Here is a 56,924-nt window from a genome sequence, read left to right as displayed (position 1 = left end):
CCGTGGTGTGGCATGCGCGTGCCGACGGTCCGCTGGCCGGGCACAAGCTGCTCGCCGCGCTCGGCATCGAGCCGTTCTCGGCCGGCTTCGATGCGCGGCTGTTCCATCGGCTGGCGCAGGGCCGGCGTACCGCCATCAAGCAGGTGCTGCTGGCCGGCGACATCGTGGTGGGCGTGGGCAACATCTATGCATCCGAGGCGCTGTTCCTGGCCGGCATCCGGCCCACCACGGCGGCCGGCAAGCTGTCGCTGGCGCGCTGCGAGAAGCTGGTCGCGGCGATCCGCGACGTGCTCGGGCGCGCGATCGCGGCCGGCGGCAGCACGCTGCGCGACTTCGCCCGCAGCGACGGCTCGCCCGGCTATTTCCAGCTCGAAACCGCCGTCTACGGCCGCGCCGGCGAGCCCTGCCGCGTCTGCAGCGAGCCGGTGCGCGCAATCCGTCAAGGACAGCGCGCGACCTTCTGGTGCTCGCACTGTCAGCACTGAAACCGCGTGCTACGGTCGCCGGTCGCCCCCAATGCGCTAACCGACGGAGTTGAAGCGATGAGCCAGTTTGCCCGCCAGGTCGAGGATTACAGCAGCTGGCGCGGCAGCCTCGCGCAAGCCATCGGGCGCCACCGCGACTGGGTCGCCGAGCACGGACTCGACAGCCCGGCGGTCGGCGCCAGCGTCGCGCGCATGCTCGAGCGGCTGCGCGGCGAGAAGCTCACCGTGGCCTTCGTCGCCGAGTTCTCGCGCGGCAAGAGCGAGCTCATCAACGCGGTGTTCTTCGCCGGCTACGGTCGCCGCATGCTGCCGAGCGCCGCCGGCCGCACCACCATGTGCCCGACCGAGCTGGTCTACGACCCGACGCTGCCGGCCGGCATCCGGCTGCTGCCGATCGAGACGCGCGGCGAGCGCGGCACCACATCCGACTACCGCAACCGGCTCGACGCCTGGACCGCCGTCAACTTCCGCATCGACGATGCCGACGCCGTGGCGACGGCGCTGGCGCGCGTGGCCGAGACGCGCAAGGTGCCGGTCGCCGTCGCGCGCGCGCTCGGTCTGGCCGAGGACGACGACGGCGCCACCGAGATCGAGATCCCGGTCTGGCGCCACGCCATCATCAACTTCCCGCATCCGCTGCTGGAGCAGGGGCTGGTGGTCATCGACACGCCGGGGCTGAACGCGCTCGGCAGCGAGCCCGAACTCACGCTCAACCTCATCCCGGGCGCCGATGCGGTGGTGTTCATCCTGGCCGCCGACACCGGCGTGACCCAGTCCGAGCATGCGGTCTGGACCGAGCATCTCGACGGCATCGCGGCCACCCACCGCGTGGTGGTGCTCAACAAGATCGACGCGATGTGGGATGCGCTGCGCACGCCGGCCGAAGTGGCCGGCGAGATCGAGCGCCAGACCCGCGAGAGCGCCGCCACGCTCGGACTGGCGCGCGATCAGGTGTTTCCGCTCACCGCGCAGAAGGGGCTGGTGGCCAAGATCGCCGGCGACGCCGACCTGCTGACGCGCAGCGGCCTGCCCGATTTCGAGCAGGCGCTGGCGCAGCGGCTGGTGGAACAGCGCCAGCGCATCGTGCGCGGCCAGCTCGCCATCGACCTCGACAGCATCGACCGCGAGGCCCACGCCATCCTGGTCGGCCGCTCGCGCATCGTGTCCGAGCAGCTGGGCGAGCTGGAATCGCTGCGCGGCAAGAACCGCGCGGCGGTCGACCGCATGCTCGAACGGCTGCAGAACGAGCGCAGCGACTTCGACAATCTGGTCAAGCAGCTGGTGGCGCTGCGCGCGGTGTTTGCGCGGCTGTCCAACCAGGTGTGGTCGGTGCTGGGCGAGGACGCGGTGCGCGAAGCCGCCGCCGAGGCGCGCGAACGCATGATCCAGCACACCTTCTCGGCCCAGCTGCGCGGCTCGATGCACGACTACTTCGACACGCTGGCCGAGCGCATGCGCATCGCCCAGTCCACGCTCGACGAGATCCAGTCGCTGGTCAACGCCATGGGCAAGCGCTTTGCCGCCGAGCGCAGCATGACCATTCCGCCGGCGCCCAAGCTCAAGCTCGGCCGCTATGCCGAGGCCATCGACCGGCTGCGCCGCAAGGCCGATGCCCACTTCAGCACGGTGCAGATCGTGACCCGGGTGCGCGCCAATCTGGTCGACCGCTTCTTCGCCGCCATGTCGCAGGGCGTGCGCGACATCTTCGACCGCGCCGGCCGCGATGCCGAAGCCTGGCTCGACTGCGCGCTGACGCCGATCGAATCGCAGGTGCGCGAGCAGCAGCGCGATCTGCGGCGCCGGCTCGAATCGATCCGCCGCGTGCATGAAGCCAGCAGCGAACTCGAAGAACGCGTGGAAGAACTGCGCAGCCAGCTGGTCGTGGCCGAAGCCGAATGCAGCGACCACGACGACCGCAGCGCCGAGCTGCGCGCGCTGATCGGCACCGAAGTGATCTCGCTCACCGCCACCGACGTGCCGCGCCTGCGCATGGCCGCGTCGGCCGCCCAGCGCGGCGCCACCGCCTGATCGCGCGGCGCCGGCCGGCGCCAGCGCCTCGGGCATCATCGGCCGATGCCCGAATCCCGCCCCAGCTTCTCCGCCCGCATCGTCGACTGGCAGCGCCAGCACGGCCGCCATCACCTGCCCTGGCAGCAAAGCACCGACGCCTACCGCGTCTGGCTGTCGGAAATCATGTTGCAGCAGACCCAGGTCGCGACGGTCATCCCCTACTACGAGCGCTTCCTGGCGCGCTTTCCGACGGTGGCGGCACTCGCCGCCGCGCCCGACGGCGAGGTGATGGCGCTGTGGGCCGGCCTCGGCTACTACACCCGGGCGCGCAATCTGCACGCCTGCGCGATTGCCGTCATGCGCGACCACGGCGGCGTCTTTCCGACCGACGCCGCCACGCTCCAAACCCTGCCCGGCATCGGCCGCTCGACCGCCGCCGCGATCGCCGCGTTCAGCTCGGGCGAGCGCGGCGCCATCCTCGACGGCAATGTGCGGCGGGTGCTGGCGCGCTGGGCCGGCATCGAGGGCTGGACCGGCGCGCCGGCGGTCGAAGCGCGGCTCTGGACCCTGGCCAACAGCCTGCTGCCGCCGCCCGCGCCGGGCGCCATCGAGAGCTACACGCAAGGCTTGATGGACCTCGGCGCCACCGTCTGCACGCGCGGCAAGCCGGGCTGCGACGCCTGCCCGCTGGCCGCCGATTGCGTCGCGCTGCGCGACGGCCGCACCGCCAGCCTGCCGTCACCGCGCCCCAAAAAGGCCGTGCCGACGCGCGCCGCCGCGATGCTGATCGCGCTGCACGGCGACGAGGTGCTGCTGGAGCGCCGCCCGCCGAGCGGCATCTGGGGCGGGCTGTGGACGCTGCCCGAATTCGCCGATGCGCCAGCGCTCGCAACCGCGCTGGCGCGGCTCGATGCCGACGCGGTCGCCCGGCCGCTGGCGCCGCGCGAGCATCAGTTCACGCATTTCAAGCTCAGCTTCGTGCCGATGCTGGCGCGACTGGTGCGCAAGCCGACGGTCGCCGCCGAGCCGGGCCAGCTCTGGCTGGCGCTGGCCGATGCCGCCGACGCCGCCCTGCCCACGCCGGTCAAGCGCGTGCTGCTCGACCTGCATGCCAGCGAGCGCGGCGGGCTGTTCGGCAGCGAGTGACGCGCGGCGCGGCGCCGCCTGCCGTCACAGCACCTTCTGCTGGCGCAGATAGGTATCCACGATGGCCAGCCGCTCATGGCCGCTTTCCAGCTCCATCAGCTTCTGCTTGGCCTTGAGCGGCACCGGCAGCACTTCGCACAGCCGGTTGGCGACCCAGCCGGCCTCGTGCAGCGCATAGGGCTCGTGGAAGGGAAAGCTGTCGAGCGCGCCGGGCTCGGGCGGCGCTTCGGCGGTGTCGCGCTTTTCCTCCAGCTCGGCGATCAGGCGCGCCAGCAGCGCCACGCATTCGCGGTGCTCCAGCGCCACCGGCGCCGGCGCATCGACCGCAATCGGCTCGACATTGGCGCGCACCAGCCCGTTCGACTGCACATGCGATTCGAGGATGCGAAAGCGCTCGCGGCCGACGGTGCGGATGTGCAGCACGCCGAGATCGCGCATGTCCCAGGCCAGGATTTCGGCGAAGCAGCCGACCGCTTCGGGCACGGCGGCCTCGCCCGGCTTGCGCGACACCTCGTTGCCCTGGGCGATCAGGCACACGCCAAAGCGGCTGCCGTCGCGCAGGCAGTCGCGCACCATGTCCATGTAGCGCGCCTCGAACACCCGCAGCGGCAGCACGCCGGACGGGAACAGCACGGTGTTGAGCGGGAAGATCGGCAGGTCGTTCATCGCGGAGGCGGCCGGAGCGCTGCCGGCGTCAAAAGGGAGGAAGCGCGACGGTACGCCCGAAATGCCGGCGCCACCGACCCCGCGTCGCATCTGCGGCAGCGCAAGCCTGTGGCAAAGAACACCACGCTGGCGTCCCGGACAGCTTCGTCCCGTCAGGCCCCTGCGACTAGGCTCTGGCCCGCAGCAATGCATCCGCAACACGCGGCACGGCAACCACCGCAGACCGCCCCTCAAGAAGAGAAATCCATGTCGATCAGCCTCAAGTCCCTCCTCGCCGCCGCCGCCCTGGCCATGCTCGCCGCCTGCGCGACCGAAAGCTCGCGCAGCGTCGCCGTCGAGCGCGTGCAGTCGGCCGCCGCGCCCTACACCGGCGCCGTCACGCCGGTCTCGGTCGGCAAGTTCGACAACCGGTCGAGCTATATGCGCGGCGTGTTCTCCGACGGCGTCGACCGCCTCGGCAGCCAGGCCAAGACCACGCTCATCGCCCATCTGCAACAGTCGCAGCGCTTCTCGGTGCTGGACCGCGACAACCTGACCGAAACCGGCCAGGAGGCGCGCCTGCAAGGCACGGCGCAGACGCTGCGCGGCGCGTCCTACGTCATCACCGGCGACGTGTCCGAATTCGGCCGCAAGGAAGTCGGCGACCACCAGCTGTTCGGCCTGCTCGGCCGCGGCAAGACCCAGGTGGCCTATGCCAAGGTCACGATCAACGTCGTCAACAGCCTCACGGCCGAAGTCGTGTTCTCGGCCCGCGGCGCCGGCGAGTACGAACTGTCGAACCGCGAAGTGCTCGGCTTCGGCGGCACCGCCGGCTACGACGCCACGCTCAACGGCAAGGTGCTCGACTTGGCCATGCGCGAAGCGGTCAACAACCTGGTCGCGGGCAAGGACGCCGGCCAGTGGGGCAGCAAGTGATGCGGCGATTGCAAACGTCGGCGCGGCTGCTGGCGGCAGCGGCGGTGCTGCTGACCGCCGGCTGCGCCGCGCCGCCGCCCAAGCCGCTCTACATGTGGGAAGGCTTTCCGCGCGGCCAGTACGAGACGCTGCTGCATGACGGCAGCAGCAGCCCGCAGGACCAGATCCAGAAGCTGGAAGCCGTGGCCGAGAAGGCACGCGGCGCCAATGCCGCGCTGCCGCCCGGCTTTCGCGCCCATCTGGGCCTGCTGCATCTGACCGCCGGCGACAGCGCCCAGGCCCGCGCGCTGTGGCAGGCCGAGCGCGCCACTTTCCCCGAGTCGGCGCCCTACATCGATCAGCTGCTCAAGCGGCTCGATCCGCCCGCGTCGGCCGACGCAAGGAAGGCTTCATGAACGCCCTGCGCCTTGCGCTCGCCGCCGGCTGCGCCGCCCTGACCCTGCTGGCCGGCTGCGCCGCGCCGGCCGCATACGACTACTCGGCCTTCCAGGCCGCCAAGCCGGCCTCGCTGCTGGTGCTGCCGCCAACCAACGATTCGCCCGAGCTCAAGGCGTCGCCGGCGGTCTGGGCCAGCGCCACCCTGCCGCTGAGCGAGGCCGGCTACTACGTGCTGCCGGTCACCCTGGTCGAGCAGACCTTCCAGGAAAACGGCGTCACCGGCGCCGAGGATGCCCAGGCGCTGCCGCTGGCCAAGCTGCGCCAGGTGTTCGGCGCCGATGCGGCCGTGTATCTGCGCGTCAAGCAGTACGGCACCAGCTATGCGGTGCTGTCGAGCGAGACCCGGGTGACGGTGGAAGGCCGCATCGTCGATCTGCGCAGCGGCCAGGAGCTGTGGAAGGGCTCGGCCACGTCCTCGTCGGCCGAGCAGCAGAACCAGTCGGGCGGCGGGATCATCGGCGCGCTGGTGCTGGCGGTGGTCAAGCAGATCGCCGGCACGGTCAGCGATGCGTCGTACAACTACGCGGTCATCACCGACCAGCGCCTGCTCGGCGCGCCGCGCGTCAACGGCATCCTCGCCGGGCCGCGCTCGCCGCTGTACGGCCAGCCGCCGCTGACGCCGCGCTAGCCGGCTTCAGCCCAGCTCGCGGTGCCGCACGATCACATGCGGCACCTCGGCCGCCAGCGCCTTGGCCAGCCGCTCGCAGCACCACACCGAGCGGTGCTGGCCGCCGGTGCAGCCGATGGCCACCGTCAGATAGCTGCGCTGGTCGCGCACGAAGGCCGGCAGCCAGTTGCGCACGAAGCGCTCGATGTCGTCGGCCAGCCGCAGCGCGTCGGGCACCGATTCGAGGAAGTCGATCACCGGCCGGTCGCGCCCGGTCAGCGTGCGCAGCGACGGGTCGTAGAAGGGATTGGGCAGCGGGCGCAGGTCGAACACCATGTCGGCATCGAGCGGCAGGCCGCGCTTGAAGCCGAAGCTCTGGAACATCAGCGTCAGCCCGGTCCATTCGCGGCCGACGAAATCGCTGACCCAGTGGCGCAGCTTGGGCGCCGACAGCGCAGTGGTGTCGACGATGAGCCCGTACTGCGCCAGCTTGCCGACCACGTCGCGCTCGCGCTCGATGGCCTCGATGAGCGAGGGCGTGGAATCGGCATCGACGCCGATGGCCGTCGGCGACAGCGGATGGCGCCGGCGCGTCTCGGAATAGCGCCGCACCAGCTCGGGCGTGCTGGCGGTGAGGAACATCATCCGCACGTCGGCGCCGTAGGTGCGCAGGCCCGCGATGATGTGCGGCAGCTCGGCCACCGAAGCGCCGGAGCGCGCATCGATGGCGACCGCCACCTGCTCCTCGCCCTGCTCGCGCAGATGCGCGACCAGCTCCGACAGAAAGGCGGCCGGCAGGTTGTCCACGCAATAAAAGCCCGAATCCTCGAGCACCTTGAGCGCCACCGATTTGCCGGCGCCCGAAACGCCGGTGATGAGCACGATCTTCTGCATGGCTTGCCTTGTGGATCAGTCGTCGTCGTCGGCGAAGGCCGGAAGGCTGCCCGCCGCGCGCGGCATGAAGGTGACAGGCGCGTCACCGGCCGGCGTGGCGCAGGGCTCGGCATCGGCCTCGTCGAAGGCGATATCGCCATCGGCATCGGGCACGCCGGTCGCGGCAATCGTCTCGAACGGGTAGCGGCTGCGGTCCATCAGATGCGACGGCACCACCGCCGACAGCGCCGAGAAGCAGTTCTCCACGCGGCCCGGAAAGCGCTTGCCCCAGTCGCGCAGCATCGCCTTGATTTCCTGGCGCTGGAGGTTGGGCTGCGAGCCGCACAGGTCGCACGGAATGATCGGAAACCGCCGCGCCTCGGCCCAGCGCTCCAGATCCGTTTCTTTCACATAGGCGAGCGGGCGGATCACCACATGCCTGCCGTCGTCGCTGACCAGCTTGGCCGGCATGCCCTTGAGCTTGCCGCCGAAGAACATGTTGAGGAACAGCGTTTGCAGGATGTCGTCGCGGTGATGGCCGAGCGCGATCTTGGTCGCGCCCAGCTCGTCGGCCACGCGGTACAGGATGCCGCGCCGCAGCCGCGAGCACAGGCCGCAGGTGGTCTTGCCCTCCGGAATCACGCGCTTGACGATGGAATAGGTGTCCTGCGTCTCGATGTGGAACTCGATGCCGCGCTCGCGCAGATAGGCCGGCAGCACCTCGCGCGGAAAGCCCGGCTGGCCCTGGTCGAGGTTGACCGCCACGATCGAAAAATCGATCGGCGCGCGCTCCTTGAGCATGAGCAGCACATCGAGCATCGCGAAGCTGTCCTTGCCGCCCGACATGCACACCATCACCCGGTCGCCGGCCTCGATCATGTTGAAGTCGCCGATGGCCTGACCCACCAGCCGGCACAGCCGCTTGCTGAGCTTGTTGTTCTCGTAGGCGCGGCGTTCGTCCGCCTTCGCGAGCAATGCGCTCATCTCAAACCTCCTTGATGTGGAAGACCTCGACGCCGACCGACGCGCAATCGGGATAGGCGTCGGGCTTCTCGCTCGTCACGCGCACGGCGCGCACCAGCGGATGCGCAAGCAGCGTGCGGGCGATGTCGTCGACCAGCGTTTCCTGCAAATGGATGTGGCCCTGGCGCACCCGCGCCAGCACCGCCTCGCGCATCAGGTCGTAGTCGACCACTTCTTCGAGCGAATCGCGCGCCGGCGTGGTGCCGGCCAGCGGCACCCACAGCTCCACGTTGAGGATGACGCGCTGCTCATGCTTTTTCTCGAACGCATGCCAGCCGATGGACAGGTCGAGCTCGTAGTCGCGCAGGAAGAGGCGACGGCAGTCGCGCAGGGCGTCAGGGGAAAAGATCATGAAATCAGGCCGGTGGAGCTGGGCGGGCAACGATAACCGATGACTGTCCGGCTAGATCGACGCTGCCAGGCGATCGAATTTCGTTTCGCGCTCAGCGATCGGTCCAGTAGCGCCACAGGTCGAAGGACAGTTGCCGGTGATGGCGTATCGACAGCAGGTAAACCGTCCGCAGCTCGTCGGCCGGCAGATAGAGCAGCAGGTAATCGCCGTGAAGGTATTCGCGCATGGCGTCGGGCACGCCGGGCGGCATCGCCGCGAGCAGATCCAGCGCCTCGGCAGACTGTGGCGCCCGATCCAGATAGCGCCGCCCCAGGCGCGGGAAGCGCGCGAGGTTGGGCAGGACCGTGGCGCGCAGTTCATCGAGCAGCCGGTCGAAGGCCGTCGCCGCGCCGGCCTCGGCAAGAAAGAGTTCGATGGCGTCGAGTCTGGCGAGGAAGCTCTCGGTCAGCTCGACACGCCAGGGCGTCTCAGCCATGACGGTCGTCGGATTCAGGCCGCGGATCGGATGCGACGGGCGCCGCCATCGCACGCCGCCGCTGCAAGGCTGCGAGTGCGCCATCGGCCTCCACCGTGCGGCCGGCGGCGATGTCGGCCAGACCGCGACGGGCATCGTCGAGCAGCAGCAGGTGGATGCGCTCGCGTTCGAGCCGGTGGTAGTAGTCGAGCCGATCGGCGTCGATCAGCGCGACATAGCTTTCGCCGTTGCGGGTGATGACTTTCTCGGCGCCGGCCTTGGCTTGTTCGGCCAGTTCGGAAAGGTTGGCGCGTGCCTGGGTGAAGGGCACGACGTCGCTGGTTGAAATGCCCATGAGCAGCTCCGATCCATGAAAGTACAGAATTCTGTGCAGTTTACTGTCCAGCGAACAGATTCCGGCTTTCTGGCGCTTCACCGCGCGGGATGCCGTCAGCGCGCCAACCCCTGCCCGCCGTCCACCTTCAAATCCACGCCATTCACATATGCGCCGCCGAGCGCCAGAAACACCACCGCCTCGGCCAGATCGCGCCCCTCGCCGATGCGCGCGAGCGGAATGGCTTCTTCCAGCTTGCGCCGCTCGCTCTCGGTGAACTGCCCATCCGGCCAGTCGAAGCTGCCCGGCGACACCGCATTCACGCGCACCTCGGGCGCGGCCTCCAGCGCCAGCGAGCGCGTCACTGACGCCAGCGCCGCCTTCGACGCCGTGTAGAACAGATAGCCCGCGAGCGGCCGCTCGATGCTGATGTCCTGCACGTTCACGATGGCGCCGCGCGCGCGCCGCAGCGCCGGCAGCAGTTCGATGGCCAGCCACGCCGGCACGAAGCAGTTGCTGGCAAACAGCTGCTGCGCGCGCGCTTCCTCCTCGGCCAGCGCTTCGGCGATGGCGCTGGCGGCGCGGTGGTCGCCGGCCAGCCCTTGCGTCGATTGCAGCGGCGTGCGGAAGAACTCCGACGCGTTGTTCACCAGTACGTCGAGCCGGCCGCGCCAGGCCAGCGCCTTGCGCGCCAGCTCGCCGCAGCTCGCGCGCCCGTCGAGCGCCTGCTGCACCACGGTGGCCGAGCCGGGCCGGCGCGCGTCGAGCATGGCGCACAATTCGGCCGCCTCGCCGGGCGAGTTGCGGTGGTGCACGACGATGTCGGCGCCGGCCGCATGCAGGGCCAGCGCAATGCTGCGGCCGAGCCGCTTGGCGCTGCCGGTGACGAGCGCCACGCGGCGGTCGGCGCCCGAATCGGCGCCCGTTGAATGCGCTTGCTGCGCGAGGTGAGGCAGGTTCATTCGCCATGCGGCCGCAGCCGTGTTGATTTCCGATGCCGGTCGCGTCGCCCGAGGCGCGCGCCGTCGTGTTTTGTCCGACCGAGTGTAGACGCGAGGAGTTCGCCGTTTTGCGTGCCCAGCCATCCCGCCGCCCCGCCCTGCCCGCGCCCGAACCCGAGGCGCTGGCGCAATCGCAAGCCCTGGCCGACCAGCTCGTGGCCGCCCTGCGCGCCGCCGGCGGCTGGCTCGGCTTCGACGATTTCATGCAGCGCGCGCTGTACACGCCGGGCCTCGGCTATTACGCGGGCGGCAGCCACAAGTTCGGCCGCCTCGCCGCCGACGGCAGCGATTTCGTCACCGCGCCCGAGCTGTCGGCGCTGTTCGGCCGCACGTTGGCAAACAGCGTGCGCGCGGTGCTGGCGGCGGCCGGCAGCGGCGTGGTCATGGAATTCGGCGCCGGCTCGGGCGCGCTCGCGGCCGACCTGCTCGGCGCGCTCGGCGATGCCTGCACCGAGTACCGCATCGTCGAGCTGTCGGGCGAGCTGCGCGAACGCCAGCGCGCCACGGTCGCGGCGCGCATGCCGGCGCAGGCGCACAAGCTGGTCTGGCTCGACGAACTGCCCGCGAGCTTCGACGGCTGCATCGTCGGCAACGAGGTGCTCGACGCGATGCCGGTGCAGCTGGTGCTCTGGACCGGCGCGGAATGGCGCGAACGCGGCGTGGCGCTCGGCGACGCCGGCTTTGTGTGGGAAGACCGCGCGCCGACCGCCGACACGCTCGCGCTCATCGACGCGAGCGTCGGCGCGGCGCTGGCCGAGCAGGCCGGCGTCGACCGGCCCGACGCCGCGCTCTACGCCAGTGCCCTGCCCGCGCCCTACCTCACCGAACTCGCGCCCGCCGCCGACGGCTTTGCCGCCACGGTCGCGCGGCTGCTGCATCGCGGCGCGGCGATCTTCATCGACTACGGTTTTCCGGCCGCCGAGTACTTCCATCCGCAGCGCGCCGAGGGCACCTTGATGTGCCACTACCGCCATCACGCGCACGGCGACCCGTTCTTTCTGCCGGGCCTGCAGGACATCACCGCGCATGTCAATTTCACCGGCATCGCGCTGGCCGCGACCGGCGCCGGCGCCGAGCACGCCGGCTATGCGGCGCAGAACCGCTTCCTGCTCGACGCCGGCATCGCCGACCTGATCGAAGCCGCCGGCGAGCCGACTTCCGCCGCCTATCTGCGTGCCGCCGCCGAGGCCCACAAGCTGCTGTCCGAGCATGAGATGGGCGAGCTGTTCAAGGTCATCGCCTTCGCGCGCGGCATCGACATCGCCGTGCCCGGCTTCGCCAGCGGCGACCGGTCGCACACGCTGTAGGGGGCGGCCGTGCTGCGCTGGTTTCTCGCGATCTTCGTGGCGCTGGTGCTGATCGGCGCGGTCAACCCCTGGCTGCACCGGCTCGGCTTTGGCCGGCTGCCGGGCGACATCCGCTTCCGGCTGTTTGGCCGCGAGGTGTTTTTGCCGATCACGACCACGCTGCTGCTGTCGGCGCTGGCGAGCGTGGTCGCCAAGCTGCTCTGAGCCGCAGCGCAAATGAAAACGGCCGGAAGCCCGGCCGTCGCGGTTCAGCCTGGCGGCTGCGTCACACGGTCTCGACCGAGCCGTCGAGCGCCATCAGCAGACCTTCGACTTGCAGGTTCGGGTACTTCTCCTTCACCTGCGCCTTGAAGGTGGCGATGGTCGCGGCATGCGCATCGCGCTCGCTGGCGGCCGAGGCCAGATGCGCCTCGCCGAGCACCAGCTTGTAGGCGCCGCAATCGCGGTGGTCCATGACCATCACCTTGGGCACGGCGTGCAGCTTGATCGCCACATCCAGATGGCTCCAGAACGTGGCGTTCCAGGCCGGAAAGCGGTCCGACACCGCGCCGAGCGAGGCGCCGGCCAGCACGACGTGGTCGTAATGCTTTTCCAGGCCGCGGCCGTTCATGTAGCTGGCCACGTTGTCCATCAGGCGGTAGTCCATGCAGCTCAGCAGCAGCGCATCGGCATGGCCGCCGGCCAGCGCGAGCGGGCTGCGCGCGAACAGCGCGGCACCGGCGCCGAGCGCGGCCACCTTGGCAAAGCCGCGCCGGCTCAGGCCGGCCTCGCGCAACACATTGGGAAATTGCTTCATCGCGGGTCTCCAGGTTCTGTCTTGTGAATGGCCCCGCGAGGCTAGTGAGCCGGTCGGCATTGCAATCTGACGAACCGCACACTTATTCCCATTCATTTCAAAAAATGAAATCTGAATGACAGCAAGCGTCGGCTCACAGAACGGCGCCAGACCGGCCACGGCGGCTCGATGTGCACTGCATCACCCGCAGCGCCGGCAACGGAAGCCGCCTTAAGGATTCCTAAACGTATTGCGACCAGCTTTTCTCGGTCGTTCACCTAGACGTGAGCGGCGCTCCTTCCAGCCATCAGTGAGAAAAGCCAGTGAAGAAACCTCTCGCCATCGCCGTCGCGCTTGCCGCGCTGTCGGCCGCCTCCGGCCTGGTGCTTGCGCGCCAGACCGCCGCCAGCACCGAACCGATCCAGCCGATCGAGGCCGCGCGCATCACCCAGCCGGCGGTCGTCGAGCTGGGCAAGAAGCTGTATTTCGATCCGCGCCTGTCGCGCTCGGGCGCCATCTCCTGCAACTCCTGCCACAACCTGGCGGCGGGCGGCAGCGACAACCTGCCGACCTCCATCGGCGACCGCTGGCAGCAGGGCCCGATCAACTCGCCGACGGTGCTCAACTCGCGCTACAACCTGGCCCAGTTCTGGGACGGCCGCGCCGCCACGCTCAAGGCCCAGGCCGGCGGCCCGATCGCCAACCCGGGCGAGATGGCGTCCACGCATGAACTCGCGGTCGAGACGCTGCGCAGCATTCCCGGCTATCGCGATGAATTCCGGCGCGCCTTCGGCAGCGAGGCCATCGACCTGGACCGCGTCACCACCGCCATCGCCACGTTCGAAGAAACCCTGGTCACGCCCGATTCGCGCTTCGACCGCTGGCTCAAGGGCGACAGGAAGGCGCTCAACGCCACCGAGCTGGCCGGCTATGCGCTGTTCAAGTCGAACGGCTGCATCGGCTGCCACAACGGCCCGGCGGTGGGCGGCGCGTCGTTCCAGAAGCTCGGGCTGGTCGAGCCCTACGCCACCGCCAATCCGGCCATCGGCCGCGCCGGCGTCACCGGCAAGGAGGCCGACCGCAATGTGTTCAAGGTGCCGACGCTGCGCAATGTGGAACTGACCTATCCCTATTTCCACGACGGCAGCGTGAGCGACCTGAAGGATGCGGTGCAGATCATGGGTCGGGTGCAGCTGGGCCGGCAGATCGGCGATGACGATGCCGGCCGCATCGTCGCCTTCCTGCGCACGCTGACCGGCAACCAGCCGGCCATCGTGCTGCCCCAGCTGCCGCCGTCGGTGGCCGGCACGCCGGCGCCACGGCCGTTCTGAGCGGCCGCCCCGCAGCCGGTCGGCCCGCCTTGCGCGCACGGCGCCGACCGGCTGCGGTTACAACCCGCAGTGCGACCTGTCGCGCGCCGGGTTCAGGCTCGCGCTTGCGGCAGCCGCCGCCCCCAATCACTCATCGCGAGGACCAGATGAACATCGGACTCAAGCGCGCGCGCGTCGCGCTGCCTCTTGCCTGCGCCCTGGCCGGCGCCGTTTCGCTCGCCAATGCCGCCGAGGCGCCGATCCGGCTCGTCAATGCCGACGGCCAGGGCACGGCCATCGGCAGCGTCACGCTGGCCGACACGCCCAATGGCCTGCAACTCACGCCGGCCCTCACCGGCCTGCCGCCCGGGCCGCACGGCTTTCATGTGCATGCCAACGGCAGCTGCGACCCGGCCAGCCCTGACGGCAAGCCGGTGCCGGCCGGTGCCGCCGGCGGCCATTTCGACCCCGAAGGCCACAAGCACCATGCCGGTCCGGCCGGCATCGGCCACCTGGGCGACCTGCCGGTGCTGGAAGTGGATGCCGACGGCCGCGCCAGCAAGCCGGTGATCGCGCCGCGCCTCAAGCTGGCCGACGTGACCGGCAAGGCGCTGATGATCCATGCCGGCGGCGACAACTATGCCGACGACCCGGCGCCGCTCGGCGGTGGCGGCGCCCGCATCGCCTGCGGCGTGGTGCGCTAGGCCAGCGTGGCGCCGGCCGGCAGATGGGCCAGCAGCCACAGCAGCGGCGGCAGCACCAGCGCCGCCAGCAGCCGGGTGGCCGCCGTCAGCCCCCAGCCGGCCTGACGCGCCAGCCCCAGCCCGACCAGCCCGGCCGCGTAGAGCGCGGCCAGCGCCAGCGCCAGCGCCGGCTCGCCGCGGCATTCCAGCCGCAGGCCATGCCAGTCGGCCAGCACGAAGCCGCCCGCGACCAGCGTGGTCCAGCCAAACAGCGTCAGCGCCAGCAGCAGGCCGGCGGCGCAGATCAGGCAGCGGTCGTGCGGCGGCCGGTCGCGCGCCACACCGAATTCCTGCGTGATGAATCGGGCATCCAATCTGTACCTCATTCCGCCGGCATTTCCGCAATGCGAATTGCAGCCATTCGGCCGATTGCATTGGGCGAAATGCCCGCTATTCCAATTGCACCAGCCGCGATTGCGCGGCAATCAAACGCCGGTTCCCCGGCGGAGCTAGGTCATTCTTTTAGCGAGAATAAGGGTTTACGCAAAGCCGCAAATGCCGGCCAGCCTGCCGCAATTGCACAAATTTGCCGGCGGGCGTGATTCCATTCTCATAAATGCGGTGGCGTTCCACATCAAGCAACGCCCAAGCCGGCAGCCTCCGGGCACATTGGCCGCATGCATCGCTCAATCCTTGCCGCACCCGTCATGGCCCGCAAAAGTGGGTCCGCGCTTCGAACCTGCCAATTCGAAGGATGGCATTTCGCTGGGCAAAACTGCGCCGGCGCATTCATTCGCATGCCGAAATGCCAAAACGCATTGCTGCACAAACCGCCAGGCGTCCTTGACCGATTGCGGAATGGCGCATTAACAAGCGATTTGCCGCACAGCCTTGTGCCATTCACCGAAAGCCAATTGCAATGAGAAATCCCTGGGTCGACTACGCCAAGGGCATCGGGATCGCGCTGGTGGTCTGGGGTCACGTAGGGCGTGGCGTGGCGGCGGCCGGTCTGGTCGGCGACGCGGCGCTGCATGCGCGCATCGACAGCCTGCTCTACAGCTTTCACATGCCGCTGTTCTTTTTCCTGTCGGGGCTGTTCTTCAAGGAATCGATGGCGCGCCGCAGTGCATTGCAACTGGTGGCAAACAAATTCGATTCGGTGGCCTATCCGTTTTTTGTGTGGTCGCTGCTGCAAGGCTTGCTGGCGATTGCCGGCGCGCAATGGACCAACACCGGCAGCAGTCTCGGCGGATTCTTTGAATTTCTCTGGCGACCGGGCGGCCAATTCTGGTTCCTGTATGCGCTGTTTCTCATCATGATGGCGTCGCTGGCAATCTATCGGCGCCGCAGCCTGCCCTGGCTGATTGGCGTGCTGATCGCCACCGTGATATTGCATTTCATCGCTTCGCCGCTGCCGCGCTTTCTGCCGCTGGGCCGGGTGTTCTTCAACTTCTGCTTCTTCTCGGCCGGCATGGTTTTCAATGAATTCCAGCCGGCGGTGCTGCGCCACAAATGGCGCGCGTTGCCGGCGGTGGCGCTGGCGTTTGCCGCAAGCGAATGGCTGTTGCAAATGCGCTGGCCGGCCAATGAAATGCTGGCCTTTGTCACGGCATCGGCCGGCATCGGGCTGGTGGCGGTCGGCTGCATGTGTCTGGAGGCGGCGGCCGACCGGCTCGGCTGGCTGGCGGCGCTTGGCGCGTCGTCGATGGCGATCTATCTGGCGCACATCCTGGCCACCGCCGGCACCCGGGTGCTGCTGCTGCATGCGCTGCATGTGCGCGACTACTGGACCCACATGCTGGTGGGCAGCGTCTGCGGGCTGCTGCTGCCGCTGCTGGCCGCGCGACTGGCGCCGGCGCTGCGGCTCGACTGGCTGTTCGGCGTGCCGGCGGCGCTGTCGCTGGAGCGTCGGCTGGGTCGGGGTGGGCGGGTGGCGGCGGTGCCGGCGCGCTAACCGGGGCAGACGGGGCCGGCTCAGCCACCGCCCCCCCGCGCGGCCGAGCCCGGCCAGCCGCCGGCCCGCCCGGCATTTCCGTGACCGATTTCCGTCTTTTGCCGCCGCGCCGGGCGCAATCGCCAAACAGCCCGGCGCCTGTACCGCTGCTCCATCGAACTCCGTCCGACGCGCGTCCCTAGCATCGGTCTCGCCGGTCTGCCCGCCCGCTTGCGGCAGGCGCCGGCCCAAGACAACGCAGATCACGCGACCACAGGACACTCGATGGACAGGACCGAATTCGCCGGCGCAGCGGCCGACGGCTTGCTGGCAAACGCACTCGCCGCCTTGCGCGCCGGCAATCTCAATGTGACCGAGCTGATCGACCGGGCCCAGCAGCTGGTGGGCCTGCGCCGGCTCGATGCCGCCGCCACGCTCTACCGCGCCTGGCTCGACAGCGGCGACTCGCCCTATCGCAACGTGGCGCTCTACAACCTGGGCACGGTGCTCGGCTCGCTCGACCGCTGCGACGAGGCGGCCAAGGTCTATCGCGAGGCGCTGGCCAGCAAGCCCGACTTCATCCAGGCCCATCTCAACCTCGGCCACCAGCTCGAACGCCTGGGCCAGCGCGAAGCCGCCCTGGCCGAATGGCGCTCGGTGCTCGACCTGCTCGACATCCAGCCCGAACTCGATGCCGATACCGAGCTGCGCCTGCATGCGCTCAACAACCTCGCGCGCGCGCTGGAGGAGATGAAGCGCTACGACGAGGCCGAGACCTACATGGAAGTGAGCCTGGCGATCCGGCCCGACCAGCCCAAGGTGATCCAGCATTTCGTGCACATCCGGCAGAAGCAGTGCGCCTGGCCGGCCGCGCGCGAGCTGCCCGGCGTGTCGGCCAACAAGCTGCTGATGGCGACCTCGCCGCTGGCCACGCTGGCCAGTACCGACGATCCGGCCGTGCAACTGCTGGCCGCCAGCCGCTTTGTGGCCGAGCGGGTGCGCCAGCCGGCGCCGCTGCCGGCGCACCGCGATGGCCGCGAGGGCAAGTTGCGCATCGGCTATCTGTCGGGCGACTTCTGCCTGCATGCGGTGGGGCTGCTCACGCCCGAGCTGTTCGAGTTGCACGACCGCGAGCGCTTCGAGATCTACGGCTTCTGCTGGTCGCGCGAGGACGGCACCAGCCTGCGCAAGCGGCTGGTCGAGGCCTTCGACCATCACGTCCCGATCGGTCATCTCGACGACGAGACCGCCGCGCGCGTGATCCATGCCAACGAGATCGACGTGCTGATCGACCTGCAAGGCCTCACCGCCGGCGCGCGGCCCGACATCCTGGCGCTGCGGCCGGCGCCGGTGCAGATCGCCTATCTGGGCCTGCCCGGCACCAGCGCCCTGCCCGGCGTGGACCATGTGATCGCCGACCGCTACGTCATGCCCGACAGCCTGCTGCCCTACATGACCGAGCAGCCGGTCTATCTGCCGCACTGCTATCAGGTCAGCGACCGCAAGCGCGAGGTGGGCGTGACGCCGACCCGCGCGCAAGCCGGCCTGCCCGACGACGCCTTCGTGTTCTGCTCGTTCAACAACAACTACAAGTTCACCGAGCCGATGTTTGCCAGCTGGATGCGGATATTGGCCGGCGTGCCGAACAGCGTGCTCTGGCTGCTGGCCGACAACCTGTGGGCCGAGGACAACCTGCACCGCGCGGCCGCCGCCGCCGGCGTGAACCCGGCGCGGCTGATCTTTGCGCCGCGCGTCGGCCCGGCCGATTACCTGGCCCGGCTGCCGCTGGCCGACCTGTTCCTCGACACCTTTCCGTTCAACGCCGGCACCACCGCCAACGACGCGCTGTTCATGGGTCTGCCGCTGGTCACGCGCTCGGGCCGCAGCTACATCTCGCGCATGGCCGGCAGCCTGCTCACGGCCGTCGGCCTGCCCGACCTGATCGCCGACGATGCCGCCGGCTACGAGAAGCTCGCCATCGCGCTCGGCAACACGCCGGCGCGCGTGGCCAGCTACCGGCGCTATCTGGCCGAGCAGCGCATGAACACGCCGCTGTTCGACATCCCCGGCATCGTGCGCGAGCTGGAAGCCGCCTACGAGCGGCTGGCGGGATGAACGCGCGCGCGCCGGAAGCCGTGGCGCTGGGCGAGGCCGCCGAGGCCGCGCCGCCGCCCGGCCCGACCGCCGCCGCCGCGCCCGGCGCCACCACCGCCGCCGACCCCTTGCTCGCCGCGCTGCACTGGCTCTGCCGCCATCACGGCCTGGAACGCAGCAGCGCCGCGCTGCTCGACGGCATCGCTGTGGACGACCGGCTCGCGCCGGCGCAGGCGCTGGCCGCGCTGCGCAATGCCGGCTTCAACGCCGGGCTGGTGCAGCGCGCGCCGGGCGACATCCTCACGCTGCTGCTGCCGGCGGCGCTGTTCATGCGCAATGGCGAGGTGCTGATCGCCAGCGCCCGCCACGGCGCCGATTTCGAGATCGTGCTGCCCGCGAGCGGCCTTGCCCGCATCGCCACCGAAGCCGAACTGCTGCGCGACTACGCCGGCAGCGCCCTGCTCGCCACGCCGCGCGCCACCGGCCAGCGCGCCACCGGCCAGCGCGCCCACGGCAGCGGCGACGCGGCCCTGCTCGCGCCGGGCCAGCACTGGCTCTGGGGCACGCTTGGGCGCTACTGGCCCTATTACCGCTCGGCGATGCTGGCGGCGCTGATCGTCAATGTGCTCACGCTGGTCAGCGGCTTCTTCACCTCGGTGGTCTACGACCGGGTGATTCCGCATCAGGCCTTCATCACGCTGTATGCGCTGGCCGGCGGCGCGCTGCTGGCCACCGGCTTCGATCTGGCGGCGCGCCAGCTGCGCAGCCATCTGATCGACCATGCCGGCAAGAAGGCCGACCTGGCGCTCGGCAGCCTGATCTTCCGGCAGACGCTGGGCATCCGGCTTGAGCACCGGCCCGAGTCGGCCGGCGCCTTTGCGCATCAGGTGGCGCAGATCGAGACCGTGCGCGACTTTTCCGCCTCGGCCACGCTGGCGGCGCTGAGCGATCTGCCCTTCGTGGCGCTGTTCATCGCCGTGACCTGGCTGATCGCCGGGCCGCTGGCCTGGGTGCTGGTGGTGAGCGTGCCGCTGGTGGGCGGGCTGTGCTGGATCAGCCAGCACCTGCTCAAGCGCCACATGCGCGCCAACCAGATCGAGCAGGCGGCGCTGCACGGCGTGCTGATCGAGGCGGTCGAGGGGCTGGAGGAAGTGCGCGCGGCCGGCGCGCAAGGCCATTTCCTCAAGCGCTACGAGGCGGCCAATGCGGCGGCGGCGCAATCGGCGCTGGGCACGCGGGCGCTGTCGAGTTGGGCCAACAACATCGCCGGCATGTCGCAGCAGCTGGTGACGCTGGCGATGCTGGTCTGGGGCGTGCATCTGATCCATGACGGCACGATCACCGGCGGCGCGCTGATCGGCGCGGTGATGTTTGGCGGCCGGGCGATCGCGCCGCTCGGCGGCGTGGTGGCGCTGGCCACGCGCTATCAGGGCGCGAAGGCGGCGCTGCTGATGCTCGATCAGCTGATGGGGCTGCCGACCGAGCGCCACGCCGACCGCACTTATCTGGCGCGGCCTGAGATACGCGGCGACCTCGCGCTGAAGGAGGCGAGCTTTCGCTATCCGGCGCGGCGCGGCGGCGGCCATGCGGGCGCGGCGGCCGGCGGCATGGCCGGGCTCGGCGTGCCGGGCGGCGCGGCGCCGGCGGCCGCCAGCACGCCGGCGCCGCTGGTGCTCAAGGGCGTGACGCTCAACATTTCTGCCGGCGAGCGGGTCGCCATCCTGGGCAAGATCGGCAGCGGCAAGTCGACGCTGCTGCGGCTGCTGGCGGGGCTGTACCAGCCCAGCGACGGCACGGTGCTGGTCGACGGGCTCGATCTGCGCCAGATCGACCCGGCCGATTTCCGCGCCCAGACCGGCTTTGTCGCGCAGGAGCCGCGGCTGTTTCACGGCACGCTGCGCGAGAACGTGTTCATGGGCCGGCCGCAGATCGATGCCGAGCACTTTCAGCGCGTGGCGGCGCAGATCGGCCTCGACCGCATCGCCGCCGCTCATCCGCTGGGCTGGGACTTGCCGGTGGGCGAGATGGGCACGCTGCTGTCGGGCGGCCAGCGCCAGCTGGTGGCGCTGGCGCGCTGTCTGGTCACCGAGCCGCGCCTGCTGCTGATGGACGAGCCGACCAGCTCGATGGATGCGCAGGCCGAGGCCGACTTCATCCGCCAGCTGGGCGCGACGGTGGCCGGCCGCACGCTGGTGGTGGTCACGCACCGGCCGGCGCTGCTCGCCATCGTCGACCGCATCGTGGTGATGGAGGCCGGCAAGGTGATCCTCGACGGCAGCAAGGCGCAGGTGCTGGCGGCGTTGCAGGGGCAGGCGGCGCCGGCTGCGGCCGCACCGGCCAGCCCGGCCTCGATGCCCGACGCCGCGCCAGCCCGCCCGGCCGAAGCGAGCGCCGCATGAGCCGCTCCGCCACCGGCCGCTTCCATCCCGGCGACGCGCGCTTTCTCGACGGCCTGCGCGACGCCCGGATCGCCGAGCGCACGCCGCGCGCCGATGCCGCGCTCTGGCTGATGGCGCTGCTCATCGCCGCCGCGCTCGGCTGGGCCTGCGTCGCGCGCGTCGATGAAATCACCAAGGCCGAGGGCCGCGTCGTGCCCGACGGCCGCGAACAGCTGGTCGCCAGCCTCGAAGGCGGCCTGCTCGCCGAACTGCTGGTGCGCGACGGCGAGCTGGTGCAGGCCGGCCAGCCGGTCGCGCGGCTCGACCCGACGCGCGCCGCCGCCCAGAGCAACGAAGGCCGCGCGCATCAGCTCGCGCTGCGCGCCAGCCTGGCCCGGCTCGATGCCGAACTGCGCGGCGGCGCGCCGGTCTGGCCGGCCGAGCTGGCCGAGCGCCCCGACCTGCGCCGCGACGAAGCCGCCACCCTCGCCGCGCGCCGCCGCGCGCTCGACGAGGCGCTGGCCGGCAGCCGCGCCAGCCTCGAACTGGCCCGGCGCGAACTGGCGCTGGCCGAGAACCTGGCCGCGCGCGGCCTGCAAAGCGAGATGGAAGTCATCCGCCTGCGCCGCGCCGCCAACGATGCCGAGATGCAGATCGCCGAGCGCCAGAACCGCTTCCGCCAGGACGCCGCCGCCGAGCGCGCCCGGCTCGCCGCCGACCTCGCCGCCAGCAATGAGCAGCAGATCACGCGGCGCGACGTGCTGGAGCGCGGCACGCTGCTGTCGCCGGTGCGCGGCATCGTCAAGAACATCCGCATCGCCACGCGCGGCGGCGTGGTCGGCGCCGGCGCGCCGGTGATGGACATCCTGCCGGTCGGCGAGCGGCTGAAGATCGAGGCGCGCGTCAAGCCGGCCGACCTCGGCTTTCTGCGCGTCGGCCTGCCGGCGCAGATCAAGCTCAGCGCCTACGACTACTACAGCCACGGCGGCCTGAGCGGGCGCGTGGAGTACATCAGCCCCGACGCGCTCAGCGACGAGCGCGCGCCGCCCCAGCCCGACGGCGGCTGGTTCCGCGTCATCGTCAGCGCCGACGCCTCCACGCTCGCGGCCCACGGCGAGCCGCTGCCGGTCGTGCCCGGCATGACCGCCACGGTCGAGATCCGCACCGGCGACCGCACGCTGATGGACTACCTGCTCAAGCCGGTGCTCAAGTCGAGGGAGGCCTTCCGTGAACGATGAACCGCTGACCGGCGGCGACGGCGCAGCGCCCGCGCGCGGCGGCTTCTGGCGCGAGCTGCTGGCGCTCGGCATTGCCGTGCTGGCCGCGCTGCCGGTGCAGGCCGCGCCGCTCGATCTGGCGCTGGCGCCGGCCGACCGGCTTGCCGCGCTCGGCGCCACCGCCGTCAAGCCGGTGCTGCTCGCGCCCACCGACGCGCGCGGCGCCGAGGCGCGGCTGCAAGCGCTGGCAACGCTCGCCGCCAATCGCAGCGCCCTGGTCGCCGCCAGCGAGCACGACGCCAGCGCCAGCAAGGGCGATGCGGACGAAGCCGCCGGCGCGCGCTATCCGCGCATCGACGCCAGCGCCCGCGCCGCCTTTGCCGGCGCCGACACGCCCTGGCTCGGCAACGGCCGGCAAGTGTCGGCCGGGCTCAGCGCCAGCCTGCCGCTGGTCGATTTCGGCCGCCAGCGCGCGCTCGAAGACTGGCGCCGCCGGCTCGCCGACGCGGCCGAACTCGGCGCCGACGCCACCCGCGAAGCCGTCGCGCTCGAAGCCGTCAACCTCGCGCTCGAACGCAACCGCGCGCGCGCCCAGCTCGATGTGCAGCGCCAGTACGCCGACCGGCTCGCCGACATCGCCGCGCGCATCGCCCAGATCGTCGCGCTCGACCGCGGCCGCGCCAGCGAGCTGGTGCAGGCGCGCAAGTCGCAGCTGCAAGCCGAGATCGGCCGCGACGCCGCCCTCGCCGCGCTGCGCCAGACCGAAACCCGGCTGCGCCGCTTCATCGGCGACGACCTCGCGCCGGCCGAAGACATCGCGCCCGCCTTCGCCAACCCGATCGCGCCCGACGAACTGCCGCGCCTGGCCCGCAATGCGCGCGACCAGCGCCAGCTGCGCGCCCAGGCCGCCGCCAGCGAGCGCTATGCCGACGCCGTCGCCGCCGGCCAGCAGCCGCAGATCGGCCTCGTCGCCGGCCGCAGCCTCGGCCGCAACGGCGAACTCGCCGCCGGCTCCTGGACCGCCGGCGTGCAGATGAGCGTCACCCTGTTCAACGGCCGCGCCGATGCCGCCGCCCGCAGCGCCGCGCTCGAACGCGCGCGCGCCGCCGAAGAACGCGCCAACGACGCCCTGGCCGCGCGCGAAACCCAGCTGCTCGATCTGGCCGACAGCGCCGCCGCCGCCCGCGAGCGCGCGCGCGCCTATGCCGACGTGCTGCGCGCCAGCGATGAAGTGCGCACCGCCACCTTCCAGCAATGGGCTGAACTCGGTCGCCGCTCGCTGTTCGACGTGATGAGCGCCGAAGGCGATCACGCCGCGCTGCACGCCGCCTATCTCAATGCCCTGTACGACAGCTATGCCGCCCAGTTGCGCCTGCGCGCGCTCGGCACCGGCCTGCTCGCGCTGCGCTGAACCGGCGGCATTGCACCGCCGGCTGCCCTGCTTCTTTCTGCTTATTTCAGACCGAGCAATTCCACATCGAAGATCAGCGTGGCCTTGGGCGGAATCACGCCCGGATAGCCGCGCTCGCCATAAGCAAAGTCGTGCGAGCAGGTGAGCTTGGCGCGCGTACCCACCGACAGCTTGGCCACGCCCTCATCCCAGCCGCGAATCACCTGACCCTGGCCAATCACGAACTCGAACGGCGACGCGCGATCGCGCGAGCTGTCGAATTTGCTGCCGTCTTCGAGCGTGCCGGTGTAATGCACCACCACCGTCTGACCCTTGGCCGGAAAACGCACGCCGTCGCCCGGCGTGATGATTTCGATCTCGACTCCCATGGCATTCCCTTTCATTCGCTTGATATGAGCGGGCGATTATGCACTGCCGGCAGCATCGGGATTACCAGCGCCAGGCCCAATTGCGCAGAAAGATTGCCAGCGCAATGAATGCCGCGACATTGGCGACCACCGTCAGCCAGAAAATCGACCGAAATGGCTGCTTGCGCGATTTGTGCCGCAACCATTGCTGAGCAAGAATTGCCCCGGGCCAGCCGCCGATCAGCGCGAGGAAATGCAGCGTGCTTTCCGGAATGCGCGAAGTGCGCCCGCCGCGTTCGGCATTGTCGATGGCAATCGATTTGTCGGTCGAATAAAAGCAATAGCAAACCACGCTGGCCACGATATAGCCGACACCGGGCTGCCAACTCACAGCCCATTTGAGCGCCGCAATCGCATAGATCAGCGCAAATGCCGGAATGGCGAGCGTCGATGGCCAGCTCCACGGCGCGGCCGATTCAACCCGCTGCGGCTTGGCCGGTGGAGTGGCGTGCAGCAATTTCAGCCGGCACGCCTGCTTGCGCCCTTGCGGCGAAATCTCCACCTCGAATGCCAGCCTGAGTCCTTCACGCGGCCGGCTGCCCAGCCCGGCAAATGCCGAGATGTGCACAAAGATTTCCGGACCGGCGGGGTGAGTTTCGATCAGACCAAAACCACGCTTGTCGTTCCAGGATTTGAGGGTGCCGGTGAATTGCATGGGAAGGATTGGATATTGTGAAAAACAAGAATGATCTGATATTGCCGCAAAACCCGCCAAAGCCAGCCAGATTTATCCAGCCGCCGACCAGACAATCCGCCATTCCTGCGTCGCCTCATCCCATTCCTCAAGCAGCTCCACCGGCGGCGCGCCATCCAGCCCAATCTGCGGACCGCCGCCGCGCAATGGCGGATGATCCTGGGCCAGCGGCTCGAAGAAATAATTGTAGAACTTCCAGCCCTCAGCGCTCGGGTCCTTGTCGCCATTGAAAGCCACGAAGGCCGAATTCTCGATATTGGCCGTGGGAATGCTGGCGCGCAGCAGGCAATTGCTCCAGTCGGGCAATATCTGCAATGCCTCGCGCGATGCGTGGGGACTTGGCCATTTGCCAGAAGAACACCAGTGATACAGCGGCTTGGCGCGCAATACCGGCTCGGCCTGCACCGGCACCGGCGGCAGTCGCCCGGTTCTGCGGATATGTGCAGCGATGCTTTCTTCCGAGCCATAGACCAGCGCGCGCGAATCGAGCAGCCGATAAAGACGCGGCTCGAAGGTTTCGATACCCATGATCCGCAATTGCGGAAAGGCCGGATTCGACGGATTGATCGTGACCGGATATCGCCGCTCATAAGCCGCAAATCCGCCGATCCAATCGTTGACATGCTCCAGGCTGCGCAACAGCGCCAATCGCCCTTGCGGCGAATCGGTGCGGAAGATATTGGCCAAATCTTCGGTGCGATGACGACCGAAATCGTCGACCAGCCGCGAACACACGATCAGAAAGCCTTCGAGCGCCTTTTCGGTCAAAAGTCCATCGAGCATCAGCGCCAGCATTTCGGCCTGCTCGCGGGTAATCGGATCGTCTTCGGGATACCAATTGCTCAACAGATGCAGCATTGCGGCCTGCCTCCTCAATTCCAAACTCTGGAAACTCGATGCACTTGAGACTGCGAAAATTGGCAGTGTTCAACCCCTTTGCGGCAAACGAGGTCCGATAGTGCCGCCCACCGGCACACGCCCACCGCCCGGCGTTTCTGGAGCGCGACTTGCTTGCCAACGGAAAATCCCCTTCAACACCCTTGCAGGGGGGCTTTTCCGTGGCCTTCGCTTCAATTCGTCTGACGAATGTCGCGGCTGCGGGGCGGTTCAGGCCGCCAGCCCCTGCGCCAGCTCGCGGCCGCCGGCCTGCGACGCGCCCGGAGACCGCTCATGCACAACAGCCCGCCGCCTCCGCAACCGGAGCAATGGGTCATCTGGAATGGCTCGTCCGGCATTCTGACCATGGGCACGCTCGGCCGGATAGAAACCGGCGCCGAGGGCCGCATTGCCTGGCTCGACCGGCCATTCGACATGGTCGGCCCATTCAGCCTCGATGAACTCGAATCGACCGGCCGAATCCATTTCGCCGCCTGCATGGTCATGTCGCGCCAGCGCTGGCATGAAGACCAGGTGGAATTGCGCCGCGAAGGCTATGAACAGCGCCGCGCCGCACAGGAACGGCTGAATGAGAAATACGGCCACTTCTTTGGCCATGACCACGGCGGATTTGCAGGCCAGCCGCAGCACCGGCAATTCGACGAAAAGCAGCATCGCGAAACGCTGAATCTGCCAGCCGAAGGCGAACTGGAACCGGCCCAGATCAAGAAGGCTTATCGCCGACTGGCGCAAAAAGCCCATCCCGATGTGGGCGGCAGTCATGAGCAATTCCTGCGCATTACCGAGGCGCGCAATGCGCTGCTGGAACGCGCCGCCTGAAAATGGCGCAATCGCGGCGGGGCCGGATTTACAGCGGAATCACCGGAATGCAGATTTCGCATTCGAATACGCCGGTTGCGCTGTCGAATACCGCGCCCTTGGGGTAGTGCTCAAAACTCGGCCGATTGTCGAGTTGCAGACCGCTCGACGGCAGCCAATCGCGCAGCAATGCGGCCCAGGCTTCGCCCACCTGCTCGACCCTGCCCTTGAATGCGAGCACCGCATATCTGCCGCCCGGAAGCAGCGATTTGATTGCGCCGCCATTCACCACGAAATCGGGCGCCACTTCGGCGCAGGCGTCATAGCGGCATTGTTCGGGCGCGGTAATGCTCGGATCGTCATGGCTGATGCCATAGCGCGCATGATCCGGCCCCAGCCGATTCGTTACCGCCCAGGGCACATAAGTCTGCTGCCAGAATTGGGCTATCGATTCACCATAAGCGCCCAGGTGGCGCAAATAGGCAATGGTCACGGGCGCGCGGTCGATCAGCATCACTTTCATGAAAGTCTCCGGATTGGGGTTGCGGGAGACTTCATGGTCCACGCCCGGCGCAGCCCAAGCCTGATCGGGCTTGCTGTTCACCTGACTCAAATTGCCATTCGACCAGCGCAGCAAAGTCTGGCGCTCACGCCAGGCGGTCGGTGAACAGCCGAATCGGCCCCGGAATGCGCGCGCAAATGCCTCAGCCGAACCAAAACCCACGGACAAGGCAATGCTCAGCACGCGAGCGCGCGGCTGGGCCGCAAGCCGCATTGCCGCCACCTCGACCCGCCGGCGCCGCAGGTAATCGCCAAGCGTTTCGCCCATCCAGGCGGCAAACAGGCGGTGGAAATGAAACGGCGAGAAATGCGCGACTGTGGCCAGCGTGGCGAGATCGAGCGGCTGGTCGAGATGAGCGTCGATATGCGCCAGCACGCGGTGCATGCGGGTTTGGTATTCGGTGCGGGGTGGAGTGATTGGCGGCATGAACATACATTCATCATGGCTAGGAACAAAACCCTCTGCGAGTCGATATTGTTTCTGCCAGGTCAATTTTGACGTGCGATCAATTTTCAAACCCGGCAAGGCAATATTTTTATTATGAACTATATATCCGACAAAGAAGCCACTCGGCGCAATCATGATTTCTGCCTGTGCGATCCCGATCAATAACTTATCGCCATCTCATTCGCGGATTCAAAATCTTAGGTATTTTAGTTGCGCAATTAAATTGATGTCATAAAACCTAGCCACGCATTATCGAACGCAGCACAAGAAAAAAGAACGATGCTGTCGACCTAAGACCACCCAGGCTTTTAGACAGCATTATTGATTACAGCCTCAATACGGTGACCATCGGGATCAATTACAAAGCATGCGTAGTAGTTGGGACCATAGTCAGATCTCAATCCCGGCTCGCCGTTGTCCGTTCCGCCGTGGCGTAGTGCTTGCTCATAGAAATCGTGCACTGAATTCCTGCTCGGCGCGGAGAATGCCAAGTGAAAACCGTGGCCCTTGGCGGCGGACGATTCACTCGCCAGTTTTATGCAAAATTTGTCATCCCCTCCTTCAATTCCGTATCCGACCGCTTGATCGTCCTCCCCGGAACGAATGTCTTCAAACACACGAATATAGCCCAGAGACTTCAGTGTGTGGTCATAGAACTTGGCCGCTCTTTCTATATCGGTTACCGCGAAGGAGATGTGGTGGAGCATGTGCATGACGTGATCGACTTTGTTTGGCTTTGGTGGCTGAGGGAACTCAGCCCATGTGCAGGAAGCACGGGAAGGAAACTTGCTATCCAACGAACGATCTTGGCGCCCGCGCCGTATTGGCGAGCGCATCGAAGAAGACCCACAGGATCAGTCGATGTGGGCGATACCGATTGCCGAGCGACGTGGCTATTGGCGTGCGGTTGTGGCCGTTGCCGCCAAGAATGCCCGCATGGCCCGGGCGATGCTGGCGAAGAGCGAATCTTTTGCGCCAATTATCTGAAGCGAGTTCCACATCGCTCCGATCCACATTTGTTTGGATAGTACCGGCTTATTCGTTCGCGTGACTGCACGCGTTGATGTGCAAGGTTGGACCTGCACGGGGAATGCCTGGACGTTCTCCAATCTGAACTGCAACACCCGCCCATTCAGTAAGGTGCAGGGATGTCAGGACAAGAGAACTACCGTCAATTACGCCCCGAGGAACGCATCGCACTCGCCGGGATGATGCTGGTTTAATTCTAGGGGATGGTGCAATTGCCAAGCCCGGCTAACGATCGAGGCCCCCGCGCGCGTCTTTCATCAGGGTCAGAGGTGAAAGCAATTGCCTCACAAAGACCGGTTGTAGTTTCGCAGTCTTTTCCTTGCCGATTTGACGTTGTCTGTTTGTATTGAGCGATTGGCCGTGAATTGATGTTTGATGGATGGTTATTTGCGCGCCTGAATTTATTCAGGCCGGGACCGGCTTTTTCTTGACAGATGGGGAAGCCCTTGTAGTAGTTCGAATTAACGGGCGCCGCTAGGCGTCCCGTTGAATGAGGGGTTAGGCCGCACGGTGCTTGACAACCACGACATCGCTCGAAGGCGCAGGCCAAAGCTGAAGATCGTATTTGTCGTTTCCATCGAGGCCATCCTCAGACAATGAACCGAGATTTGAATAGCAAATGCGGACTCGGTACGTGCCGGGGACGATTTCAATTCTTGCTGCCTCCGGAAAGTAGTCTGTGCAGCCCGCGATTACCAACCGCTCGCTCTTTACAGCAAGTGAGCACTCCACGATGTGATCGTAGTCTGCGGTTCGCAAAGTAGGCTCCTTAGCGAGGATTTCTAGCGTGACGGGGACCTCCATGTTTCTAACGGTCCCTACTCCAACTGTTCCTGGAGCAATAGCCAGAAGCCTGCCAACTGCTTCATCGTCCCAGGAGTCCGAAAGATCGCCGACAGCTGACTCGTCCTGCAGATAGAACTGAAAGTAGTCGGCGAAGAGTTGATATTTGTGCATGTGTAGTGCGGCCTAACGAATGAAAGGGACTTCCCTGTCCCGAAGCTGCGGCCCGGAAACCGCTGAACGGCACTGACGTGCCACGATGGAATTCTCACAATTCATCGCGTTCACTTTCGAGGGTAGCGAAGTCCATATACAAGTTGGTATCGATCTGGCCACACAGGTTTTTGCACTCCATGCCGTCGATGAATCCGGCAAGGCGATTCTGGTGAGGCCGAAGGTCAGCAGGAAGGAACTGCTCGGCGCCCTTGCAACTCTTCCGCCCTGCGTGATCGGCATGGAAGCTTGCTCGGGCGCGCATTTCTGGACGCGGCAATTCGAGCGGTTCGGCCATGTGGTCAGTCGATGGACGATTTCGATTGCCGGGCGACGTGGCTATTGGCGCGCAGTACTGACAATTGGAGCGAAGAACGCGCGCATGGTTTGGGTGATGCAGGCAAAGAGGAATTCTTGCGCCCATTGCGTGAAACGATTCCCGCATCGCTCCGATCCACATTTGATTTAGTAGCGTCGGCTTATTCGTTCGCGTGACTGCACGCGTTGATGTGCACGGTTGGACCTGCACGGAGAATGCCTGTTCAACCTGGGGGATGGCGCAATTGCCTAGCCCGGCTAACGATCGAGGCCCCCGCGCGCGTCTTTCATCAGGATCAGAGGCAATTCGATTGCCTCGCAAAGACCGGTTGTAGTTTTGCAGTCTTTCCCTTGCCAATTCGACGTTGTCTGTTTGTATTGCGCGATTGGCCGTGTGTTGCTGTTTGATGGCTGGTTGTTTACGCGCCCGAATTCATTCAGGCCGGGGCCGGCTTTTTCTTGACAGACGGGGAAGCCCTTGTAGTTTGAATTCAGCGGCTGCCGAAGGCAGTCCGCTGGAATGATGGGTTGGGCCATCACGGGCGGTCCGGACGAAGCCGCCCCAACATTGGTTGAAGCCTTACGAATTGTGCGGAAGCCGTCTCTTCCCATGGCCAAACACCGCTCGGGGTTGGATATACGATTTGGACAATATTAAACGGCCTGTTTCTGTAATACCGTTCGCACCCAAAGGTGTACTCGGCGAGAGCTTCCTTTTCCACTGGCTCGAAGTAGACGGAACACCCTTCAAGAAAGCCGTGGTAGGGCGAGCCACGACTGAAAATCTTGCCCGATTGCACCTGATCAAGGTATTTCATGATCAACACATGCCCAAGTTTTACGCTTAGGCCAACAACGATTGCCTCTGGCGACCCAGTTGTCTGTTGAATTCCAATTGAGTACGCAAAATCGGGTTCGTCAGACGTCTTGCCGAATACGCCAACAACATGACAGCCAAACTTTTCAATATCGCGCTTGACTCTCTCATCGTTCTCATGCCTCTGCTCTGGTGAGATGCTCATGATGTCCAATGTTTGAATTCACCGGCCGCCGGAGGCGGTCCGGTGGAATGATGGGTTAAGCGACATTTGGAAATAACCACTCATAAATCAGTCTTTACGGTTGGGTGGAGTCCATATAGGAAGGGTTAGGCCGCATTTTGCGAGATGCTGCCTCTACCAGGGCTGCGCCGCTGGCGTGCCCTGGTGATAAATGAGCTGCCACTGTGCGCCCACTTGTACCCAAACCGAAGAACGGAGCGTGTGGTTCTCAAGTGTGCCGTTCAGCTTGAGGTGAGCCGAGCGGTAGGTGAGCAACGAGACGCCGCGCTCTAGCTGCTGAAGATTGAAGTTTTCTGAGATCACCTGAGTCGATGCCTTCTGCTCACTTAAAAAGCGCACAACTGTCACGCGGTCGTATTCGCGTCCAGACCGGCCGACTTCATGGAAGTCTTTGTGAAGCAATTGTTCCAAGCGCTGGACGTCGCAACGAACGCCAGGGTGATGAAGCTCTACCTCAAGCGCTTGAATGGTGACAAGGAGTGAGTTCATTGTGCGAGGAGACTTATGCGGCCTAACGTGTTTTAGCATTCACATCGCGCCCGATAACACTGCCATCGCCGCGACTCCTAATCATCAATTTACCGCGCAACCCGATGATTCATCTAGAAATTTCCGCGCATAGGTCAATTGCATCCGCGTATTAGAACCGAGCGCAAATCCTGCACCGCAATCCGCAGTCGTTCGCATATCGCCATCCGCGCCGGATAACACGGCCATCTGCCGAATAAAGCCGCACAGCCAAGCACCACAAATTCCAAAACAATCAATGCACTACGCTGCAATCCATCATTCCAGCATGCGCTAACAAGAATCCCCCTCCCCCACCACCCAGCACCCGTCCGAATGGTCATCCACCACCCCCACCGCCTGCAACCACGCATAAACAATCACCGGCCCCACAAACTTGAACCCGCGCCGTTTCAATTCCCCTGAAACCCGCTCCGACAATTCCGTCTTTGCGCGCGCAATTCCGTCCCGGTTCACAATCGGCTGGCCGCCTGCCATTCCCCAAACCCATTCGCTGAAATCCTCGCCATTGGCTTGCATGGCGAGATAGGCGCGCGCATTGCCGATCACGGCTTCTATCTTGGCGCGCGAGCGGACGATGCCGGCATCGAGCACAAGCCGGTCGACATCGTCGGAAGTGAATTGCGCGACCCGCGCCGGATCGAAGCCGGCAAACGCGCGGCGGAAGGCGTCGCGCTTGCGCAGGATCACGCTCCACGCGAGGCCGGCCTGGAAGCCGTCGAGCATCAGGGCTTCCCAGAGGGCGCGGCTGTCGCGCTGGGGGCGGCCCCATTCGTGGTCGTGATAAGCGCGCATCTGCGGGTCGGTGCCGACCCAGGCGCAGCGGGGGAGTTGGTCGTTCATGCGCGTTTCCGGGGAGAAAACGCGCAGCTTGCCGTTCAGCCGGCGAGGCCGAAAGCCGCGAGCGTGGTCGGGTCGGGTTCGCCCTTGAAGGCGATGGCGAGCACTTCAAACCCGTTGGGCGCGCTGAAGATTTTTCCGAAGCCGGCGGCCTGGAGCGCGGCGAGCAGCGACTTCTGCGTGAAGCCGGTCTTGTGCGCGAAGAAGTCCTGGCCGCTGCGCTCGATCTGCACGCCGTAGCCGTAGATCACGTCCGACACCAGGATGGGCCCGAGCTGGGACTGGTAGAGCACATCGTCGATGTCGAGCCCCTGCTCGATGACGGTGCGCATGACGGCCTGCACGTCGGGCACATGAATCTGCGCGACGCCGCCGTCCTTGAGCACATGCAGAAAGCCGGCGAGCACCTTGGGCACGTCGTGGCGGTAGTAGTGCTCCAGGTTGTGCGAGCAGTAGACGGCGTCGAACTGGCCGGCGTCGAGCGTGGTGAGCTTGCGGGCGTCGCAGCAGATGTCGGGCTGGCCGGTGGGGTCGATGTCGAGCAGCAGGTGTTCGTAGCCGGCGTACTGGCCGGGCAGCGGGATGGCCTTGCTGTTGCCACCGACGTTGAGGACTTTCTTCATGGCTGGTTCCTGTGCGGCCCGCGGGCGGGCCCGGCTGTGCGGGGCGGTGCGCGCCGGCGCGCTGGGCGGCGGCGGGCGGGTTCGCCAGGCGGGATGAGCCGCCGGCTGCGCTGCAAGTGTCCGGGCTTCGCGGGCGGCGGAATCGCCGATTTGGTCGGGGATTCCGCCGTGTCGCGTCAGATCAGCGGGTGGTGCTGGCGCGGGTCGCCGAGCAGGTCGTGGGCCGGCAGTGCGCTGGCGTGGCCGGCGCCGGCCGCATCGGCGGGGGCCGCCGGCGTGTGGCCGAGCACGGCATGGCTGGCATGCGCGGCTTCGCTGCCGGGCAGGGTCTGGCCCGGGTCGTTGAGCAACTCATGCAGGGCCGGCGCGGTGGCGTCGGTCTTGGCGTGGGCTGTATCGGTGGCGGGCGGCGTGCTGGCGCTGCCGGCATCGGCCTTGGCCAGCCAGACGTCGGCCATCGCATGGTTGCTGCCGTCGGCGGTCTGGTAGCTCGACACGAGGCCGAGCAGGTTGCCGTGGTCGACCGTGCTGCCGGCCTTGGCGCCGAGGTCGAGGGCGGTGATGCCCAGCTCCTTCAGCGCATGCAGTTCGCCGGCGTCGGTCTTGCCGTTGCTGTTGCCATCGACCCAGACCTGGAGCGCGGCGAAGCTCGCATCGGCGGCGCTGATCTTGCCGTCGTGGTTGCTGTCGAGCGCGGCGAGCGCGTTGTAGCCGTTGCCGGCGCGCTGGCCGTCGGCGAGCGGCGTGGCAGTGCCGAACAGCTCGCTGCCGTTGTCGATCGTGCCGTTGCCGTTGCGGTCGAGCACCAGCAGGCCGTCCTTGGGCGCGACCCAGCCGACCTGATGCGCATGGCCGCTGGCGAGCAGGTCGAACACCACGCCGTGGGCGGCGCTCAGGGTGCTGACGCCGTTGCCGTCGAGGTCGAGCACGATCGGCGAGGTGGCGACCATCGCGTCGAGCTGGGCATTGCTCATGGCCTGGATCTGCGCGCTGGTGAAGGCGGTCGACTGGGTCATGGTCATGGCCGCGAGATCGGCGGTGGTGAAGGCCGACGACTGCGCGGTGCTCAGCGCCACGATCTGCGCGGTGGTCAGCGCATGCGCCTGGCCGGTGGTCAGCGCGGCGATGTCGGCGGTGGTGAAGGCGCCGATCTGCGCGGTGCTGAGCGAGGCCACTTGCAGCGTGGTCAGCGCGGCCACCTCGGCGGTGGTGAAGGCGGCCACCTGGGCGGTGGTCAGCCCGACCATCTCGGCGGTGGTCAGCGCCACCACCTGCGAGGTGGTGAGCGCCGCGATGTCGGCGGTGGTGATGGCCGCGACCTGGGTCGTGGACAGCGCCACCAGCTGGCCCGTGGTCAGCGCCGCCGCCTGGGCGGTGGTCAGCGCCGCGATGCCGGCGGTGGTCAGCGCATGCACGCCGGCGGTCGACATGGCGACCAGCTGGCCGGTGGTCAGCGCCGCCAGATCGGCGGTGGTGAGCGCGGCCACCTGGGCCGTGGTCAGCGCTGCCACTTCGGCGGTGCTCAGGCCGGCCACCTGGGCGGTGGTGATGGCGGCGATCTGCGCGGTGGTCAGCGCCGCCACATTGGCCGTGCCGAGCGCGCCGATCTGGGCGCTGGTGAGCGCGGCCACGTCGGCGGTGGTCAACGCGGCCGTCTGGCCGGTGCCGAGCGCGGCCACCTGGGCCGTGGTCAGCGCCGCCGCCTGGGCGGTGGTCAGCGCGGCGATCTGGCCGGTGGTCAGCGCGCGCACATCGGTGGTGGTGATGGCGACCAGATCGGCGGTCGTCAGCGCCGCGACGGCGGCGGTGGTCAGCGCGGCGATCTGCGCGGTGGTGAAGGCGGCCGCCTGGGCGGTGGTCAGCGCCGCCGCCTGGGCCGTGGTCAGCGCCGCCATCGAGGTCGACAGCACGGCGGCGAAGTCGGCGGTGGTGATGGCCGCGACCTGGGCCGTGGTGAGCGCCGCGATCTGCGCGGTAGTCAGCACATGGGCCTGGGCAGTGGTCAGCGCCGCCACTTGCGCGGTGGTGAGTGCGGCGGTGCCGGCGGTGGTCAGCGACGGCAGCTGGCCGGTGGTGAGCGCGGCCACCTGGGCGGTGGTCAGCGCCGCCACGTCGGCGGTCGTCAGCGCCGCCACCTGCGCGGTGGTGAAGGCCGCGACCTGAGCCGTGGTCAGCGCCGCCGCCTGCGCGGTGGTCAGGGCCGCCACTTGCGCGGTGGTGAGCGCGGCGACCGCGGCGGTGGTCAGCGCGGCCGCCTGGGCGGTGGTCAGCGCGGCCACGGCGGCGGTCGTCAGCGATGGCGCCTGGGTGGCCTTGATCGCGGCAATCTGCGCCGTGGTCAGCGCGGCAGCGTCGGCGGTGGTGAGTGCCGCCAGCTGGGTCGAGGTCAGCGCGCCGACCGCCAGCGTGCTCAGTGCGGCGGCTTCGGCCGTGGTCAGCGCGGCAATCGCCGCCGTGGTCAGCGCCGGTGCCTGCACCGAGCTGAGCGCCGCCACCTGCGCGGTCGTGAGGTTGGCCACCTGGGCGGTGGTCAGCGCGGCGATCTGCCCGGTGGTCAGTGCCGCCACCTGGGCCGTCGTCATGGCCGCCAGATCGGCGGTGGTGATGGCCGCGACCTGCCCGGTCGTCAGCGCCGCCACATCGGCGGTGGTGAGCGCGGCGGCCTGGGCGGTGGTCAGCGCCGCCACTTGCGCCGTGGTCAGCGAACGCGCCTGGGCGCTGGTGATGGCGGCAATCTGGCCGGTCGTCAGCGCGGCCAGATCGGCGGTGGTGATGGCCGCCACCTGGCCGGTGGTCAGCGCCGCGACCGCGGCCGTGGTCAGCGCTGCGGCTTCGGCCGTGGTCAGCGCGGCGATGGCGGCGGTGGTCAGCGCCGGCGCCTGGGCCGTGGTCAGCACCGCCACCTGGGCGGTCGTCAGATTGGCCACCTGGGCGGTGGTCAGCGCGGCCACGCTGGCCGAGGTCAGCGCCACGATCTGGCCGGTGGTCAGCGCGGCGGCCTGGGCCGTGGTGAGGGCCGCCGCCTGGGCGGTGGTCAGCGCGGCCACATCGGCGGTGGTCAGCGCCACCGCTTGCGCGGTGGTCAGTGCCGCCACTTGCGCCGTGGTCAGGGCGCGCGTCTGGGCGGTGGTGATGGCCGCCACCTGGGCGGTCGTCAGCGCCGCCAGATCGGCGGTGGTCACGGCGGCGATCTGCGTGGTGCTCAGCGCCGCCACCTGGGCCGTGGTCAGCGCGGCGGCCTGGGCCGTGGTCAGCGCCGCCACCTGGGCCGTGGTCAGCGAGACCAGGGCAGCGGTCGTGAACGCCGCCACCTGCGCGGTGGTGAGATTGGCCAGCGCGGCCGTGGTGAAGGCCGGCGCCTGCACGCTCTTGATCGCGGCAATCTGCGCCGTGGTCAGCGCGGCCGCATCAGCGGTGGTCAGCGCCGCAATCTGGGTCGAGGTCAGCGCGCCGACGGCCAGCGTGGTCAGCGCGGCGGCCTCGGCCGTGGTCAGCGCGGCAATCGCCGCCGTGGTCAGCGCGGGCGCCTGCACCGAACTCAGCGCCGCCACCTGGGCGGTCGTGAGATTGGCCACCTGGGCGGTGGTCAGCGCCGCCATCTGGGCCGCGGTCAGCGCGGCGATCTGGCCGGTCGTCATGGCCGCCAGATCGGCGGTGGTGAGGGCCGCGACCTGCGCCGTGGTCAGCGCCGCCACGTCGGCGGTGGTGAGCGCGGCCGCCTGCGCGGTGGTCAGCGCGGCAATCTGCGCCGTGGTCAGCACCCGCGCCTGGGCGCTGGTCAGGGCCGCGATCTGGCCGGTGGTCAGCGCCGCCAGATCGTCGGTGGCGAGCGCCGCCGCCTGGGTCGTGGTCAGCGCCGCCACCTGGGTGGTGGTGAGAGCAGCCGCCTGGGCCGTGGTCAGCGCCACCACTTGCGCGGTGGTCAGCGCGGCGATGGCGCCGGTGGTCAGGGCCGCCGCCTGCGCGGTGGTCAGCGCGGCCACGGCAGCCGTGGTCAGCGCCGAGGCCTGGCTGCTCTTGATCGCGGCAATCTGCGCCGTGGTCAGCGCGGCCGCGTCGGCGGTGGTGATGGCGGCAATCTGGCCGGTGGTCAGCGCGCCGATGGCGGCGGTGCTGAGCGCGGCGGCTTCGGCCGTGGTCAGCGCGCCGATGGCGGCATTGGTCAGCGCGGCGGCCTGGGCCGAGGTCAGCGCCGCCACTTGCGCCGTCGTCAGGTTGGCCACCTGGGCAGTGGTCAGCACGCCGGCCTGGGCGGTGGTCATGGCGACGATCTGGCCGGTGGTCAGCGCGGCCAGATCGGCCGTCGTCAGCGCCACGGTCTGGGCGGTGGTCAGCGCCGCCACTTGCGCCGTGGTCAGCGCGGCGGCCTGGGCGGTGGTCAGTGCTGCGACCTGGGCCGTGGTCAGCGCGGCGGCGCTGGCGGTGGTCAGGGCCGCCACTTGCGCGGTGGTCAGCGCGGCGACGGCGGCGGTGGTCAGCGCCGGCGCCTGCGTGGCCTTGATCGCGGCAATCTGCGTCGTCGTCAGCGCGGCCGCGTCGGCGGTGGTCAGGGCCGCGAGCTGAGCGGTGGTCAGCGCGCCGATGGCGGCGGTGCTCAGCGCGGCGGCTTCAGCCGTGGTGAGCGCGGCGATGGCAGCGGTGGTCAGCGCCGCCGCCTGGGCCGAACTCAGCGCCGCCACCTGGGCGGTCGTGAGGTTGGCCACTTGCGCCGTGGTCAGCGCATTGGCTTCGGCGGTGGTCAGCGCGGCGATCTGCGCCGTGGTCATGGCGGCCAGATCGGCGGTGGTGATGGCGGCAATCTGCGCGGTGGTCAGCGCGGCCACGTCGGCGGTGGTCAGCGCCACGGCCTGGGCGGTGGTCAGCGCCGCCACTTGCGCCGTGGTCAGCGCGCGCACCTGGGTGCTGGTGATGGCGGCAATCTGGCCGGTGGTCAGCGCCGCCAGATCGGCCGTGGTGACGGCGGCAATCTGGGTCGTGGTCAGCGCCGCCACCTGGCCGGTGGTCAGCGCGGCGGCCTGGGCGGTGGTCAGCGCCGCCACCTGCGCCGTGCTCAGCACGGCCACGGCAGCGGTGGTGATGGCCGCCACCTGGGCAGTGGTCAGCGCGGCCACGGCGGCGGTCGTCAGCGACGGTGCCTGCGTGGCCTTGATCGCGGCAATCTGCGCCGTCGTCAGCGCGGCCGCGTCGGCGGTAGTCAGCGCCGCCAGCTGGGCCGAGGTCAGCGCGCCGATGGCCAGCGTGCTCAGCGCGGCGGCTTCGGCCGTGGTGAGGGCGGCGATCGCAGCCGTGGTCAGCGCGGCGGCCTGGGCCGAGGTCAGCGCCGCCACCTGCGCGGTGGTGAGGTTGGCCACCTGCGCCGTGGTCAGCGCATTCGCCTCGGCGGTGGTCAGGGCCACGATCTGGCCGGTAGTCAGCGCCGCCAGATCGGCGGTGGTGATGGCCGCGACCTGGGCCGTGGTCAGCGCCGCCACGTCGGCGGTGGTGAGCGCGGCGGCCTGGGCAGTGGTCAGCGCCGCCACCTGCGCGGTGGTCAGCGAGCGCACCTGGGCGGTGGTGATGGCGGCGATCTGGCCGGTGGTCAGCGCCGCCAGATCGGCCGTGGTCACGACCGGCAGCTGGGTGGTGGTCAGCGCGGCAATCTGGCCGGTGGTCAGCGCCGCCGCCTGGGCGGTGGTCAGGGCCGCCACCTGCGCGGTGGTCAGCGCGGCCAGCGCGCCGGTGCTGATCGCGGCCACCTGGGCGGTGGTCAGCGCGGCCACGGCGGCGGTCGTCAGCGCCGGTGCCTGCGTGGCCTTGATCGCGGCAATCTGCGCCGTCGTCAGCGCGGCCGCGTCGGCGGTGGTCAGCGCCGCGAGCTGGGCCGAGGTCAGCGCGCCGATGGCCAGCGTGCTCAGCGCGGCGGCTTCGGCCGTGGTGAGGGCGGCGATCGCGGCCGTGGTCAGCGCGGCGGCCTGGGCCGAGGTCAGCGCCGCCACCTGCGCGGTGGTGAGGTTGGCCACCTGCGCCGTGGTCAGCGCATTCGCCTCGGCGGTGGTCAGGGCCACGATCTGGCCGGTGGTCAGCGCCGCCAGATCGGCGGTGGTGATGGCCGCGACCTGGGCCGTGGTCAGCGCCGCCACATCGGCGGTGGTGAGCGCGGCGGCCTGGGCGGTGGTCAGCGCCGCCACTTGCGCCGTGGTCAGCGCACGCACCTGGGCGGTGGTGATGGCGGCGATCTGGCCGGTCGTCAGCGCCGCCAGATCGGCGGTGGTCACGGCCGGAATCTGGCTGCTGGTCAGCGCCGCGACTTGCGCCGTGGTCAGCGCGGCGGCCTGGGCGGTGGTCAGGGCCGCCACCTGCGCGGTGGTCAGCGCGGCCAGCGCGCCGGTGGTGATCGCGGCCACCTGGGCGGTGGTCAGCGCGGCCACGGCGGCGGTCGTCAGCGACGGCGCCTGCGTGGCCTTGATCGCGGCAATCTGCGCCGTCGTCAGCGCGGCCGCGTCGGCGGTGGTCAGCGCCGCCAGCTGGGCCGAGGTCAGCGCGCCGACGGCCAGCGTGCTCAGCGCCACGGCTTCGGCGGTGGTCAGCGCGGCGACGGCGGCGGTGGTCAGCGCCGGTGCCTGCACCGAGGTGAGCGCCGCCACCTGGGCGGTGGTCAGGTTGGCCACCTGGGCCGTGGTCAGCGCGCCGATCTGCGCGCTGGTCAGCGCCACCACCTGGGCCGTGGTCAGCGCGGCCAGATCGGCGGTGGTGATGGCGGCCACCTGGGCGGTGCCGAGCGCGGCCAGATCGGCCGTGGTCAGCGCCACGCTCTGGGCGGTGGTCAGCGCGGCCAGCTGGGCGGTGGTCAGCGCCCGCGCCTGGGCGGTGGTCAGCGCGGCAATCTGGCCGGTGGTCAGCGCCGCCAGATCGGCCGTGGTCAGGGCGGCGATCTCGCCGGTGGTCAGCGCCGCCACCTGGGTGGTGGTGAGCGCGGCGGCCTGGGCGGTGGTCAGCGCGGCCACCTGCGCCGTGGTCAGCGCGGCGACCGCGGCGGTCGTCAGCGCCGCCACCTGGGCAGTGGTCAGCGCGGCGACCGCAGCCGTCGTCAGCGACGGCGCCTGCGTGGCCTTGATCGCGGCAATCTGCGCCGTCGTCAGTGCCGCCGCATCGGCGGTGGTGATGGCCGCCAGCTGGGCCGAGGTGAGCGCGCCGATGGCGCCGGTGCTCAGCGCGGCGGCTTCGGCCGTGGTCAGCGCCGCGACGGCAGCAGTGGTCAGCGCCGCCGCCTGGGCCGAACTCAGCGCCGCCACCTGGGCGGTCGTCAGATTGGCCACCTGGGCGGTCGTCAGCGCCGCCGCCTGCGAGGTGGTCAGCGCGGCAATCTGGCCGGTGGTCAGCGCCGCCAGATCGGCGGTGGTGATGGCCGCCACCTGCGCCGTGGTCAGGGCCGCCACGTCGACGGTCGTCAGCGCCACCGCCTGGGCGGTGGTCAGCGCGGCCACCTGCGCGGTGGTCAGCGCGCGCGCCTGGGTGCTGGTGATGGCGGCAATCTGGCCCGTGGTCAGCGCCGCCAGATCGTCGGTGGCCAGCGCCGCCACCTGCCCGGTGGTCAGCGCCGCAACCTGGGTGGTGGTGAGCGCGGCGGCCTGGGCGGTGGTCAGCGCCACCACTTGCGCAGTGGTCAGCGCGGCGGCGGTGCCGGTCGCCAGCGCCGCCACCTGGGCCGTGGTCAGCGCGGCAATGCCGGCGGTGGTCAGCGACGGCGCCTGGGTCGACTTGAGCGCGGCAATCTGCGCCGTGGTCAGCGCCGCCACGTCGGCGGTGGTCAGCGCGGCCAGCTGGGCCGAGGTCAGCGCGCCGACCGCCGCCGTCGACAGCGCGGCCGCCTCGGCGGTGGTCAGCGCGGCCACGGCCGCCGTCGACAGCGCCGCCGCCTGACCGGTGGTCAGCGCGGCAATCTGCGCCGTGGTCAGGTTGGCCACCTGGGCGGTGGTCAGCGCGGCGGCCTGGGCGGTGGTGAGGACCGCGATGCGGCTGGTCGGCAGCGCGGCCAGATCGGCGGTGGTCAGCGCCACGGTCTGCGCGGTGGTCAGCGCGGCCACGGCGGCGGTCGACAGCGCGGCCGCCTCGGCCGTGGTCAGCGCGGCGATGGCGGCGGTGGTCAGCGCCGGCGCCTGCAGGGCGGTCAGCGCCGCCACCTGCGTGGTGGTGAGGTTGGCGATCTGGGCGGTGGTCAGCGCCGCCACCTGGGACACGGTCAGCGCCGCGATCTGGCCGGTGGTCAGCGCGGCCAGGTCGGCGGTGGTGATGGCCGCCACCTGGGTCGTGGTCAGCGCGGCCACGTCGGCGGTGGTGAGCGCGGCGGCCTGGGCGGTGGTCAGCGCCGCCACTTGCGCCGTGGTCAGCGCGCGCGCCTGGGCGGTGGTGATGGCGGCAATCTGGCCGGTCGTCAGCGCCGCCAGATCGGCGGTGGTCACGGCGGCGATCTGGTTGGTGGTCAGCGCCGCCACCTGGCCGGTGGTGAGCGCGGCGGCCTGGGCCGTGGTCAGCGCGGCCACCTGGGCGGTGGTCAGCGCGGCGACCGCGCCGGTGGTCAGCGCCACCAGTTGCGCGGTGGTCAGCGCGGCCACGGCGGCGGTGCTGAAGGCCAGCGACTGCGTCGGCTTGATGGCGGCGATCTGGGCCGTGGTCAGCGCGGCGGCGTCGGCGGTGGTCAGCGCGCCGATCTGCGCCGAGGTCAGCGCGCCGACCGCCAGCGTGGTCAGCGCGGCCGCCTCGGCGGTGGTCAGCGCGGCGATCGCGGCGGTGGTCAGCGCCGGCGCCTGCAGGCTGGTCAGCGCGGCCACCTGGGCCGTGGTCAGGTTGGCCACCTGCGCGGTGGTCAGCGCGGCCAGCTGGCCGGTGGTCAGCGCCAGCACCTGGGCCGTGGTCAGCGCGGCCAGGTCGGCGGTGGTGAGGGCCGCGACCAGCGCGGTGCCGAGCGCGGCCACGTCGACCGTGGTCAGCGCCGCCGCCTGGGCGGTGGTCAATGCCGCCACCTGGGCCGTGGTCAGCGAGCGCGCCTGGGCGCTGGTGAGGGCGGCGATCTGGCCGGTGGTCAGCGCCGCCAGGTCGGCGGTGGTGACGGCGGCGATCTGGTTGGTGGTCAGCGCGGCCACCTGGGCCGTGGTCAGCGCGGCGGCCTGGGCCGTGGTCAGCGCCGCCACCTGCGCGGTGGTCAGCGCCGCCAGCGTGGCGGTGTTGAGCGCCGCCACCTGGGCGGTGGTGAGCGCGGCGACGGCGGCGGTGGTCAGCGACGGCGCCTGGGTCGCGCGCAGTGCCGCGACCTGGGTCGTGGTGAGCGCGGCGGCATCGGCGGTGGTCAGCGCCGCCAGCTGGGCCGAGGTCAGCGCGCCGACCGCCGCCGTCGACAGCGCGGCGGCTTCGGCGGTGGTCAGCGCGGCGATCGCGGCGGTGGTCAGCGCGGCGGCCTGGGCCGAGGTCAGCGCCGCCACCTGCGCGGTGGTGAGGTTGGCCACCTGCGCGGTGGTCAGCGCATTCGCCTCGGCGGTGGTCAGGGCCACGATCTGGGCCGTGGTCAGCGCGGCCAGATCGGCGGTGGTGAGGGCGGCGATCTGCGCGGTGGTCAGCGCAGCCACGTCGGCGGTGGTCAGCGCGGCGGCCTGGGCGGTGGTCAGCGCCGCCACCTGGGCGGTGGTCAGGGCGCGCGCTTGCAGGCTGGTCAGGGCGGCAATCTGGCCGGTGGTCAGCGCCGCCAGATCGGCTGTCTGCACCGCGGCGATCTGGGTCGTGGTGAGCGCGGCGACCTGGGTCGTGGTGAGCGCGGCGGCCTCGGCGGTGGTCAGCGCGGCGATCTGGGCGGTGGTGAGCGCGACGGTCTGGGCGGTGGTCAGCGCCGCCACCTGGGCCGTGGTCAGCGCCGCCACGTCGGCGGTGGTCAGCGCCGGCACCTGGGCGGTCGTCAGGCCGGCGACCTGGGCAGTGGTGAGCGCGGCGGCCTGGGCCGTGGTCAGCGCGCCGATCTGGCCGGTGGTCAGCGCGCGCAGCTGGCCGGTGCCGAAGGCCGCCACCTGGGCGGTGGTGAAGGCGGCGATGTCGGCGGTCGGCAGCACCACGATGCCGGTGGTGGCGATGGCCGGAATCTGGGTCGTCGTCAGCGCCACCAGTTGCGCGGTGGTGAAGGCCAGCCAGTCGGTGGTGGTCAGCTTGGCGATCGACGCCGTCGACAAGCCCGCGATCTGCGCGGTGGTCATCGAAGTGATGATGGAGGCCATGGGTGAAGCTCCTTGTGAGGCGTGACGCCCGCCGCGCGACATGGGCCCCGAGGCGGGGCGCGCACATGACTCGACCGGTTATCGGTTCTTGGATCAGTCGCGCAGGCTAAGTGGCGCCTCCAACCCCGATAGCCCGAAGCAGGCCGTGAAAGCCCCCGGAATTGGCCGCTAAAGATTTGCGTCGCCGCGCCGTCTGGGCGGTTGGCGCGCGTGCCGCCACGAGCTGACGCGGCGCGGCGCGCGACCGGCGGCGCCGGCGCCCGGATGGCGCAACGGCGGACGCCTGGCAGCGCGGTGGCCGACCTTGCCGGCGCGGCGGATGGCATTGCCGCCGGCGCCGGCTAACCTCGCGCCATGACCGCGTCCCCGCCCCATTCCGCCCTGCCGCGCCGCGACCTGCCGCGCCGCTCCCCGCCGCGCAGCGCCCTGCCCCGCAGCGCCCCGACCGCCGACCGCCGCCACGCCGGCCCGATCCGCCGGCCCCTGGCCGCGCTGCTGCTGGCCGGGCTCGCCGCGTTCACCGCGCCGGCCGGCGCCGATGCCGATCCGCACAACCGGCGCCACACGCCGCTCGCGCAGATCACGCCCGCCAACGTCGGCCGGCTGACCCTGGCCTGGCGCTTTGCCACCGGCGCCCGGCGCGGCCATGAAGGCGCGCCGCTGGTGGCGGGCGACACGCTCTATCTGGTCACGCCCTGGCCCAACCGCGTCATCGCGCTCGACCTCGCCAGCCAGCGCCCGCGCTGGACGGTGACGCCCGAGCAGGACATGTCGGCGCCGGCGCGCATGTGCTGCGACACGGTGAATCGCGGGCTGGCGTTCGCGCCGGCCGAGCCCGCGCCGGACCGGCGCCGCGCGCCCGGCCGCGCCGCCGCTTCCGCCACGCCTGCCACCGCCGGCACCCTGGTGCTCGCCACCGCCGACGCCAGCCTGATCGCACTCGACGCCGCCACCGGCCGCCAGCGCTGGCGCGTGCAGCTCGACGATCCGGCGCGCGGCGCCAGCAGCAGCGGCGCGCCGCGCATCTTCGGCAACACCGTCATCGCCGGCATCGCGGGCGGCGAATACGGCCTGCGCGGCCATCTCGACGCCTACGACCTGGCCACCGGCGCGCTGCGCTGGCGCGGCTGGAGCACCGGTCCCGACGCCGACCTGCTCATCGATCCCGAGCGCAGCCTGACCTGGCGCGACGGCGCGCTGCGCCCGGTCGGCCCCGATTCATCGCTCGCCAGCTGGCCCGGCGACGCCTGGAAGCTCGGCGGCGGCACCACCTGGGGCGCGTTCGCCTACGACGCGCAGCGCAATCTGGTCATTTACGGCAGCGGCAATCCGGGCAGCTGGAATCCGCGCCAGCGCCCCGGCGACAACCGCTGGACCGATGCGCTCTGGGCGCGCGACCTTGCCACCGGCCGGGTGCGCTGGGTGTTCCAGCTCACGCCGCATGACGAATGGGATTACGACGGCGTCAACGAGGCGCTGCTGTTCGACGGTCCGGCGCCGGCGCGCCGGCCGCTGCTCGCGCACTTCGACCGCAACGGCTTTGCCTATGTGCTCGACCGCGCCAGCGGCGAGCTGCTGCGCGCCGACCGCTACGACCCGGCCGCCAACTGGGCCAGGCGCATCGACCTGCGCAGCGGCCGGCCCGAAGTGGACCCGGCCAAGTCACCGCAGGCCGGCGTCGACGACGAGCCGGTGCGCGACATCTGCCCGGCCGCCATCGGCGCCAAGAATCAGGCGCCGGCCGCCTACAGCGCGACGCGCGGGCTGTTCTACGTGCCGACCGTGCGGCTGTGCATGGACATGGAAACCTTCGCCGCCGACTACGCCGCCGGCCAGCCGTGGATCGGCGCGAGCTATACGCTCAAGCGCGCGCCGGCGGTGGCGGCGGCAGCCGAACGCGGCAGTGCCGACGCGCCCGCAGCAGCAGCAGCAGCAGCAGCAGCCGACGCAGCCACCGACGCCACGCCCGCCCGCGCCGCCCCCGGCGCCCTGCTGGCCTGGGACGCGCTCGCCGGCCGCGCGCGCTGGACGCACGAAGAAGCGCTGCCGCTGTGGGGCGGCGCGCTGTCGACGGGCTCGGGGCTGGTGTTCTACGGAACGCTCGATGCGCGGCTGAAGGCGCTCGATGCGCGCAGCGGCAAGCTGCTCTGGACCTCGCCGCCGCTGCCGTCCGGCGTGGTCGGCAATGTGACGAGCTGGGAATGGCGCGGCCGGCAGTACATCGGCGTGCTGGTCGGCATCGGCGGGCTGGCCGCCGATCCGGACGGCATCGGCAAGCTGGCGGGCGTGGCGCCCGCGCCGCCGGCCGACGGGGAATTGCTGGTGTTTGCGCTGCCCGTGCGGCGCTAGCGCGCGACGGGCATGGCGGCTGGCTTGCCGGCGAGCCCGCTGTCGATGGCGGTCGGCCCGTGCGTCGTGGCTGGCGGCTCCTTCCCCGCCCTGGCCCGGCGCCGCGCCTGCGGCATCGATCGGTGCTGGCCGGCGCCGGCTCAGGCGGCGCGGCGGCTGGCCTTGGCGGCGGCCTCGAATTCGCGGTCGATGGCCTCGTCGATGTCCTTGTACTGGAAGGCCACGCCGCGCGAGAGCGGCGAGTACTGCTTGCGCGGCAGCTGAAGCGCGTCGCCACGCTCGCAGATCTGGCGCGCCAGCGAGGGAATCATCTGGGCGAAGGGCGAGGACAGCGGCAGGGTGTCGGCGACGGCTTCGGTGCGGGGCATGGCAGGGCTCCTGTGATCTGTGTGATCTGTCGGCGGTCACCTGTGTGCGGTGACCATGGAACGCAGCTTGAACCCCTTCACGCTAAAACTTTAGACGGCTGCCTTCTGTGTTTTGCGTCAGAAGATTTCTTACAAGGGTCGGCGCGCGGACATGCTGGTCCTCGCTCAGGCGGGCGATGCCGGGCCGGCTGCCGCTTCCAGCTCGCGCAGCATGCGGGCCACGCGGTCGTGCAGTTTCTCGGTGGAAAGCGATTCGCGCAGCCGCTCGACCATGAGGGCAAATGCGAAGGGCGTGGGTCGCGGCGGTGCGGCAAGCAGCAGCGGCAGCGCGCTCATGCGGTCGAGCGCGGCGCGCAGCCGGCCCAGCTCCAGTTCCTGCTCCAGCGCCTCGCTGTCGGCCTGCACCAGCAGCAGGTTGGCGGCGTCGTGCTGACGAAACACTTCGTAGAAAAGTCCGGCCGAGGCCTGGACCTGACGCGCGCTGTGCGGTGCGCCCGGGTAACCGGTGAAGACCAGGCCGGCAATGCGCGCAATTTCGCGGAAACGCCGGCGCGCGAGTTCGCTGGCGTTGAGCGAGGCGAGCACGTCGTCCATCAGCCCGGCGGGCGAGAACAGGCCGGCGTCGATCAGCCCGCGCCAATCGACCGGCTCGGCCGACAGCAGCTCGAAGCCGTAATCGTTCATCGAGATGGAAAAGCTGCCGGGCCGGTCGCGCGCCGCGCGCCAGGCCAGCAGCGAGCCGAGGCCGATGTGCACCATCCGCCCGGCAAACGGGTAGCAGAGAAAGTGATGGCCCTCGCGCGAGCGGAAGGTCTCGCAGACCAGCCGGTCGGGCGTCGGCAGCGCCGACCAGCGTTCCTGCAACTCCAGCAGCGGGCGCAGCGCGGCGATCTCGGGCTCGGCGAAGTCGCCGGCATGGGCGCGCGCCAGCATTTGCAGCGACGCGCCGGCCAGCTCGCTCGACAGCGGCATCTTGCTGCCGCCCCATTGCGGCACGACGCCACGGGTCTTGGTCGCCTTGCGCACATAGGCGGTCATCGCCTGCACCCGCACCAGCTCCAGCACCCGGCCGGCAAATACAAAGCAGTCGCCCGGCTTGAGATAAGCCAGGAAGCGCTCCTCGATGCTGCCGATGCGGCCGCCACTCAGCCAGCTCACGCTCATCATCGCGTCGCTGACGATGGTGCCCACGCTCATGCGATGGCGCCGCGCGATCGCCACCGACGGCACGCGGAACACGCCCGCCTCGTCGCGCGCGATGCGGTGGTATTCGGGATAGGCCGCGAGCGACAAGCCGCCGCCTTCCACGAAGCCGAGCGCCCAGTCGAACTCCGCGCGCGTGAGCGCACGAAAGCTGTACGCCGAATGCACCTCTGCATACATGGCGTCGGGCGTGAAGCCGCCGCCGAGCGCCATGCTGACCAGATGCTGCACCAGCACGTCGAAGGGCTTGGTCGGCGGCTCGCGCGGCTCGACCTGCCGGGCCAGCGCGGCCTGGCGCGCGGCGGCCGCCTCGACCAGCTCCAGCGCCTGGGTCGGCACCAGCGTCACGCGGCTCGGCCGGCCCGGCGCATGGCCCGAGCGGCCGGCGCGTTGCAGCAGCCGCGCCACGCCCTTGGCCGAGCCGATCTGCAACACCCGCTCGACCGGCAGAAAGTCCACGCCCAGGTCCAGGCTCGATGTGCAGACCACGGCCTTGAGCCGCCCTTCCTTCAGCCCCAGCTCGACCCAGTCGCGGATTTCCTTGTCGAGCGAGCCGTGATGCAGCGCCAGCAGCCCGGCCCAGTCGGGCCGCGCCGCGAGCAGCGCCTGATACCAGAGCTCGGCCTGACTGCGCGTGTTGGTGAACACCAGCGAGGTCGCCGCCGCATCGATCTCGGCCACCACCGGCTCCAGCATCCGCGTGCCCAGATGGCCGCCCCAGGGAAAGCGCTCCATCGACGGCGGGATCAGCGTGTCGATCAGCAGCTGCTTGGGCAGCGCGCCCTGCACCAGCACGCCGGCGTTCTCGGCGCCGAGCAGCGCGGCGCGCGCGGTGGCGAGGTTGCCGAGCGTCGCGCTCAAGCCCCAGACCACGAGCGCCGGGTTCCATTGCCGCAGCCGCGCCAGCGCCAGTTGCACCTGCACGCCGCGCTTGCTGCCCATCAGCTCATGCCATTCATCGACCACCACCATGCGCACCCGGCCGAGCTGGGCGCGCGCATCGGCGCGGGTGAGCATCAGCGTCAGCGATTCGGGCGTGGTGACGAGGGCTTGCGGCGGCTTGCGGTCGAGCCGGGCGCGCTCGGCGCTGGCGGTGTCGCCGGTGCGCGCGCCGAGCCGCCAGTCGGGTGCGAGCGCGGCGGCGGCGTCGGCCAGGGCGCGCGTGGTGTCGGCCGCCAGCGCGCGCATCGGCGTGATCCACAGCACCGTGTGCGGCGCCGCCTCGGCGCCAAAGGCCGCGAGCGCGCCGAGCCACACGGCGTAGGTCTTGCCGGCGCCGGTGGTCGCATGCAGCAGGCCGCTCCGGCCGGCAGCCACCGCCGCCCACACCTCGCGCTGAAAGGCGAAGGGCTGCCAGCCACGGGCCGCGAACCAGTCGTCGGGCGTCTGCCGCTCAGCCGGCATCGACACCGCTGTTCAGGTCGGCGGCGGCAATCTGGCGCCGCAGCGTGGCGTAGAGCGCCTCGGGCGCGACCGGCTTGGCCAGGTAGTCGCTCATGCCGGCGGCCAGGCAGCGCTCGCGGTCGCCGACCATGGCATTGGCGGTCATGGCAATCACCGGCAGCCGCGCCAGCCGCGGATTGCGGCGCAGCTCGCGGGTCGCGGCATAGCCGTCCATCACCGGCATCTGCACATCCATCAGCACCGCGTCGTATTCGGCCTCGGCCAGCCGATCGAGCGCCTCGGCGCCGTGCTGGGCCAGATCGAACAGCATGCCCTGGGCGCGCAGCATTTCGCCGGCGACGATCTGGTTGAGCGGGTTGTCCTCGACCAGCAGCACGCGCCGGCCGGCCAGCTCGGGCTCGGCCACGATGGGCGCCGGCGCCTGGGCAACCGGGGCCGGCGCCGGCAGCGCCAGCGGATCGGCCAGCCCGAAATCGAGCGTGACGGTGAAGGTGGCGCCCATGCCGGGCGCGGTGGCCACGTCGATGGCGCCGCCCATGCGCCGCACCAGCCGGCGCGTGATCGACAGGCCGATGCCGCTGCCGCCGTGGCGCCGGGTGCTGGAGCCGTCGCCCTGGGTGAAGGGGCGGAACAGCCGCTCGACCGTGGCATCGGTCATGCCGAGGCCGGTGTCGATGACGACGAAGCTCAGCCGCACCCGGTCGGGCACCACGTCGGCGGCATCGGGATCGTCGGCCGGCGCCGGCGGCAGCTCGGGAAAATCGGGCAGCGCGTCGGCCGGGGCCAGCTCGCACAGCAGGCTGACGCCGCCGCGCTCGGTGAACTTGACCGCATTGCCGAGCAGATTGGTCAGCACCTGACCGAGCCGCAGCGCATCGCCGACCAGCCCGTCGGGCACGTCGGCGGCGCGCCGGATGCGGAATTCGAGCCCCTTGTGCTGGCACACCGGCGCGATCACGCCGCTGGCGCCGTCGAGCACCGCATCGAGGCTGAACGGCTTGCGCTCGACCACGAACAGCCCGCTCTCGATGCGCGACAGGTCGAGCAGATCGTCGAGCAGGGTCATCAGCGCATTGGCGGCGGCAAACGCGTTGACCAGCAGATCGCGCTGGCGCACGTCGAGCCGGCCGCCGAGCGCCTGGCGCAGCAGGCCGAGCACCGCATTCATCGGCGTGCGCACCTCGTGGCTCATGTTGGCCAGGAATTCGCTCTTCGCGCGGCTGGCGTCCTCGGCGGCAATGCGCGCCTCGGTGAGCTTGAGCGCCTCCTGCTCCATGTCGATCACCCGGGTCACGTCGCTGAACGAGACCAGCGCGCCCGGCACATGGCCGTCGAGCTCGGGCGGCAGCCGGCGCGTGTTGACCGCCAGCCAGCGCTGGCCGCCGCCGGGCTGGGGCACGCCGACGAAGCCCTGGCTGGCCAGCAGGTCGAGCGCGCGGCGCGTCGGGTAGTCCTCGTGCGCGAGCGGCGCGCCGTCGCGGCCGATGAGGCTGTAGCTCTCGTCCGACAGCGCGGCATCGTCGGCATTGAGCAGGGTGCGCGCGGCGGCGTTGGACGCCAGCAGCGAGCCGTCGGCGCCGATGACCAGCACGCCCTCGGCCAGCACCTCGATCATGCTGCGGTAGCGCATCTCGCTGGCGCGCAGCCGCTCCTCCAGCCGGCGCCGGTCGGTCACGTCATGCACGATGGAATAGAGCAGCGGCCGGCCGTCGCGCTCGATCGGGCCGGAGTAGACCTCGACATCGCGCAGCTGGCCCGAGGCGAGCCGGTGCCGGAACCGGAACTGGCGCCGCCGCTCGCGCCGCGCATCGTCCATCTCGCGCGCGATCTGCTCGGGCGACAGGATGTTGAGATCGTTGATGCGGCGCGCCAGCAGCTGCTCGCGGCTGTAGCCGTAGAAGCGGCAGGCGGCGGCATTGGCATCGACGATGGCGCCGGTCTCGGCATCGACGAACAGCTTGACCGACAGGTTGCGTTCGAACAGGTCGCGGTAGAACTGGGCGCTCGCGACCAGCTCGATCTGGCGCCGCTTGAGCCGCCACAGCAGCAGCACCAGCGCCACGCCCATGCCGACGAACAGCGCGGTGACCACCATGCCGCGCCGGCGCGCCGAATCGACGCCGCGCTCCACATTGGCCAGCACGCGCGGCGCGCTCAGGCCCACGGTCACGATCAGCCCGGCCTCGGGCAGGCGGCGCCAGGCGTAGAGCCGGCGCGTCTTGTCGAAGCTGCCCTCGTCGAGGAAATAGCCGGTCAGCGGCGCATCGGGCGCCAGAAACGGCCGGTCGAGCCGCACCTGGCGGCCGAAATAGCTTTCGGCATCGACGCTGCGGGCCAGGAACTGGCCGTCGGCACGCAGCAGCGCCGCCACGTCGCCGTCGTGCAGGCCGAGCTCGGCCAGCTCGGCCGACAGCTGGAGCGGCGACATCGACAGCACCAGCACGCCGCCAAACCGGCCGTCGCGCTCGACCCGGCGCGAGAACTGCACCGTCCAGGCATTGGACATGCGGCCGAGCAGCGGCCGGCTGATGAACAGCCGGTCCGGCCCGCCATCGGCATGCGCCAGGAAATGCTCGCGGTCGCCCAGATCGATCGGGCGCCAGCCCGGCAGCGTCGAATAGGCCAGCTGGCCGTCGGCACCGATGAAGCTCATCTGCGTGAGCAGGCCGCGCGGAAAGGTGGCGCCGGCGGCACGCGCCTCGCCGTCGAAGGCCGGCGTGGCGGCCGGCGGGCGCTTGCGCAGATAGTCGAGCACCACGTCCACCGAGCGCACCGTGGCATCGACCCGGCCGCCGACCGCCTGGGCCAGCGTGACGGCGGTATCGGCGGCATCGTCGAGCGTGGTGCGGCGCAGCTGCTCGATCGAGCGGTCGAGGTTCCACCAGTACAGGCCCAGCACCGCCAGCGTCGCCACCACCAGCGCGGCGATCACGGTATTGAAGCGGCGCGCGATGTCGCGGCGTGCCGCATCGTCGCCTCCGCTGACGGAGCCAGGAGACGGCGCAGCCGCGGAACTGGAGGAGGACGAAGCCATGGGCACGATGCGCTGAGGACGCCCGGAGGCGCCAAATGCGGCATGGCGCCCCGGGGCGCCGCACCGCTCGCATCGACAGTACACCGGCACCGAGCCGGACTGTTGCGCCAGATCGCCCCCGAGTTACACGGGGGGGCTGCGACCGGAGCAGCGGCGCCTCGCCGCCGACGGTCGTGGCGCGCCGACCTCAGTCGGGCAGCACGCCCAGGTCCATGCCGCGGAACACCGAGCAGCGCTTGAACACTTCGAGCGTGGGCGCGCAGTCCTTGTGCGAGCAGTACTTGGCGGTGAGCTTGGACAGGCCCTTGATGTCGCGGCCGGTCGCGGCCGGAAACACGTCGGCCAGCTGATCGACCAGCTCGCCCGGCACGGCCAGACCGAACTGCTCGGTCATCACCGACCAGATCTTGCGGCGCGCCTCACGGTCGGGCGGGTTGAACTTGATGAGCGCGATGCAGCGGGAAACGATCGCCTCGTCGATGTCGTCGACCCGGTTGGTGGTGAGGAACAGCAGGCCGTTGAAATACTCGAGCACGCGCAGGAACACGCCGACGACCGCGTTGGCGGTCATGTTGTCGTCGCGCCGGCGGATGTAGACATCGGCCTCGTCGATCAGCATGACGGCGCCCCAGCGCTGGGCCCGCGTGAGCACGTCCTTGAGCGCGGTTTCCATCGCCGCCACGTTCAGGCCCAGCTGGCCCGAATGCACGCGGTACAGCGGCCGCCGGATGATTTCGGAATAGACCTCGGCGGTGAGCGTCTTGCCGACGCCGGCCGGGCCAGCGCACAGCACCGTGGTGCCGCCCGACTTGCCGGCCACGATGTCGTCCATCAGCACATCCATCTCGGCGGTCAGGATGTCGATCAGGTCGGTCTGCTCGGCCGGCAGCACCAGCTTCTGCTTGAGCGCGGGCTTGTATTCGTACAGCTCCATGTCCTCGACATGCACCCACAGGTAGTGATGCAGGTCGAGGTGGAACATGAAGATCAGCGGATGCACCGGCAGCTGGGTGAACAGGTCCTTGCGGCGCGATTCCTGGATTTCCTTGACCTCGTCCTCGGCGTCGTAGCGGTTGCTCTTGGCGGCCTTTTGCAGATAGGGCCCGAGGATGTCGCCGGTCGCGTCGAGCGTGAGCACGCGCTGGGCCAGGATGCCTTCGTCGTTGACCAGGCGCGCGCTGCCGCCGCCGGTCGACAGCACCACCACGTCCTTGCGCGACCAGTCGGTATCGCGATGGGTCGAGGTCGGGTCTTCGGCGTAGTAGCCGGTGCCCTGGCCCGAGAACTGGGCGCCGTACTGGCCGCGCCAGTCGAAATAGATCTCGCTGGTGCGGTCGTAGGCCGCGATCAGCTCCTCGGTCTCGTGGATATAGCCCTTGGCGGCAAAGATCTCGGCCACGGTGCGCCCGGCGATCTCGGTGCCGTTGATGCGCAGCGTGTTGGAGGCCAGCGTGCCCTTGGCATTGGCCTTGAGCTCGATGTAGACCTTGCCGGTCTCGTCGTTGGACGAGGGCGTGTAGTCGATGCGCGTCACCACATAGGGCAGCGGCCGGGTGGTGACGCTGGCGGTGAAGATCCAGCCGCGCTGGGCATCGGTGCTGAGCCACTTGGCGATGGCCGGCACCAGCTGTTCGAGATCGTCGGCCTTGAAGCGCATGCCGTCGTCGTTGAGCGCCTTGTGCAGCGTGGCGATCTGGGCCGCGCGCAGCTTCATCGCCGGGCCGCCGGCCTCGTAGAGATTGCCGAGGAAGGCCAGCTCGTCGGCGCTGATCTGGCTGAAGTTCACCTCGACCTTGTTGCCGAAGCGCAGCTGGTCGTTGAGGTGCGACAGGTTGGGGAACTGGTCGATCAGCGCCAGTGCATGGACGCGTTCGATCTGAAGCTTCATGGCTTGCTCTCCACGGTGCGGGCGTCGGGAGCGCGACAAAGCCACGGCCCGGTTGTCGGGTTTGTGGCGGAGGGAGGTTTGTCGCGCGACTGGAGCGCCTGCTAGGCAGGTTGTGTGCCGAGCTGTACAGCGGGAGCGGAAGCGGCGGCCCGGCCGGCACGGCGGCGGCGCCAGCCGCGCAGGCTCAGGGCGAGCGCGCCGCCGCCCAGCAGCATGAGGTTGGGATCGGGTTCGGGCACCGGGCTGGTGACCAGGATGTGGAACTTCGGGACGCTGGCCAGGAAATCGACGATGTAGATCGCATGCGGATCGAGGATCGGCGACAGCATCCGGAATTCGGGCTCCAGATAGATGTCCTGGTTGGCATAGCCGGATGGCGGCTCGAAGGCGCCGGTGGCGGTGTAGCTGACGGTGATGCTGCCCTTGCCGATGCAGTCGGTGGCGGCGCAGGTGAAGGCGGTCAGCCCGGCCACGGTGGCCGGGAACTCGCCGCGCGCGAACTCCTGAAAGCTCTGGGCCTGGGCCGAGAAGCTGAACGACTCCTGCCGGTACAGGTGATAGGAGAAGTTCCAGGTCGTGGCCGCCGACCAGGAGGCGACGACGCCGGACGGGATGGTCGACGGCCCCGAGGTGACGGGCGTGCCGCGGACGATGTCGCCGATCCAGAAGTCGCGCTCGGCCTGGGCCGGGCCGCAGGCAAGCAGCAGGGCAAACGGCAGGCAGACGGCAAGCGGGCGGGTCTGGCGGGACGGGAGCTGGGCGAAGGGCATGGTCGGTCTCTCCTTGGGTCGGCGTCGGGACGACGCCCAATCGAGCAGACGCCGGTGCCGGCGCGGCGCGCTTGACCGCCGTCAAGCCCGTTCCGGCGCCCGCGGCCGGCCCGGCGGGCGGCGCGGCGGCGACGATCGGCGGCGCGTCCGGGTCGCGCCGTCGTTCGTGCCGTCGTTCGGGTCGTCGTCCGTGCCGCCGCCCGCAGCGGCGCCGTCAGCGATCCGCGCAGCGCGACACCGCCGGCACCGCCATCCCCACCAGCGCCAGCGCGGCGGCACCGGTGGCCGGCTGGCAGCCGGGCGCGACCGTGTCGCCAAAGCGCAGCGGCAGCGCCACCAGCGCCGGATTGCGCGCGCGCAGCAGCTCGCCGGCGAGCCGGTCGACGATGGCGCCGCGCGCGGCGGTCTCGGGCGCGACGGCGGGCAGCGCGAAGCGGTCGCGCGCCGAGGCGGAATGGCTGTCGCCGGGCGCATGCACCCGGTCGCTGGCCGGCGCGGCGATGTCGAGCCAGATGCCGCGCGCGCCCGGCGCGAGCGCCGCCGCCAGTCCGGCATGGCCGCCCGGATCGGCGCTGCCGCCTTCCACCACATCGACGGCGCGGCCGCCGAGCGCGAGCCGGCCGGCCGGCAGCCAGGGCCGAAAGCGCACCGCATCGAGCAGCGCGCGGCCGAGCGTGAGATCGGCCGGCTGGGCCAGATCGGCGCCGGGCTGGCCGTCGACCGCGCTGGCGCTGCGCGCGCGGCCACCGTTGCCGAGCCAGAGCGCGCCGCCGCCGGCATCGACCAGCTGGATGCTGAAGTCGAGCGCCGGCGCGATGGCGCGGCCGGCGCCGGCCAGCGGCACCGCCAGCCCGGCGCGGTCGAAGCCCGCCACGCGCGCGGCCTGGGCCAACCGCTGGTCGCGCAGCCGCTCGGTCGCGGCCTGCCAGCGCCGGTGCAGCGCGTCGTCGACCCGGTCGGGATGCAGCAGCAGATCGCCGAGCGTGCTGGCGTCGGGGTCGAGGCCGGCCGGGGCGGCAGCCGGCGCAGCGGACGCGGCTGCGGCTGCCGCGGCGGCAGCGGCTTCGGCCGGCCGGCCACGGCGGCGCGCGGCCGGCTGCGGTGCGGTCGGCGCGGGCGTGCCGGCCACGGGTGCCGCGCCCGGCTGCCAGTCGCCGGGCAGATCGACCGGCGCGGCCTCGGCCAGCCGGTCGAGCCGGCGCACGACCGACAGCTGAAGGCTGTCGAGCAGCGCCTGGCCGCGCGTGGACCGGCGCAGCAGCAGATCGAGCGGCAGATGCGCCAGCACCGGCGCCAGATGGTCCTGGCGCAGCACGTCGGCGACGGCGGCGGCCAGCGGCCGGTCGGCGCTGCCCGGCCGGCAGGCAGCGCGCAGATCGAGCCGCGCAAAGGCATCGGCCAGCACCAGATAGACGCCGGCACCGACCGCGCCGCCCGACACCGCGCTGAGCGTGCGCAGCCGGGGCGCGAGCCGGCCGCAGCTCAGATCGTCGGCCTCGGCCAGGGTCAGGCCGGTGGCGAGCGCGGCGCCAAAGCCGCCGCCGTGGGCGCTGATGTGGATGTCGCCGACATCGAGCCGCATGTGCGCAAAGTCGCGCTGCGGCAGGCCGCCGGGCAGCGGCGCCGGCGCGGCCGCCAGCGGCAGCGCCTCGTCGGCCTCGGGCTCGGCCAGCGGATCGAAGCCGCCGGCCCAGGCCAGCAGCAGCACGGCGGCCAGCATGGTGCCGCGCACCTCGCCGAGCCAGCGCCGCTGGGCCCGGCGCCACAGCAGCGTCAGCCCGCCGAGCAGCGCCAGCGCCACCGTGGCCCACAGCAGCAGGATGGCCGGCGTGCCGATGGCGCGCGCCGCCGCCACCGGCAGGCCGGCGAGCGCCAGCGCCAGGGTCAGCGCGCCGGCCATCAGCAGGCTCGGGCGCCAGCGCGCCGGCGGCAGCCGCAGGCCGCGCCAGCGTCGCCGCATGGCGAGCCGGCGTTCCAGCCGCGGCAGGCCGCGCCACCACAGCAGCGGCAGCAGCGCAAACAGGACCAGCGCCGCCAGCACGGCCAGGGTGCGCGCCAGCCCGGTCTGGGCCGGCGCCTGGGCGGCAAAGCCGGCCACGGTCGCGGTCCAGGCCGGCAGCGCGACGAACACGCTCGACAGCGCCAGCGGCAGCGCGCGCGCCGGGCAGTCCTCGCCCAGCTCGGGCCGGGCCACGTCGGCCATCAGGTCGGCCACCACCAGCCGCACGACGCCGGCCAGCAGCAGCGCGGCGGCCACGAAGCTGGCCACGCCGCTGCCGGCCAGCCGCCACAGCGCTTCGGGATCGGAGGCGAATTCGCCGCGCGCCAGCAGCAGCCCGCCGAGCGCGCCGCGCGCCCAGGGCCGCGCCAGCAGCCAGCCCAGCAGCAGTCCGACCGCGAGCGGCGCGGCGAGCCGGTGGAAGCAGATTTCGAGCAGGCCGTCGGCGCCGGGCCGGGCAGCGGGCGCGCTGGCGGGCGGATCGGCGGGACTGGCGGACGGCGTGGGATCGGCGGAAACGGCGACGGGGGAATCTGGAACGCTGGGCACGATCGGCATGAGTTGGCACGTCATTGGAACGCGGACCGCGCGGCGCCGGTCGGGCGCAGCCTGGGGAGCGGTCGGCGCGACGGCGCAGCGTAATCGGCCGCACCGGCGTGCGCACTTTCGCACGCCGCGCCGGTGCCGGAATTCACGCGCCGGCGTTGTCGGCGACGCCAGTCGTCACTGTCGGCCGGCGCGTGCTCAGCCAGCGCGCCAGCGGCCGCTCGAAGTTCCGGTACGACAGCTGCGCCAGCACCAGCGTGATGCCGAGCACCAGCGCAAACAGCGCCAGCCGCAGCGCCACGCCCGCATCGGCCGGCGCCAGCCAGGCGCGGCTGACCAGATGCAGCACCAGCGCATGGAACAGATAGCCGCCGTAGGACACGCGGCCCACCGCCACCACCGGCCGCGCCGCCAGCAGCCCGGCGCCGGCGCGCCCGAGCAGCAGATGCGCGAGCAGCGCGAACACCAGCAGATCGATGGCGCTGTAGACCCAAACCTCGCGGCCGGCGCCGGCCA

General features: G+C 70.1%; 46 protein-coding genes and 2 pseudogenes (2 of these 48 running past the window's edge). 19 read left to right on the top strand and 29 right to left on the bottom strand.

Features of this window, described 5'->3' with window-relative positions:
* The 3 genes in view from mutM to mutY are tightly spaced (at most 57 nt apart) and all read left to right on the top strand, a layout consistent with a single transcriptional unit that may run on beyond the window.
* Positions 1-485, top strand: the 3' portion of a protein-coding gene (gene mutM / locus B9P64_RS18400; RefSeq protein WP_085317608.1) for a bifunctional DNA-formamidopyrimidine glycosylase/DNA-(apurinic or apyrimidinic site) lyase. Its footprint begins 349 nt before the window's first position; 485 of the gene's 834 nt are visible here — the last part of the coding sequence; its start codon lies beyond the left edge, outside the window; it ends in the stop codon at positions 483-485.
* A gap of 57 nt (positions 486-542) precedes the next feature.
* Positions 543-2,513 (top strand): dynamin family protein, encoded by a 1,971-nt coding sequence (locus B9P64_RS18395; RefSeq protein WP_085317606.1) that lies wholly within the window; start codon positions 543-545, stop codon positions 2,511-2,513.
* A 45-nt stretch (positions 2,514-2,558) separates the two neighbouring features.
* Entirely contained in the window at positions 2,559-3,641 is a 1,083-nt protein-coding gene (gene mutY / locus B9P64_RS18390) for an A/G-specific adenine glycosylase (protein ID WP_085317604.1), read from the top strand.
* Between the two features lie 24 nt (positions 3,642-3,665).
* On the opposite strand, the gene B9P64_RS18385 is transcribed toward mutY, so the two are convergent.
* Positions 3,666-4,307 (bottom strand): LON peptidase substrate-binding domain-containing protein, encoded by a 642-nt coding sequence (locus B9P64_RS18385; protein WP_085317602.1) that lies wholly within the window; start codon positions 4,305-4,307, stop codon positions 3,666-3,668.
* A 246-nt stretch (positions 4,308-4,553) separates the two neighbouring features.
* On the opposite strand from B9P64_RS18385, the gene B9P64_RS18380 reads away from it, so the two are divergent.
* From B9P64_RS18380 to B9P64_RS18370, 3 genes are read left to right on the top strand one after another with little or no spacing between them, the layout of a single operon-like run.
* Positions 4,554-5,222, top strand: coding sequence for a CsgG/HfaB family protein (locus tag B9P64_RS18380; RefSeq protein ID WP_085317600.1), 669 nt, complete (start codon positions 4,554-4,556; stop codon positions 5,220-5,222).
* Positions 5,222-5,617 carry a DUF4810 domain-containing protein gene (locus B9P64_RS18375; RefSeq protein ID WP_085317598.1) on the top strand — a complete coding sequence of 132 codons (396 nt, stop codon included), beginning with the start codon at positions 5,222-5,224 and terminating at the stop codon, positions 5,615-5,617. The genes B9P64_RS18380 and B9P64_RS18375 overlap by 1 nt, the downstream gene beginning before the upstream one ends.
* Positions 5,614-6,288, top strand: coding sequence for a DUF799 domain-containing protein (locus B9P64_RS18370; protein ID WP_085317596.1), 675 nt, complete (start codon positions 5,614-5,616; stop codon positions 6,286-6,288). Before B9P64_RS18375 ends, B9P64_RS18370 begins: the two co-directional genes overlap by 4 nt.
* A 6-nt stretch (positions 6,289-6,294) precedes the next feature.
* Here the strand turns inward: B9P64_RS18370 and rapZ are convergent, their stop codons facing one another.
* The 6 genes from rapZ to B9P64_RS18340 all read right to left on the bottom strand — a co-directional run bounded on the left by rapZ (position 6,295) and on the right by B9P64_RS18340 (position 10,265).
* A complete protein-coding gene (rapZ, locus tag B9P64_RS18365) occupies positions 6,295-7,161 on the bottom strand; it encodes an RNase adapter RapZ (protein ID WP_085317594.1) in 867 nt (288 codons plus the stop codon).
* 15 nt (positions 7,162-7,176) lie between these two features.
* Positions 7,177-8,124 (bottom strand): tRNA 2-thiocytidine(32) synthetase TtcA, encoded by a 948-nt coding sequence (gene ttcA / locus B9P64_RS18360; RefSeq protein ID WP_085317592.1) that lies wholly within the window; start codon positions 8,122-8,124, stop codon positions 7,177-7,179.
* Between the two features lies 1 nt (position 8,125).
* Complete coding sequence (locus B9P64_RS18355) at positions 8,126-8,515, bottom strand: dihydroneopterin aldolase (protein WP_085317590.1); 390 nt, start codon at positions 8,513-8,515, stop codon at positions 8,126-8,128.
* Between the two features lie 91 nt (positions 8,516-8,606).
* Positions 8,607-8,990: a type II toxin-antitoxin system RelE/ParE family toxin gene (locus tag B9P64_RS18350; protein WP_085317588.1), complete on the bottom strand. Its 384-nt coding sequence runs from the start codon at positions 8,988-8,990 to the stop codon at positions 8,607-8,609.
* Positions 8,983-9,324, bottom strand: coding sequence for a type II toxin-antitoxin system Phd/YefM family antitoxin (locus tag B9P64_RS18345; RefSeq protein WP_085317586.1), 342 nt, complete (start codon positions 9,322-9,324; stop codon positions 8,983-8,985). The genes B9P64_RS18350 and B9P64_RS18345 overlap by 8 nt, the downstream gene beginning before the upstream one ends.
* A 95-nt stretch (positions 9,325-9,419) precedes the next feature.
* Positions 9,420-10,265 carry an SDR family oxidoreductase gene (locus B9P64_RS18340; protein ID WP_176256880.1) on the bottom strand — a complete coding sequence of 282 codons (846 nt, stop codon included), beginning with the start codon at positions 10,263-10,265 and terminating at the stop codon, positions 9,420-9,422.
* A 32-nt stretch (positions 10,266-10,297) separates the two neighbouring features.
* On the opposite strand from B9P64_RS18340, the gene B9P64_RS18335 reads away from it, so the two are divergent.
* Both B9P64_RS18335 and B9P64_RS18330 read left to right on the top strand, forming a co-directional pair.
* Positions 10,298-11,611 (top strand): class I SAM-dependent methyltransferase, encoded by a 1,314-nt coding sequence (locus tag B9P64_RS18335; RefSeq protein ID WP_085317584.1) that lies wholly within the window; start codon positions 10,298-10,300, stop codon positions 11,609-11,611.
* 9 nt (positions 11,612-11,620) lie between these two features.
* Entirely contained in the window at positions 11,621-11,815 is a 195-nt protein-coding gene (locus B9P64_RS18330; protein WP_085317582.1) for a DUF2905 domain-containing protein, read from the top strand.
* Positions 11,816-11,876: 61 nt separating this feature from the next.
* On the opposite strand, the gene B9P64_RS18325 is transcribed toward B9P64_RS18330, so the two are convergent.
* The gene (locus B9P64_RS18325) at positions 11,877-12,407 is read right to left on the bottom strand and encodes a carbonic anhydrase (protein ID WP_085317579.1); all 531 of its coding nucleotides are present in this window, start codon (positions 12,405-12,407) and stop codon (positions 11,877-11,879) included.
* Between the two features lie 302 nt (positions 12,408-12,709).
* Here B9P64_RS18325 and B9P64_RS18320 point away from each other — a divergent pair, with 302 nt between their 5' ends.
* On the top strand, positions 12,710-13,717 hold the full coding sequence (locus tag B9P64_RS18320) for a cytochrome-c peroxidase (RefSeq protein ID WP_407919692.1): 1,008 nt from the start codon (positions 12,710-12,712) through the stop codon (positions 13,715-13,717).
* Positions 13,718-13,863: 146 nt separating this feature from the next.
* The gene (gene sodC, locus B9P64_RS18315; RefSeq protein WP_085317577.1) at positions 13,864-14,400 is read left to right on the top strand and encodes a superoxide dismutase family protein; all 537 of its coding nucleotides are present in this window, start codon (positions 13,864-13,866) and stop codon (positions 14,398-14,400) included.
* Here the strand turns inward: sodC and B9P64_RS18310 are convergent.
* Positions 14,397-14,765 carry a hypothetical protein gene (locus B9P64_RS18310; protein ID WP_139826388.1) on the bottom strand — a complete coding sequence of 123 codons (369 nt, stop codon included), beginning with the start codon at positions 14,763-14,765 and terminating at the stop codon, positions 14,397-14,399. The genes sodC and B9P64_RS18310 overlap by 4 nt on opposite strands.
* A gap of 533 nt (positions 14,766-15,298) precedes the next feature.
* On the opposite strand from B9P64_RS18310, the gene B9P64_RS18305 reads away from it, so the two are divergent.
* From B9P64_RS18305 to B9P64_RS18285, 5 genes are all read left to right on the top strand, one after another.
* A complete protein-coding gene (locus B9P64_RS18305) occupies positions 15,299-16,333 on the top strand; it encodes an acyltransferase family protein (RefSeq protein ID WP_085317573.1) in 1,035 nt (344 codons plus the stop codon).
* Between the two features lie 264 nt (positions 16,334-16,597).
* Entirely contained in the window at positions 16,598-18,427 is a 1,830-nt protein-coding gene (locus tag B9P64_RS18300) for an O-linked N-acetylglucosamine transferase, SPINDLY family protein (RefSeq protein ID WP_085317571.1), read from the top strand.
* Positions 18,424-20,805 (top strand): ATP-binding cassette domain-containing protein, encoded by a 2,382-nt coding sequence (locus tag B9P64_RS18295; protein ID WP_235840038.1) that lies wholly within the window; start codon positions 18,424-18,426, stop codon positions 20,803-20,805. Before B9P64_RS18300 ends, B9P64_RS18295 begins: the two co-directional genes overlap by 4 nt.
* Positions 20,802-22,022 carry an HlyD family efflux transporter periplasmic adaptor subunit gene (locus tag B9P64_RS18290; RefSeq protein WP_085317569.1) on the top strand — a complete coding sequence of 407 codons (1,221 nt, stop codon included), beginning with the start codon at positions 20,802-20,804 and terminating at the stop codon, positions 22,020-22,022. The genes B9P64_RS18295 and B9P64_RS18290 overlap by 4 nt, the downstream gene beginning before the upstream one ends.
* A complete protein-coding gene (locus B9P64_RS18285; RefSeq protein ID WP_085317567.1) occupies positions 22,012-23,412 on the top strand; it encodes a TolC family protein in 1,401 nt (466 codons plus the stop codon). The genes B9P64_RS18290 and B9P64_RS18285 overlap by 11 nt, the downstream gene beginning before the upstream one ends.
* Positions 23,413-23,453: 41 nt before the next feature.
* Here B9P64_RS18285 and B9P64_RS18280 read toward each other — a convergent pair whose 3' ends face one another.
* The 4 genes from B9P64_RS18280 to B9P64_RS28210 all read right to left on the bottom strand — a co-directional run bounded on the left by B9P64_RS18280 (position 23,454) and on the right by B9P64_RS28210 (position 26,172).
* A complete protein-coding gene (locus tag B9P64_RS18280) occupies positions 23,454-23,780 on the bottom strand; it encodes an FKBP-type peptidyl-prolyl cis-trans isomerase (protein ID WP_085317565.1) in 327 nt (108 codons plus the stop codon).
* 61 nt (positions 23,781-23,841) lie between these two features.
* Positions 23,842-24,474 carry a DUF1294 domain-containing protein gene (locus B9P64_RS18275; protein ID WP_085317564.1) on the bottom strand — a complete coding sequence of 211 codons (633 nt, stop codon included), beginning with the start codon at positions 24,472-24,474 and terminating at the stop codon, positions 23,842-23,844.
* A 72-nt stretch (positions 24,475-24,546) separates the two neighbouring features.
* The gene (locus B9P64_RS18270; RefSeq protein ID WP_085317563.1) at positions 24,547-25,371 is read right to left on the bottom strand and encodes a hypothetical protein; all 825 of its coding nucleotides are present in this window, start codon (positions 25,369-25,371) and stop codon (positions 24,547-24,549) included.
* A gap of 249 nt (positions 25,372-25,620) precedes the next feature.
* Positions 25,621-26,172, bottom strand: a complete 552-nt coding sequence (locus B9P64_RS28210; RefSeq protein ID WP_235840046.1) for a hypothetical protein — start codon at positions 26,170-26,172, stop codon at positions 25,621-25,623.
* Between B9P64_RS28210 and B9P64_RS28205 the strand changes: the two genes are divergently transcribed.
* Positions 26,134-26,229 (top strand): hypothetical protein, encoded by a 96-nt coding sequence (locus B9P64_RS28205; protein ID WP_235840044.1) that lies wholly within the window; start codon positions 26,134-26,136, stop codon positions 26,227-26,229. The genes B9P64_RS28210 and B9P64_RS28205 overlap by 39 nt on opposite strands.
* A gap of 28 nt (positions 26,230-26,257) precedes the next feature.
* Here B9P64_RS28205 and B9P64_RS18260 read toward each other — a convergent pair whose 3' ends face one another.
* Entirely contained in the window at positions 26,258-27,379 is a 1,122-nt protein-coding gene (locus B9P64_RS18260; protein ID WP_235840037.1) for an AraC family transcriptional regulator, read from the bottom strand.
* A gap of 146 nt (positions 27,380-27,525) precedes the next feature.
* Positions 27,526-27,930 carry a VOC family protein gene (locus tag B9P64_RS18255; RefSeq protein ID WP_235840036.1) on the bottom strand — a complete coding sequence of 135 codons (405 nt, stop codon included), beginning with the start codon at positions 27,928-27,930 and terminating at the stop codon, positions 27,526-27,528.
* A gap of 92 nt (positions 27,931-28,022) precedes the next feature.
* Between B9P64_RS18255 and B9P64_RS24600 the strand changes: the two are divergent.
* Positions 28,023-28,204 (top strand): annotated as a pseudogene (locus B9P64_RS24600) (IS110 family transposase); the annotation flags it as partial.
* Between the two features lie 540 nt (positions 28,205-28,744).
* On the opposite strand, the gene B9P64_RS18250 reads toward B9P64_RS24600, so the two are convergent.
* Positions 28,745-29,203: a hypothetical protein gene (locus tag B9P64_RS18250; RefSeq protein ID WP_085317561.1), complete on the bottom strand. Its 459-nt coding sequence runs from the start codon at positions 29,201-29,203 to the stop codon at positions 28,745-28,747.
* Positions 29,204-29,288: 85 nt separating this feature from the next.
* Between B9P64_RS18250 and B9P64_RS28200 the strand changes: the two are divergent.
* Positions 29,289-29,546: pseudogene (locus B9P64_RS28200) on the top strand (hypothetical protein); the annotation flags it as partial.
* Positions 29,547-29,818: 272 nt separating this feature from the next.
* On the opposite strand, the gene B9P64_RS24590 reads toward B9P64_RS28200, so the two are convergent.
* The 6 genes from B9P64_RS24590 to B9P64_RS25780 all read right to left on the bottom strand — a co-directional run bounded on the left by B9P64_RS24590 (position 29,819) and on the right by B9P64_RS25780 (position 42,847).
* The gene (locus B9P64_RS24590) at positions 29,819-30,097 is read right to left on the bottom strand and encodes a hypothetical protein (RefSeq protein ID WP_139826385.1); all 279 of its coding nucleotides are present in this window, start codon (positions 30,095-30,097) and stop codon (positions 29,819-29,821) included.
* Positions 30,097-30,582: a DUF4262 domain-containing protein gene (locus B9P64_RS18245; RefSeq protein ID WP_085317559.1), complete on the bottom strand. Its 486-nt coding sequence runs from the start codon at positions 30,580-30,582 to the stop codon at positions 30,097-30,099. The genes B9P64_RS24590 and B9P64_RS18245 overlap by 1 nt, the downstream gene beginning before the upstream one ends.
* A gap of 153 nt (positions 30,583-30,735) precedes the next feature.
* Positions 30,736-31,110 carry a nuclear transport factor 2 family protein gene (locus tag B9P64_RS18240; RefSeq protein WP_176256879.1) on the bottom strand — a complete coding sequence of 125 codons (375 nt, stop codon included), beginning with the start codon at positions 31,108-31,110 and terminating at the stop codon, positions 30,736-30,738.
* Positions 31,111-31,422: 312 nt separating this feature from the next.
* Positions 31,423-31,992, bottom strand: coding sequence for a DNA-3-methyladenine glycosylase I (locus B9P64_RS18235; RefSeq protein WP_085317555.1), 570 nt, complete (start codon positions 31,990-31,992; stop codon positions 31,423-31,425).
* Between the two features lie 35 nt (positions 31,993-32,027).
* A complete protein-coding gene (locus B9P64_RS18230) occupies positions 32,028-32,612 on the bottom strand; it encodes a class I SAM-dependent methyltransferase (RefSeq protein ID WP_085317552.1) in 585 nt (194 codons plus the stop codon).
* A 176-nt stretch (positions 32,613-32,788) separates the two neighbouring features.
* Positions 32,789-42,847, bottom strand: coding sequence for a hypothetical protein (locus B9P64_RS25780; RefSeq protein WP_176256878.1), 10,059 nt, complete (start codon positions 42,845-42,847; stop codon positions 32,789-32,791).
* A 354-nt stretch (positions 42,848-43,201) separates the two neighbouring features.
* On the opposite strand from B9P64_RS25780, the gene B9P64_RS18220 reads away from it, so the two are divergent.
* On the top strand, positions 43,202-45,196 hold the full coding sequence (locus B9P64_RS18220; RefSeq protein ID WP_085317550.1) for a PQQ-dependent dehydrogenase, methanol/ethanol family: 1,995 nt from the start codon (positions 43,202-43,204) through the stop codon (positions 45,194-45,196).
* 140 nt (positions 45,197-45,336) lie between these two features.
* On the opposite strand, the gene B9P64_RS18215 is transcribed toward B9P64_RS18220, so the two are convergent.
* The 7 genes from B9P64_RS18215 to B9P64_RS18185 all read right to left on the bottom strand — a co-directional run.
* Positions 45,337-45,564 (bottom strand): hypothetical protein, encoded by a 228-nt coding sequence (locus tag B9P64_RS18215; protein ID WP_085317548.1) that lies wholly within the window; start codon positions 45,562-45,564, stop codon positions 45,337-45,339.
* A gap of 165 nt (positions 45,565-45,729) precedes the next feature.
* The gene (locus B9P64_RS18210; RefSeq protein ID WP_085317546.1) at positions 45,730-48,171 is read right to left on the bottom strand and encodes a ligase-associated DNA damage response DEXH box helicase; all 2,442 of its coding nucleotides are present in this window, start codon (positions 48,169-48,171) and stop codon (positions 45,730-45,732) included.
* Positions 48,161-51,205: a response regulator gene (locus B9P64_RS18205; protein ID WP_139826384.1), complete on the bottom strand. Its 3,045-nt coding sequence runs from the start codon at positions 51,203-51,205 to the stop codon at positions 48,161-48,163. The genes B9P64_RS18210 and B9P64_RS18205 overlap by 11 nt, the downstream gene beginning before the upstream one ends.
* A gap of 187 nt (positions 51,206-51,392) precedes the next feature.
* Positions 51,393-53,093, bottom strand: coding sequence for an AAA family ATPase (locus B9P64_RS18200; RefSeq protein WP_085317542.1), 1,701 nt, complete (start codon positions 53,091-53,093; stop codon positions 51,393-51,395).
* A gap of 101 nt (positions 53,094-53,194) precedes the next feature.
* Positions 53,195-53,863, bottom strand: a complete 669-nt coding sequence (locus tag B9P64_RS18195; RefSeq protein WP_085317540.1) for a PEP-CTERM sorting domain-containing protein — start codon at positions 53,861-53,863, stop codon at positions 53,195-53,197.
* A gap of 214 nt (positions 53,864-54,077) precedes the next feature.
* Entirely contained in the window at positions 54,078-56,420 is a 2,343-nt protein-coding gene (locus B9P64_RS18190; RefSeq protein ID WP_085317538.1) for a hypothetical protein, read from the bottom strand.
* A gap of 133 nt (positions 56,421-56,553) precedes the next feature.
* Positions 56,554-56,924, bottom strand: partial view of an acyltransferase family protein gene (locus B9P64_RS18185; protein ID WP_085317536.1) — the 3' end only. It continues 805 nt past the right edge of the window; only the last 371 of its 1,176 coding nucleotides appear in the window; the start codon falls outside the window, past its right edge; the stop codon is at positions 56,554-56,556.

Origin of the sequence: Derxia lacustris (genome assembly GCF_002105195.1) — a bacterium.
In the GTDB taxonomy this organism is placed as follows: Bacteria; Pseudomonadota; Gammaproteobacteria; order Burkholderiales; family Burkholderiaceae_E; genus Derxia; species Derxia lacustris.
This window is presented reverse-complemented; position numbering and strand designations above follow the sequence as displayed.

Bases quoted from the DNA above. Each gene is read 5' to 3' on its own strand.
- B9P64_RS18395 (WP_085317606.1), top strand. From the start codon at position 543: ATGAGCCAGTTTGCCCGCCAGGTCGAGGATTACAGCAGCTGGCGCGGC.
- mutY (WP_085317604.1), top strand. From the start codon at position 2,559: ATGCCCGAATCCCGCCCCAGCTTCTCCGCCCGCATCGTCGACTGGCAG.
- B9P64_RS18385 (WP_085317602.1), bottom strand. From the start codon at position 4,307: ATGAACGACCTGCCGATCTTCCCGCTCAACACCGTGCTGTTCCCGTCC.
- B9P64_RS18380 (WP_085317600.1), top strand. From the start codon at position 4,554: ATGTCGATCAGCCTCAAGTCCCTCCTCGCCGCCGCCGCCCTGGCCATG.
- B9P64_RS18375 (WP_085317598.1), top strand. From the start codon at position 5,222: ATGCGGCGATTGCAAACGTCGGCGCGGCTGCTGGCGGCAGCGGCGGTG.
- B9P64_RS18370 (WP_085317596.1), top strand. From the start codon at position 5,614: ATGAACGCCCTGCGCCTTGCGCTCGCCGCCGGCTGCGCCGCCCTGACC.
- rapZ (WP_085317594.1), bottom strand. From the start codon at position 7,161: ATGCAGAAGATCGTGCTCATCACCGGCGTTTCGGGCGCCGGCAAATCG.
- ttcA (WP_085317592.1), bottom strand. From the start codon at position 8,124: ATGAGCGCATTGCTCGCGAAGGCGGACGAACGCCGCGCCTACGAGAAC.
- B9P64_RS18355 (WP_085317590.1), bottom strand. From the start codon at position 8,515: ATGATCTTTTCCCCTGACGCCCTGCGCGACTGCCGTCGCCTCTTCCTG.
- B9P64_RS18350 (WP_085317588.1), bottom strand. From the start codon at position 8,990: ATGGCTGAGACGCCCTGGCGTGTCGAGCTGACCGAGAGCTTCCTCGCC.
- B9P64_RS18345 (WP_085317586.1), bottom strand. From the start codon at position 9,324: ATGGGCATTTCAACCAGCGACGTCGTGCCCTTCACCCAGGCACGCGCC.
- B9P64_RS18340 (WP_176256880.1), bottom strand. From the start codon at position 10,265: ATGAACCTGCCTCACCTCGCGCAGCAAGCGCATTCAACGGGCGCCGAT.
- B9P64_RS18335 (WP_085317584.1), top strand. From the start codon at position 10,298: ATGCCGGTCGCGTCGCCCGAGGCGCGCGCCGTCGTGTTTTGTCCGACC.
- B9P64_RS18325 (WP_085317579.1), bottom strand. From the start codon at position 12,407: ATGAAGCAATTTCCCAATGTGTTGCGCGAGGCCGGCCTGAGCCGGCGC.
- sodC (WP_085317577.1), top strand. From the start codon at position 13,864: ATGAACATCGGACTCAAGCGCGCGCGCGTCGCGCTGCCTCTTGCCTGC.
- B9P64_RS18310 (WP_139826388.1), bottom strand. From the start codon at position 14,765: ATGAGGTACAGATTGGATGCCCGATTCATCACGCAGGAATTCGGTGTG.
- B9P64_RS18305 (WP_085317573.1), top strand. From the start codon at position 15,299: ATGAGAAATCCCTGGGTCGACTACGCCAAGGGCATCGGGATCGCGCTG.
- B9P64_RS18300 (WP_085317571.1), top strand. From the start codon at position 16,598: ATGGACAGGACCGAATTCGCCGGCGCAGCGGCCGACGGCTTGCTGGCA.
- B9P64_RS18295 (WP_235840038.1), top strand. From the start codon at position 18,424: ATGAACGCGCGCGCGCCGGAAGCCGTGGCGCTGGGCGAGGCCGCCGAG.
- B9P64_RS18290 (WP_085317569.1), top strand. From the start codon at position 20,802: ATGAGCCGCTCCGCCACCGGCCGCTTCCATCCCGGCGACGCGCGCTTT.
- B9P64_RS18280 (WP_085317565.1), bottom strand. From the start codon at position 23,780: ATGGGAGTCGAGATCGAAATCATCACGCCGGGCGACGGCGTGCGTTTT.
- B9P64_RS18275 (WP_085317564.1), bottom strand. From the start codon at position 24,474: ATGCAATTCACCGGCACCCTCAAATCCTGGAACGACAAGCGTGGTTTT.
- B9P64_RS18270 (WP_085317563.1), bottom strand. From the start codon at position 25,371: ATGCTGCATCTGTTGAGCAATTGGTATCCCGAAGACGATCCGATTACC.
- B9P64_RS28210 (WP_235840046.1), bottom strand. From the start codon at position 26,172: ATGACTGCCGCCCACATCGGGATGGGCTTTTTGCGCCAGTCGGCGATA.
- B9P64_RS18255 (WP_235840036.1), bottom strand. From the start codon at position 27,930: ATGCACATGCTCCACCACATCTCCTTCGCGGTAACCGATATAGAAAGA.
- B9P64_RS18250 (WP_085317561.1), bottom strand. From the start codon at position 29,203: ATGCACAAATATCAACTCTTCGCCGACTACTTTCAGTTCTATCTGCAG.
- B9P64_RS24590 (WP_139826385.1), bottom strand. From the start codon at position 30,097: ATGGCCCAACCCATCATTCCAGCGGACTGCCTTCGGCAGCCGCTGAAT.
- B9P64_RS18245 (WP_085317559.1), bottom strand. From the start codon at position 30,582: ATGAGCATCTCACCAGAGCAGAGGCATGAGAACGATGAGAGAGTCAAG.
- B9P64_RS18240 (WP_176256879.1), bottom strand. From the start codon at position 31,110: ATGAACTCACTCCTTGTCACCATTCAAGCGCTTGAGGTAGAGCTTCAT.
- B9P64_RS18235 (WP_085317555.1), bottom strand. From the start codon at position 31,992: ATGAACGACCAACTCCCCCGCTGCGCCTGGGTCGGCACCGACCCGCAG.
- B9P64_RS18230 (WP_085317552.1), bottom strand. From the start codon at position 32,612: ATGAAGAAAGTCCTCAACGTCGGTGGCAACAGCAAGGCCATCCCGCTG.
- B9P64_RS25780 (WP_176256878.1), bottom strand. From the start codon at position 42,847: ATGGCCTCCATCATCACTTCGATGACCACCGCGCAGATCGCGGGCTTG.
- B9P64_RS18220 (WP_085317550.1), top strand. From the start codon at position 43,202: ATGACCGCGTCCCCGCCCCATTCCGCCCTGCCGCGCCGCGACCTGCCG.
- B9P64_RS18215 (WP_085317548.1), bottom strand. From the start codon at position 45,564: ATGCCCCGCACCGAAGCCGTCGCCGACACCCTGCCGCTGTCCTCGCCC.
- B9P64_RS18210 (WP_085317546.1), bottom strand. From the start codon at position 48,171: ATGCCGGCTGAGCGGCAGACGCCCGACGACTGGTTCGCGGCCCGTGGC.
- B9P64_RS18205 (WP_139826384.1), bottom strand. From the start codon at position 51,205: ATGGCTTCGTCCTCCTCCAGTTCCGCGGCTGCGCCGTCTCCTGGCTCC.
- B9P64_RS18200 (WP_085317542.1), bottom strand. From the start codon at position 53,093: ATGAAGCTTCAGATCGAACGCGTCCATGCACTGGCGCTGATCGACCAG.
- B9P64_RS18195 (WP_085317540.1), bottom strand. From the start codon at position 53,863: ATGCCCTTCGCCCAGCTCCCGTCCCGCCAGACCCGCCCGCTTGCCGTC.
- B9P64_RS18190 (WP_085317538.1), bottom strand. From the start codon at position 56,420: ATGCCGATCGTGCCCAGCGTTCCAGATTCCCCCGTCGCCGTTTCCGCC.